Source organism: Shewanella sp. T24-MNA-CIBAN-0130, assembly GCF_040310185.1.
GTDB lineage: Bacteria > Pseudomonadota > Gammaproteobacteria > Enterobacterales > Shewanellaceae > Shewanella > Shewanella psychromarinicola.
In genome coordinates, this window is record NZ_JBEOPP010000026.1 from 1 (window position 1) to 57,671 (window position 57,671).

Genomic DNA, 57,671 nt, shown 5'->3' on the forward strand with positions numbered 1-57,671 from the left:
GCTGACACGCTCGGTGATACAATTAATGATAACTTTCAGAAATTAAAACCTGCAGTTTGAATTCACTTGAGTATATATGGTGTGATGAGTAAGGCTGATGCCGCCTGTCGATTAGCCAAAGAAGAAGGCCGTAACCGTTGGCATTTTTATAATCCTGACGATCCGCAAATGCACATTATGTATAACCAAATGCTTGCATCTGTTGATATTACTGGCGCGCTAGCATTGGATCAGTTTGAGTTGTTTTATCAATTAATTGAACCGTTAGTTAAATCAGAGACGGGTATACACATGGAAATCTTGCTGCGGATGGTTCGCAGCGATGGCCAATATATATCACCAGGGGTGTTTTTGCCTGCTGCTGAGCGTTATAACCTAGCGCCTCGAGTCGACCGTTGGGTTATCGATAATTTATTGAACTGGGGCGGAAATAATTTAGCCACATGGGATCAGCTTTCTATGGTGTCGGTGAATTTGTCGGCGATGTCGCTGGCGGATAAAAAATTCATGAATTGGCTCGAAATGCGCTTAATGGTTGAACCTGAGCTGGTCAGTAAATTATGTTTTGAAATTACTGAAACCGCAGCGGTAAGCCAGTTAGATCAAGCCACAGGATTAATTGATTTATTACGACCTTTTGGTTGCAAGATAGCCTTAGATGATTTTGGTTCAGGTTTTTCGAGCTTTGCTTATTTGAAATGTCTTGATGTGGATTATGTTAAAATTGATGGCCAATTCGTGGTGAATTTATGCGAAAACCGCAGTGACAAAGCGATCGTTTCAGCTATTTGTCAGCTTGGCAAAGATATGGATTTTGAAGTTATTGCCGAATTTGTTGAAAACACAGAAATAGGGCTATACCTCAAAAATATTGGCGTCGATTATGCTCAAGGTTACGCCATTAATAAACCGACTCGATTAGCCCAATTACAACACGGTTTACGGACTCCTTGGTTAATATAAGTGTTGTGGTTTGCCGTGAACCGCTGAGTGACGTTAATTAATTTGCGGGTGAAATCGTCAATTAATGACAGATTAGTTCAAATGTGGGTAAAATGCCTGCCAGAGAATCGCCGTAAAAGTTAACCCTCTTGACCTCAAAACAAGCATTACTGCACCCCAAACCATCGGCTGCCATAACACTGCCTATTCAAGCCGTCCTTGAGCCGTTGCGCGCCCGGTTTGCTAGCCACTCACAAATTATTATCGAGGCACCTACGGGAGCAGGCAAGTCAACCGCATTACCATTAGCTATGTTAGCTTGGCCTGAAATTAGCGGCAAAATTCTCATGTTAGAACCACGCCGAGTAGCGGCCCGAAATGTTGCCAAATTTATTGCTCAACAATTGGGGCAAGCCGTTGGACAAGCGGTGGGGTATCGTGTCCGCGGTGAATCAAAAGTCAGTTCACATACTCGATTAGAAATAGTCACTGAAGGTATTCTGACCCGAATGATCCAACACGATCCTGAGCTTAGCGGGATTGATGTGATTATTTTCGACGAAATTCATGAACGACATCTTGCTACTGATTTAGGCTTGGCGTTAGCATTAGAAGTGCAGCAATCATTACGTGACGATTTACACATTATCGCCATGTCAGCCACCTTGTCCGGTTTACCTTTAGACACGTTAATGCCCAACGCCGCGCAGATCCACAGCGATGGTCGCAGTTTTGCGGTTGAGATAGCGTATCAACCTTGCCCGAGCCAACAATTGTGGCTTACACATATGTCACGGGTCATTATCAATACTATTGAGTCGACTCAGTTAGCGGCCTATCAACAAGGCAGTATATTAGCCTTTTTGCCCGGTAAAGGTGAAATCCGCAAACTTGCAGGGTTATTGCGCCAACGCTTAAATGGGTCATGGCTTATCTGTCCTATGTACGGCGATTTGTCTTCTGCCGAGCAAGATCAAGCCATTCGTGCAGCAGAACCCGGTAAACGTAAAATCGTCCTCGCCACCAATGTGGCTGAGTCGAGCTTAACTATCGAAGGGATCACCCTTGTTATTGACAGTGGCTATCGACGTGAAGCCAGTTTTAACCCTAAAACCGGCGTGACACGCTTAGGGCTCAGGCGCATTAGCCAAGCCTCTGCTATTCAGCGTAGTGGGCGTGCAGGGCGTTTAGCTGTGGGGTATTGTGTGCGTTTATGGAGCCAAGAAGAACAAGGGCGAATGCGCAAAGTCGATGAGCCCGAAATCTCTCAAGCCGAGTTGACTTCAATGGCGCTTGATTGTGCCAGTTGGGGGGTGACATCATTTGCTGAGTTATCATTATTAACGCCACCACCACCGATCCACGAGCAAGTTGCCTGGCGATTACTTCAGCAACTTGAATTGATTGACCCGCAACGTAAATTAACCTCTTTGGGCCGTGATGCCTATGCATTAGGTTGCCATCCGCGCTTAGCGCATATGCTCCTAAAAGCCAAACAACTAGCGCGGCATAATGATCAGCCTCAACTTTGTTTACTGGCATGCGTATTGGCTGGCATTATTGAAGCCCGTGGCTTGCCTAAAAAAGGCGCTGATATTCATCATTATTTGACAGAGGCCCTGCAGGGGCAGATTAAACAGCAAGTCAGGCAATGGCAACAATCCTTATCGATATCAGGTCAGGTGAGTGACGTAATACGTAATGCATCCACACGTGATATTAGCTATTTGTTAGCACTTGCTTACCCGGATCGTATTGCTAAGGCTCGCGGTCATGAGGGCTTTTTATTAAGTAATGGTACCGGCGTGGTGATCAGTGCAGATGATAGTTTGGCTCATGAACCTTGGTTAGTGGTTGCTGACTTCCAAGAGACTCAAGGTCGTAATGCTGGGCAAGTTTATCTCGCCGCAAGGCTGGATGAACGTTTGTTTACTGCAGAGCTTGCATCGTTAGTCACCACTCACATTCAAGGTGGATGGGATGATGCAAAAGGGCGGTTCTTTGCTGAAAAACACACCAAAATCGGTGAGGTTATTATTAAAACCGACACTGGTATTATACCTGCTCGGGCACAAATTACCGCCGCATTATTAGCACAAATCCGCATAAAAGGGTTAACAATCCTTAATCGTGACGAAGTATTAATCCAGTTACAATATCGGGTTGAATTAGCTCGACACTATGCGCCAGAGCATGAGTGGCCTTGTTTAAGCGATGAGTACTTGTTGGCTACACTCGAAGATTGGCTTGGGCCCTATTTAGACAACGTCCGTTCATTGACTGCGTTAGCTAAGGTTGGTGCTTATGGATTGGTGAAAAACTTACTCAACTGGCAACAGCAACAATTATTAGAACAATTGGTTCCGACGCATTGGCCTATGGCTACGGGGACTCGTGCGCCGATCCGTTACCAGATGCCCCTTGACGCTGACGGACATTTTTATCATAACCATGAGCAACAAGGCCGAGCATTATTAAGTGTACGGTTACAAGAAGCGTTGGGCTTAGCGCAAAGCCCATTAATATTACACGGCAAAATGACCGTGACGATGGAGCTGTTGTCGCCAGCACAACGACCATTAGCCGTGACGGCGGATTTAGCCAGTTTTTGGCAAGGCCCTTACGTAGACGTTAAAAAAGAAATGCGCGGCCGATACCCAAGGCATTTATGGCCAGATGATCCGGTCAATACTGTGGCGACAAAATTTACTAAAAAGAAAACTCCAGGCGTGTAAATAAGCCATGTCGCTTATTAACAACATGTAATTAATTCAGTGTTATATGGAAAACGAAACCATTATTTATGACTAAAAAAACCAAAAAGTCTTCGGCAACCAAAAAAAACAGTGGCCCATCTTGGAGGCAAAAACTCTGGTCTCTCACATGGAAATTATCAATCGTTGGTATTGCTGTTGTGAGCTTTTATGCTATTTATTTAGATCAAATTATTGGGCAAAAGTTTGAAGGCCAAAAGTGGCATTTGCCTGCCCAAGTTTTTAGTCGCTCAATGGCATTATATCCAGGTGCTGCGATCAACCATCCTCAGTTAATGGCCGAACTTAAGTTACTGGGTTATCGTAAAGTGTCAAACCCACGTCAAGTTGGCGAGTTTTCAGCCTCTAGCACTCGTATTGAATTATGGCGTCGACCGTTTTTACATCCCGAAGGTAATCAAGCTGAACAGCGAGTGATGATCAGTTTTGACTCTGACGGAGTTAGCTCGGTTAACCGCATGTCTGATAAACGTGAATTAGCTGTATTTCATTTAGAACCGGTATTACTCGATCGGATTATTGCTGGCAATGGTGAAGACCGCTTATTTGTGCCGGCGTCAGAGATGCCTGCAATGATCATCGATGCGCTTATTTTGGTTGAAGACCGCAGCTTTTACGATCATTACGGCGTGAACCCACTGGCCATTGCTCGTGCTGCTATGGTTAACATTTCTGCCGGTCGCACTGTGCAAGGTGGATCAACCTTAACCCAACAGTTAGCCAAAAATTTCTTTTTAAGCAGTGAACGCTCAATTGTTCGTAAAGTGCGTGAAGCCATAATGGCATTGATTATTGATTTTCGTTATAGCAAAGATGAAATCCTAGAAGCTTATCTGAATGAAGTTTACATGGGCCAAGATAAGGCGCGTGGCGTACACGGTATGGGGTTAGCGTCACAATTTTATTTTGGTCGCCCAATCGGTGAGCTGACGGTGTCGCAACAAGCCTTTTTGGTGGCAGTGATCAAAGGGCCTTCTTATTACAATCCTTGGCGTAATCCTGATCGTGCTCAAGAGCGTCGAGATCTGGTGCTACGTATATTAATGGAAAATGACCAATTGACTGTTGCACAATATAAGGCCGCAGCAGAGTCGCCTATAGGACTACGCAGTGAGAAAAAGTCAATACACCAAAAATTGCCAGCTTTCTTTGCGGTCGTAAAGCAAGAACTTCGTGAGCGCTACGGCGATACGTTATTACAGCAGTCAGGGGTGAAGGTATACACCACGTTAGATCCTATGGCTCAAGAAGCCGCAGAAAAAGCGGTATTGTCGACGATGGCGTCATTGGATAAACGGGCTAAAAATATTCAAGTTGGCATGGTGGTAACGGACAAATATACCGGCGGCATTGCAGCCATGGTGGGTGACAGACAACCCAGTTATGATGGCTTTAATCGTGCGGTAGAAATTAGACGTCCAATCGGTTCGTTAATTAAACCATTCGTGTATGCAAGTGCATTACGCCAAGGTGATCGATTCACTTTAGCGACCCCAATTGATGACAAACCGATCACGCTAACAAATGAGCAAGGTAAAACCTGGTCGCCTAAAAACGTAGATAAAAAGTTCACTGGTCAAGTACCTTTATTAAGTGCGTTTAAAGATTCAATGAACGTTCCGACAGTCAATGTCGGTTTGGCTGTTGGAGTGGATAACGTTGCTAACACATTGCAAAAGTCGGGTTGGACTGATGATATTTCACCTTATCCATCCATGTTGTTAGGCGCCGTAAATGGTTCACCATTAATGGTGGCTCAAGTTTATCAAACCCTTGCTGATGAAGGTCGTTACCGTAAGTTATCATCGATTACCGCGGTGTTAGACAGTCAAAACCAAGCATTAGATGTGAGTCGTGTGCCATCGTCAATGGCGATTGATCCTGCGACCGATTACTTAGTCCAATATGTGATGAATCAAGTGGTGCTTAGTGGTACGGCTAAACGCTTAGGCCGTGCGTTTCCTGGCGTGCGTTTAGCAGGAAAAACGGGCACCAGTAATGATAGTCGTGACTCATGGTTTGCTGGGTTTGATGAGCGTAACGTAGCGGCAATTTGGGTCGGTCAAGACGATAACAGTAAAACCGGTTTGTACGGCAGCAGCGGCGCAATGGCAGTGTATCAAGCTTTTTTACGTGAACGTCCTCCACTCAGTTTACGTATGTTGCCGGTTAATGGGGTGATCCATGGTTATTTTGACCGCACAACAGGCGCGGCTAAGCAAGGAAATTGTAATAATATTATTGGTTTACCTGCATTAGACTCTAGCTATCATCCGCTAGCCAATTGTGGTGAGTCATTATCTTGGTGGCAGAAGCTGGTTGGAAAGTAAATCGTTAGCTTGACCGTTGTTTAGCTGCAAATATAAAGCCCAAAGTAAGTGATTACTTTGGGCTTTATATATTTAACCTCAGTTTAGAATCATAACGATTATCAAACCGCTCTTCTTTTCTGCTGTTATTATTACATCGACTTGCCATAGATGCGTCAATGCGCTTTGTTAGCAACATCAATGGCAAGTGTGATATTGCCGACTTGAAATAATCCCATTTTATCGTTTTATCTAATCTCTTATCCCGAGTTGGGATTATTTTCGCTGATTGAGTTGGTTACGTAATGTGGTGATCTCTTTGAGCATTTGCTGCTGATTTTGTTCCATGCGTTCAAGGGCTAATTCTAGCTTGGTATTGATTTCTGCTTTATGGGCTTCTTGAGCCTCTTGTGCTTCATTACGTTCTTGCTCATCTGGGGCGACGAAAACAGATGCCATATAACCGGAGATAACCCCAAAAAAGCTAACACCACTGATAATCACCAGTCCACCAATGATATGACCGACCGTAGTGACGGGATAAAAATCACCGTAACCAACCGTTGATATGGTCACTAATGCCCACCAAATTGCTTGTTCTGCGGTTTGGATGTTGGCGTTAGGTTCTGCACTTTCTACCAATAAAATAAGCACCGATGCGGCGGCCAAAATTAATATCATTGCCACCAGTAAACTGGCTAGCGTTGTTTGTTTTCGTTGGCGCAATAATGGGATTAATAAAGATCGGCTCATGCGGATCAGTCGGATCACGCGTAATATTTGGAATATGCGTGCAAATCGCAATGGTTCAATGGCAGGGATGCTGGCAATAAAGTCTATCCAGTGATGCTGGAGGTAGTAGGTTTTACTGCGTGCTTTAAATAAGCCAACAAAAAAATTACTCATAAAAACCATGCATATTGCACTGTCGATATACAGCAGCACTTTGTTGGTTTCGGCGTCTAATCGACCAAAGGTAATGGTGAGCACTATGACCACTGACACTAATGATAACACCATCATCGCAAGTTCGAACGGACTAGGACCATCGACATTTTTTAGCGACCAAGCTTTAGATCCAAGCATGTAGTTAACCTCAACTCTGGATAATAAATGGTTATCAAATAGCCTTTGTTGCGCGACCGGAGTGGTATCAACTAACAATAAGCCCGCTATTGATACGTCAATACACCTTGTTGGCAAAACACATGGAAAGCTTAATATTGCAGACTTAAAACCAAACCGTTTTTAACGATTTATCCCCTCACTTATCCAGCGTTAGGGGTCGTTAAGTCCGCTTACGTTCGTTAACCGATAGGCTTTGTTAATTGATTAGCTTTATCATAACAAAAAAACGCACAAGACAGGAGTCTAGTGCGTTGTTTTTATTTGGCATAATTAGCGTAAAACCGTGTTTATTTTGCTGATTTAGTATCAACAAAATGGACTAGGTCATCTAATACCCGTTTCTTGATTTCCAGCTGTGATTCACTCTCTAAACCGTATCTTTGCGCTAAAATCACGTAGTCTTCAGCATTTAATGATACGGTCAAACGGGGGCGTTTAGGACGTTTAGATACTGACAGTCCGAGTATAGTGCGGATTTGGTCTGAAGGACTTACGCCTTTGTCTAAGGCCGCTTTTCGGATAGAGTATTGAAACTTCTCGTCCAGATCAAAAGCCACTTGAGTCGCTTTTGCCGCTTGTTGGTTTTTAAGCCATTTCTCTGGTAACGGTTTGCCTGAGCTCATTCGAAAATCGTCTCCTAGCTGTATCAGCTTGCTGGCCAGTACTCTCTAATATCGGTCAGTGGTCGATATAAAGTTAACATCACTTCGGTATCTCCACTTTCGTAAACTTCAATATCCACGGCGTGAGAGTCATCAGAATTAACTAAACTATAGCCTTCAAATCCTTCACCGCGGGCATCATCGTCATTTTGAGGCGGTTTAAGGTCTCGATAATCTTGACGATGAAAATAACCAAAACAGCCAAATTCGACTTGATGATATTCATCACTAAGCCATTTATCCCACTCAGCACTTAGCTCGGCGGGAAGCGTTTGCACGCTGAGTGTTGCTTTGCCTGGTTCTTCAAATATTTCAGAAAAGGCCTCAAGATCAAACAATTGTTCAACCTCCGCGCGATTGATTTTCATTGAAATACTTAAGTAGGGTTCATCTTCTTTTATATAGGATAAATAAATTGCGCTGCCGCTATGGCCACGTAATAAGAATTCACAAAGCTGCGAGCGCTGGTATTCATAAGTATGAATACCCTCAACCTTAAGCTGTTGCCCACGCAATTGCGTGGGCAAAGCAAAACTGTCATCAAAGGTGATCATATCACCCTTGAGCAGTTTATTGGGATGGTCAAGCTGGCGCTTCGGGGCTTCTTTTTTGCCAAATAGGCCGCTAAGAAATCCCATATTCGCCTAGCCTTTTCGTGCTTTGATGCGATCTAACACGGCATTGGCATTCGACTTTTGCTCACCAATACCTGCTTGAGCTAGTTTGGCATGTAATGACTTGTCGCTACTTTCATCCGCTAATGTTTCTGACGCCTTTAAGCGGTCATCAAACTGCTGTTGACGTGCTTTGATACGCTCAAGTGAATCTTTAGCATTAAGCAGTTTAGAGTTGCTTGAGGCAAACGAGTCAGTAATAGTCGCGGTTGCTTTTTGCACGCTTTCAGTGGTTTTAACCATGGTTAATTGACGTTGGTAATCATTTAACTGACGCTCGGTCTTTTTGACTAAGTCTTTTAAACGCAGCGCATGGGAACTAAAGCTGTCATTGGCAGTTTGTTGTTCGGATAACTCTTCGTCTAACTGAGCAATCTTTTCAGCAATTTCAATAGCTAATGCTTCATTACCTTTGTCTAGCGCTTGGGCCACATAACCCTCGTGTTCGGTAACGCTGCGCTTTAAGCGATCAATTTCACGACTGGCCTGCATTTCTTTTGCCATGACATCAGTTAACTCACGCTTTGCGCGAGTTAAATGCTTTTCTGCATCACGAATTTCTTGTTCAAAAATACGGGTTGAGTTTGCGTCAACGACAGTCTGGCCAACTTCGGTTGCACCACCACGAAACGCTGTAAGAATCTTGTTTAGAATGCCCATAATTGGCTCCTTAGTTTAAAAATTCGACGAGTTCGTCGATAACTTCCAGACAGTTGTCTGACAGAACGGCTAATTCTTGTTCAATTTCTTCCATGCTTGATTGCACAGACAAAGCACCGTAAACCACATATTTATCATCGATTTTCGCAAATGATGATAATGGCATTGGAATGTTGAGCTCTAACATGGTCTCAAACATTTCAGCGCGGCGATCTTGGTTTACTTCGTTTTCGCCCCACAGATAACTGATACACAATATTTGGTTGTCAGTTACTGATACAAACACCGGAATTTCTTCACGGCTGACAATATTGACTTGTAACACTTCAACATCACCGTCAATCGGATAACAATCAAACTGAAAACCGGTTTTGCTTTGATCGCAAAGTCCATTTAGGTGACTTGCAATGGTATGGATGTTCATATTTGTCCTTAATTGACATATTATGTCTGTGAGTAACGATAGCATCTAGACATAATATGTCAAGCGCTATCTGGTTCAATTAAAAAAGATTAATTACTTCATATTCTGACCAAGCTGCTAGGTGGTAATGATACAGCTGTAATGAACCAATTTCGTTTACGTTAATGCTATCGATATCATCATAAAAATCACCCGGGAATTCAAATGAAGCCTTGATTAAGCCTGGGGTTAACCATTCTTCTGGCACTGGTAGTGTCTGTAATGTCGCGAGTCGTTGTTGTGGGTTTTTGCCCATTTTACTGCCCATGCTCCAGCCCCATTCACCAAAGCTAGGCACATTATGATGATACTGTTTTACATTAAATCCTGCTGCAGTCAGTGTCTTGCCAACAGACATAAACGCTTTGCGTGCATGATAGGGGGAGGTTGATTGCACTGTGATGACACCATCGGCGCTGAGCAGCTCATTGAGTTTTCGGTAAAATAAATCCGAATAGAGTTTGTTTAAGTCAGGATGGCTTGGGTCGGGTAAGTCAACAATGATGGCATCAAACATTTGGCCTTTTTGGATCAGCTTATCAACCCCATTAAACGCATCGTCAACGACCAGCGTTAATCGTGGATCGTTTAACGAATTTCCATTTAATGCTAGTAATGCATCGCTCAAACGTTGCGGCATATCTGCTGGCGGTGATGTAAATAAGCTCAACAAGTCTTGATCTAAATCCATCAATGTAACCGCTTTAGGTTGCCATTTGAGCACTTGTTTTAAGCCTAAACCATCGCCGCCGCCAATAATGAGCACGTTATTGTGCCGGGCACTGGCCGCTAATGTTGGATGAACTAAAAAGCTGTGGTAAATATGCTCGTCGCTACTAGAGAATTGCAAACGCCCATTGATGTATAAATTATAAACTGGCGCTAACCCTCCACCACGTAAACGCTCAGTAAAGTTGAGCTGCTGGAACCGGGTTGCTTTGGCATACACTACATGATCTTTATACAATAGATTATTAAAATGTTGTTCCCAATTAGGGCCTTTAACCGCTAAAATTCCAATCACAACACTGGCAATAATATGGCCAATAAGCAGCCATTTAACATGACGAATTTTGGCCCAAAAGCGCCAAATAAATACTAGTCCAGCGAGTAAATTAACACTTGCGGTTAGCGCAGCCGCTAATTGAATATCAATGGCTAGCATAAAGCCGACCCAAATAGCCGCGCCTATACCTGCACCAATGTAATCGGCACCATATATGGTGCCGGCATTATGCAGTAAGTGCGCTTCAGATAAGGATTGCCGAACGCGAGCAATAAGCGGAATTTCCATACCAATCATTAACCCAAGCAATACACCCCATACATAAGGTAAGTATTTGCTGAGGGTTTGCAGGCCAGCAATAAAGCCGCCATTGGGTAAATGATCAGGAGGCAGACCCAGCGTATTGGCTATAGCTAAAGGAAGTTGTTGGCCAAACCCAATGACCGCAGCGGTAACAATAATGGCAAACGAGCCGCACAGTGCTACTGTTAACTCGAGCATGGCAAAGCCTGTGAATGCGCATTTTATTTTACGGGCGGCAAATGCTCCTACGCCCATAGACACAATCATCAAACCTATCATGGTGTAAATAGCGGCTTCTAGCGCGCCTAAAATACGCCCCGCATAGTGCGATAATAAGTATTCATAAATAAGACCGCATCCCGCCAGCGAGGCCATAATGCCGAGCAATAAGGCATCATCAAGCCACGATACTTCACGGGAGGGAAGGGAACTTTGCTGTGGGTCCCCCGGTGTTGTGTTAACGGGAAGATCATCGAGCAAAGGTGTTGTCATAAATTAAGCCATTAACGCCGTAAGAATAAGAGCAACAGCAATACTAATTGCCATTTCAACGGCTGCAATACCAATGTTGTGTTGTTTTTCAACTTCTTCAGCCAGATTGATACCGGCTAACACCAGTTTTTTCACTATGGCGATCAACAGCGATAACACCACCAGCATGATCAGTGAAAAAACGCACCAACTAATAATGTTGCTTAAATGGGCGCTTGGGTCATAAACAATGAAATGGCTGGCCGCTTTAAAGCTTAACGCCATCGCTATCATATAGCCGCTGTGACGTAGTGCTAATGCGGTTTGATTTTGGGTTAATGCTTGTTGCATTGAGGCGCTTTGATTACGTTTAGCATAACGTTTTTCACGTAATCGAGTGAGTATGACTAGCATCAATTGTGAGATTAAAAATGCACTAAAAATACCAATAAAGGTATCTAGGGTAAGATCTTCTGCCCACATTAATACTGCGCGAATAATAATCGCAGTGGCAATGGCAGCCGCGGCGTCAACCACAGCAACAGAGACATTACCTTTAAGAATTTCATCGTTCTTAGCAAATTCATTTAAGGCTATTTTATCATGTAAAAACCGGCCTAATTTAATTAGCACTAAGCCAAACAAGCCGTAAGCCGACATGCCAATAGCTTCGGTTAAATAAGACGGTGCAGCTTCGCCAGTGATGGCCCCTGTAAGCACAATCCCTAATGCAGCGATCGCACCTGCGGTACTAATACCAAACGCAAAATTGTCGCGCTCTGCAAGCTCAGCACTGCTATTGACTTTAATGCTCCAACCTTGCAAATAACGCATCAACGCCAGTAAAATTATAGCGATGGTTAAATCAATGGCTAAAATAATCGCCAAATGTTGAGTTAAGCCATATTCTTGAAAAAATGTCATGGTGAGTCCTTACCTATTTTCCACGGCTAACACCGCGACTAGTGCGGCTGCTTGAGTTACGGAAACTACTGTCTTTTGAATAGCTCGAACGGAATTTTCTACTCGCGCTTTGGGTAGTGCTACTGGCTTTGGGTACGCTCGCACTTTGACGTGACAAGCTTGTTGAGCCTGTTCGAGTTTTGGCATAAGGGCTATCGAATCGTTTCCCTTGGCTGTTAAAACGTTTCTTGGTTTGTTCAAAGGTTTTTGCTTGCGAGGTCGCTTGGCTTGGTGATGTGTAACGGTAACGTCCTACATCATTGTAGTAGCTGTAGCCACGGTTACCTGACCAACGACCGTAACCTATTGGACGAGAGAAGTTAGAAAACATCGCATACATGCCATACCAAGCCCAGATTGAGGTGCCGCTTGAATTATTTTGCCAACTACCGTAAGACGGATTGCCCACCAGCTGACTACCAGCACCACTGCCTTCGGAGCCATTTGCCAGCGCTTCAGCTTCACGGCTGATAGCATTGACTCTGGCCAGTTGCCCATTAGACATATCGGCAACTACATTGACGGGATCGGACAGCATATCGTTATACAAACTGCTGTCGGCGGCTTGATAAATATTCTGTGCTTCAGCTAATTGCTGGTCTAAATCAATAAAGTTAGCGCTGTTGTTTAAGTCTTTATTACGACGGGTTAATGACGTAAACATTGGACCTTCTGTGCCAGCATCTTTAGCCAACTCTTCCAGCAATGGGGTTAAATCGGATTGACGCTGAGCGAGAATACGGCAGTATTGTTTGAGTAATGTCGCATTACGCAGCTGATTGTTGTTGAGCGAACTAGCCAACAGATCAAGACGTTGTTGGGCAAGTTGCTGGTACTGAGCAATTTGTTCCGGTCTGTTATCACCGCAACCGCCAAGGGTTAACGTGACAAACAATACGGTTATCAATGTGAGTACACGGGGGAGGTGACCTACCATGTTTTCTCCAAATGTAGATTTTTCATGTGCTAATTCAATATGACACAGGTTATAGTAATCTGGGTGTCAATGATATTAATCTGAACATTAGACTGACTGATAGATATACCACTCGCGACATAATATGTCCAACACTCATTTCTTTAGGGATCATTATTGCCATGCAAAACCAAGGTGACAAGGTATTATCTGCCGCGATGTTAGCCAGTGCAGATCGTTACTGGTTAAGACTCTGTGATGTTTGGCCTGAAGCTAAAACAGCACTGACCGCCGTGCAACAGCAAGAGTTAAAGACCGTATTTGGCTTGAGTGATTATATGGGAGAGCAACTTTGCCGTCATCCAGAATGGATTGTGCAGTTATTTAATGGCTTATTAGATGATGTTGTGCGCAGTGAGTTTGATGCTGGGTTACATTCGCTGTTAGCGGAATTAACGCAAGAAGAACAAGTTAAATCGGTTTTACGTCGTTATCGTAATGTGCAAATGGTTCGCTTAGCGTGGCGTGATTTTTTAAATTACACCCCAGTCGAAGAGTCATTACTCGATTTGTCTGCATTAGCAGAGGCATTGGTTATTGCTGGGCGAGATTGGTTATACCAAGAGATGTGTAAGCAATACGGTACACCGATGAGTGCAGAAGGTAAGCCACAACCTTTATTGATTTTGGGGATGGGGAAATTAGGCGGACGTGAGCTTAATTTTTCATCTGATATCGATTTAATTTTTACCTTTCCAGAACATGGTGAAACCGTTGGCGGTCGACGGACTCAGGACAATCAACAATTTTTTATTCGCATGGGCCAGCGTTTGGTTAATCTACTCGACCAAGTGACCGTAGATGGATTTGTATTTCGGGTCGACATGCGTTTACGTCCTTATGGTGAAAGTGGTCCTTTGGTGGTCAGCTTTAGTGGGTTAGAAGACTATTACCAAGAGCAAGGTCGCGATTGGGAACGTTATGCCATGGTCAAAGCGCGAGTGCTTGGTCCTTGGTCGGGCTATTGTGACGAGCTCCATGATTTATTACGCCCGTTTGTTTATCGGCGTTATATTGATTTTTCTGCCATTGAATCACTGCGTAAAATGAAGCAACTGATTGCCCAAGAAGTTAGGCGTCGTCAGTTAACTGACAATATTAAGCTTGGTGCTGGCGGGATCCGTGAAGTCGAATTCGTGGTGCAAAGTTTTCAGTTGATCCGTGGCGGACGCGAGCCTGCATTGCGACAGCAAAGTTTATTTGGCGCCATTGATACCTTGTACAGCCTAGGGCAGTTGGAATATTTAGCCGTCGATGAGCTTAAACACAGTTATATTTTATTGCGTCGCGTGGAGAATTTATTGCAGGCCATTGACGATAAACAAACGCAAACCCTGCCCAATAATGAACTCGATTGGCAGCGTTTATGTTACCCGCTAGGGGTAGAAGACGAAGCGGCACTTCGCCAAAAAATCAACAAGGCGATGGCAACCATTCATGGTCACTTCAATGACACAGTAGGCGGGGCTGACAGCCACGAACATAATGATCATTGGACCTGTTTATTTTGGAATATTCAGCAAGATGAACACGCTAATGCCTTGTTGCAAGAGCAACAAATCGATGATGCCGAATTATGGCCACTATTAAATGAGTGGCATCAAACGGTGTCCAAACGTTCTATCGGGCCGCGAGGACGTGAAACGCTCGATAAGCTAATGCCTAAGTTGCTGGAAGAATTAGTCAATCAAGTTAAACCGAGTCAAGCGTTTAAACCTGTGTCAAAAGTGCTGGATAAAATCTTAACCCGTACCACTTATCTAGAGCTTTTGTGTGAAAACCCGGGCGCTCGACAGCAGTTAGTCAGTTTGTGCTGTGCAAGTCCTTGGATTGCGCGCGAGCTGGCCAATTTCCCGATGCTGCTAGATGAGTTAATTGATCCGTCGCAGCTGTATGACATTACCTCGATTGATGATTACCCTAGCGAATTACGTCAGTACTTGTTACGGGTACCAGAAGATGACATGGAACAGCAAATGGAAGCGTTGCGGCAGTTTAAATTGTCTCAACAGCTCAAGATTGCTGCCGCCGATGTGACTGGCGTTTTACCTGTGATGCAGGTAAGTGATCATTTAACCTTTTTAGCCGAAGCCATTATCGAGCAAGTCGTGCTGCAAGCTTGGCATCAAGTGGCGTCTCGCCACGGTATTCCCGAGGAAACTAGCCCTAGCAACATGGGGTTTGCGGTGATTGGTTACGGTAAACTCGGTGGCATTGAGCTAGGTTATGGTTCTGATTTAGATTTGGTTTTTTTACACGGTCATACCGGTTCTGGCACTACAGATGGCAAACGCCCGATCGACAATGGCTACTTTTACTTAAAACTGGCGCAGCGAATTGTGCATTTATTTGCCACCCGCACAACCTCGGGTGAATTATATGAAGTCGACATGCGTTTACGACCCTCTGGCGCATCTGGCTTGTTAGTCAGTGAAATTGAGCATTTTGGTGCCTATTTACAACAAGAAGCCTGGACGTGGGAGCATCAAGCTTTAGTGCGGGCTCGTTTTGTGTTTGGTGATTATTCGCTGGCAGGACGCTTTAGTGAGCTACGCTCGCAAGTCTTGCAAATAGAGCGAGATAAAGTGGTATTGGCCAAAGCCGTCAGGGACATGCGTATCAAAATGCGTGAGCACTTGCTCCGCGTTGAGCCAGGGCAATTTGATTTAAAACAGAGTGCTGGTGGGATTGCTGACATCGAATTTATCGCTCAGTACCTAGTCTTAGCCTATGCCTACCAATATCAAGAGTTAACCATTTGGTCTGATAATGTGCGTATATTTGAAGTATTAGCTGAGTTGGAGTTATTGCCTATCATGCAAGCCCAGCAGTTAACTCAAACCTATTGCTGGCTCCGCGACGAGAATCATGAACTGACATTGCAACAATTACCCAGTAAATTATCCAAGCAAAGCGTGCAGCAAAAAACAGAAAGTGTGGTGGAGATTTATAATCATATTTTAGGGGTTGACGGTTAATTAAATGGATCCAGGTTGATATCTCGTCAGTTAACAGCGGTTTTCAGCATCGATTGGGTTGATAAGTTTAATCGACTCCCAGTGCTAATGATTTAAGTCTGTGCAATGTGAAGAGGTATGCGAAATCCACCAAGATATTTCATGTTGTGGTCATGCCATTAACCTGCAAGGTATTAGCGCGTTTTGAGCAGAAGGTGGTTCAACATCAGCTTGGATACAGCAAGCCTTAGCGCCACGCGTATTAGTAAAGCTGTGGTGCATCGACCAGCAAAGCCGTGATTAACTTCATACCATTATCAGCTTAACGTCGATAACGCGATGTTGGTTGATAAAGCCGCTCATCATCAGGCTAAATAATACCGGATGAGATAAACCAATACTCACTTGAGGCATTCGTTTTGGTTCAAATAATATGGGCGTTAAGCTAATTTATAACGGTTTACCCTAGTATCTGCGCAATCCACAATTGGTAGACGGGTAGGCCTATTAATACGTTAATCGGAAACGTTATCCCCAGCGACGCCAACATAGCCAAGCCGATATTCGCATCCGGTATCGCCGCCTTAATTGCTGCAGGAGCCGCAATGTAAGATGCACTGGCACTTAGGGCTGCAAGCACCAAAATACTGCCAGAGGGTAAATCAAGTAACACCCCTAAACCGATACCCGCCCAAGCCAGTACAAATGGAATGACCGCTGCAAATAATAATAAACGCCATTGCTTGTATGGGATCGGTAAGCACACTTTAGCGGTACTAATCCCCATTTCTAATAAGAATAGTGCTAACAAGGTTTTAAAACCCGCCAATAACATTGGTGTGAGTGGTGCCATGCCGCTGGAGCCATATATCCAGCCTATGACCACCCCACCACAGAGCAACACAACTCCGCGACTTGTCAGGGCTTCGTGCAATACGCTGCCAGCCGAAGCGTGTTGACTATTTCCTGCGGTTTTGGCTTGTAAATAACGATGTAGCCATAACATGATAATAATCGCAGGCAGTTCAAGTAACACCAGATACAATGTTGTTTCAGGTCGTAAAGGCCATTGAGATTGATCGACCATGGTCATCACCACGGCAAATGTTCCCGCACTGACTGAGCCATAATGGGCCGCAATGCTAATGGCTTCTTTTTGTGGTAATTGAATTAATTTTCGAAGCAAAGGGTAAAGAGTCAGTGGGATAATAAACCCAAGTGCAATAATAGACAGTAATTCAGTGATCGCTAAATTTTTGGTTTCACCATGCAGTGCCATTCCGCCTTTAAGTCCTAGCGTCAGCATTAGCAAGATGGACAGGGTTTCGTAGGTGGCTTTAGGGACTTTTAAATCTGATTTGATCAGTCCAGCAAGCAAACCTAGGGCAAAAAAGGCAATCACAATATCAGGCATGGTATAGGTTCAGTCTGTTATAAAGTATGGTGATTTTGCCTTGTTGTGTTAACAAATGGAAATGTTTTAACTGAAAAAGAAACTGCAATACTGAGCCGCTTTAAACTAAGCCGTTCGATTAAGGACTGATCGATTCAATGCAGATCGATTGCTGAGGGATCTATTCAATGTAGGTCGATTAATGACTGAACTATTTAGTGCAGATCGATTACTGAGGGATCTATTCAATGCAGATCGATTAATGACTGATCTATTTAGTGCAGATCGATTAATGACTGGCCTATTAAAAACTGATCTATTAAATACTGATCTATTGAGGGCTGATCTATTAAAGGCAATCGGCGTATAGTATCTTTAAATAGCAACATAAAAAATTAACAGCAGAGCATGACATGAAAAATGAAATTGATATTCACCGTGCGTTAAAAGTATTTAACAAAGTCACCCAACATGGCGAAAAGCGTGCCATTGAAGACGGTCATTTTGGCCATGATTATTGGTTATGTGGCATTAGCGCGCAAACAGACCATGATGGTTATACTATTACCTTATCTGACGCTCAGGTCAGCTTAACGGTGTTTTTTCACAATAAATATCAGTTCGAATATCCGACCAGTGATGCCCTTGACAACTTCTTACGTCGTTTTAATGACGTTGAAAATTACCAAGCATCTTAGTCTAGCGCTAGGTGACTAAGCACCGTTAGCCTTAGTCATACAGGCTTATTTTACGCCCATTGTTGCATTTCAATAAGGCGACTATAAGTGCGTCGAAACTCAAACTGTAATGCCCCATTTAGATACAAATCTTCTAAGCTGGAATGGCTATTGAGGATTAACCTCACTTTTTGATCGTAGAGTTCATCCACTAAACTGATAAAGCGCCGAGTGGGATCGTCTTCACTGGCATACGCCAGTTGTCTTTCGCCTGTGGTCGTCGCTACCGCGCCATCTTCAGTGCCGCGCGCTTTAATCCAACTGCGTACTTCGCCGCCTAATGTAGGCACATTGCTGAGTAAAATATGGCTAAATTGTCCCGCCAGTTCAATATAATCCAATGCCGATCGCGGACCTTGGCACAAGGCTGAAAATTCAAACCAAGCAAGTTGTCCATATTGGGCCGCAATGGCAATATCGCGATGACAAACCTCAATTGAATCTGGATGACTTATGATGCTGGCATTAGCTTGTGGATATTGTTGACATAATCGTTGAAAAACGGCTTCAGGCTTCGTTGATGAAGGCAGTTTCAGCCAAGCTGCTGGCGTTGCAATTGTAGATAGTGTTGCGGCATTGGTTGGTAAACGATGATCAACAGGGCCGTTTAAATGGATTGTCTGGGTGTATTTAAGCAGGAGATCGATCGTCGGTAAAAAACGATCGCGCTGTAAACCATTTTTATATAAGTCCACTATGGGCACATTTGAGGTTGCTACTAAGGTCACGCCTGATTGAAATAAGGTTTCAAATAATCGGCCCAGTAAAATAGCATCGCCAATGTCAGATACAAAAAACTCATCAAAGCAAATTACAGAGTATTTCGCCGCGATCTGCTTAGCAATATGAGTTAAGGGATCGCGGATCCCCGATGTCTGATTTAATTGCTGGTGGAGCATGGCCATAAAACGATGAAAGTGTAGGCGTAATACCGTTTTTTTTGCTTTAAGTAACCCACCACACTCGCTCCGATCACACAGGCCCTGATACAACAAATCCATCAAAAAAGTTTTTCCTCGGCCGACATCCCCCCACAAATATAAGCCCCGAATGACCGGTTGTGCTGAAGTATATTGCTGATAGAGCGAATCTAAGGCGAGTATTGCTTGATGTTGCGCGGGATCATCAACAATATTTTGTTGAACGCGCTGCTGGTAGGCTTGTAATGGAGACATAACACTTAAGGTAAATTGTTGACCTGGGTAGTATACCATTAACGGTTCTCTTTATTATGGTGTGCATTTCCTTTAAGCTCTCGTGACAAAAAATAACAAATCATTAACTCTGAGCATTAACCCTGAGCATTAATCCTAACAAGGACCTAGAAATGAATAATAAAAATAAGGGGATGACCTATATTGGTGCCGATATGGCATTGGAAGGCGATGTCCGCATCCAAGGCCCTGCCATTGTCGCAGGCCAAACTAAAGGTACCATTAATTCAACTGATCAAATAAAAATTGAGCTGGGTGGTGTGGTTGAAGGTGACGTTTTTTGTCAAGAGATGCGTGTCTCGGGTTTATTTAAAGGCAAATTACATTGTAATAAGTTAGTCATTGTCAGCTCGGGCATTGTTGAAGGTGAGGTGTCGAGCCATCAAATGGAAATTTATGATGGTGGCCAATTTATCGGTATGCGCACCAAGGGACCCGATGCGTTGGGGTTACCTCAAGCTGACGAACCAACATCAGATCAACCGTCATATCAACATTCACATCAATCGAGTGCCGTTACTGCAGCCCATTCACCTTTTTATGCCCGTAAAAAATTCACTTACGCGGCAGTTGCTGCCATCGTGATTATTGCTGGCGTAGTATTACAGCCCACAATCAGTTTGGCGCTAGATAATGACCAAGCGCTATCTTTTGATATCACTCAAGCTAACGTGGCGCAATATCTGCAACCAACATCGAGTGTCACAGAAGACTCTGCGGAATTGGCTAAGCAGAGCGAAGCGTTAATCAATGTAGATCAAACTGACTTGAACATGTCCATGGAAGATTTACCTGCGTTAACGAAAACCACTGAGGCACTCGGTGATAGTCAGAATGTGAATGATAACGATAATGTAGAGCAGAGCGGGTCGGGTCGACCATAAGCACACCTGATAAGTAACCTCATCTCTTATCCGGAGTAGAGGTTAAGTCATAATTTTTGCTATCAAGCTTATAAAAAATGGCTTTGTTAATCACAGTGTTTACTGAATTAACAAAGCCATTGTTGTTATGTCTGCAGAAATCCAAACACCTTTATGGGTTAATGCTTACGGATTAATCCGAGTTGGCATTCCGGTGCGTTGTTCAAGCAAACGCTTTAATGTGAATGAGTCAGTGTCTGGGTGAGCAATAAAGCGAGTTATTTGCTTATCTAATAATAATGCCACGGGCTCTTGTGAATCAAATTCAGCTTGAGTGCGTGATAGTGGCTCATGCACTTCTAGATAACGGTTACCATCAGGCTCTTCAGTGGCTTTAATCGGTTGGTTAATAAACTCAACGCGAGTGCCAACAGGTATGCTGTTAAATAAATATTCAATGTCTTCATCACGCAAACGAACACAACCAGAACTTACCCGTAAACCAATACCAAACGTGGCATTAGTGCCATGAATAGCATATAAGTTACCCACATAGAGTGCGAATAAACCCATTGGGTTATCAGCGCCAGCAGGCCATACTGCCGGTAATGTTATCCCTTTTGCAGCGTAAGATTTACGAATGTTAACGGTGGGTGTCCAAGTTGGGTTTGCCCGTTTTCGTTGTATTGTTGTCACCCAATTTTCTGGGGTGTCTTTACCAATTTGACCAATACCGATAGGCAATACTTCAACAGTGTCTTTTCCTTTAGGGAAATAATATAAACGCATTTCAGCGCTGTTAATCACCACACCTTCATGCTTAGTGTTAGGTAGAATTAACTGATGTGGGATCAATAAAGTACTACCGACTTTTGGCAAAAATGGATCAACATCTGGGTTTGCTTCTAATAAGTTAGTTAACCCTAGCTGAAATTCTGAAGCAATTTGCTCTAGGGTTAGCTTTCCCTCAGGAACAACATAATATTGATTTTCACCCACTAAATTGCTGCCTTTGGCAGGTAGACGATATTCAACTGCTGCACAGGAAAAACTTAATATAATGGCAGTCGCTCCAATTAACGAAGCGCGTAACGAATTTATCATAAGGGTTATATCATTCCTAAAAACAGGCGTTAAGTTAGTCAGACTACAATATCTTACCAAGCATGACTATTTTGTACAGGTCATTTGTACAGATTATTAGGGCGCATCCTCACTTATTACGCCTAATAATTCAACTCATTTTTTCACTTTGGCTATTTTAATCCCAAGCGTTTAGCAAGCCGATGTAAGTTACCTGAGTCGATTTGCAATTGGCGTGCGGTTGCAGCCCAATTACTCCCTTGTTGGGTAAATATTTGTTGAATAAATTGATTTTGAAACTGATCGGTTGCATCGCGTAAGCTTGTTTGTGGTAAAGAGGTTATCGACTGTTTAACCGTGAGTTTTTTGTATGATAACGCAACAGAGTGCGAGGTATCTGCAAATTCAAAATGGCTATTTTTAATCATACACATGCCATCTTTTTGGCTTTGGGATTTGGCTAATACGGCGGCTCTATGGATAGCATGTTCAAGTTCTCGCACGTTACCAGGCCAATCATATTGTTCAAGTAATTGCAGTGATGCAGGTTCTAGCCCTAAATGAGTTAAGTGTAACTGTTGGCGATAGCGTTCGATAAAAAAGCCTGCTAACAAGTGAATATCCTGCTGGCGCTCTCTTAGCGGTGGTACGACAATGGGAAACACGCTTAAGCGATGATATAAGTCGGCTCTAAATCGACCTGCTAATACTTCGCTTTTGAGATCTTTGTTGGTCGCGGCAATAATACGCACATCCACTTTTAGACTGCGATCATCGCCGACTTTCTGTAAATCTCCGAATTGTAGTACGCGCAGTAACTTGGCTTGCAAGTTAAGCGCGAGTTCACCAATTTCATCCAAAAATAATGTGCCTTTATCAGCCATTTCAAATTTGCCGCTACGATGACTAATGGCGCCAGTAAAGGCGCCTTTGACATGACCAAAGAGTTCACTTTCGGCAACGGATTCAGCCAGCGCGGCACAATTTAAATATACTAAGGGCTTATTGGCTCGCACAGAATGTTGATGGATAGCTTTAGCTATCAGCTCTTTACCCGTACCCGTTTCTCCTAAAATCAACACATTGAGTTCAGTTGCCGCGACCACATTAACTTCATTAAGCAGCAATAAAAGATTATCTGCTTGACCGATTATTTCGGTGTCTGGGTTAAGTTGTCCTGATGGTTTTGCGTCGGGGATTGTAAGGTTGCTCGCTTGTTTTTCAAGCTCATCAATCAGTAATGCATTGTTTAGAGACGCTGCCGCAATGGCGCTAAAACTGCGTAACTGATGATTACTGTATTGATCAAATTTATGGGGATCGATGGCATCAATGGTTAATGCGCCAATGAGTTGTTCATTGGCAAATAATGGTAGGCCAATACAGGCATGTACTTTTAAGTTACCTTCTACATTAGGAATTAAGCCATCGTAAGGATCGGCAAGTTCGCTGTCGGCAGGAAATCTTACGATATCACCCGCTCTGGCAATGGCTTCAAGCCTTGGGTGTTCGTTTAAAATAAACCGCCGCCCCAGTACATCAGCACTGAGTCCATCAATCGCCAAAGGGGTAAATTGATGACCTTGAAATGATAATAGCGCCGCCGCATCGCAATCGAGGGTTTCTCTTACTGTGGTGACTAAACGTGAAAAACGATCGCGATTAGACAAGTTAGCGGTAATATCAAGTGCGATACGGGTTAAGTCTGCTTGACTCAATGCCATGTCAAACTCCAGTTAACTACAGGGTGATGTCATTATGACAAGTGTGAATATAACAACAAGGGTAAAGAGCATAATCTTGATACAAAAAGGGGCCTCGATGGCCCCTTATATGATATTTATCAAAACATGTTTATCAATGTATAGCTTAGCTATTGGTTAATACGGCAGCTTGGTTAGCTTTTGCCCCTTTGCTGACGATAGCTTTCTTGATAAGGTCATATAAGAACGCCGCCATCAATAACCCACCAATACTGAAGATAATATCACCAAACATTCGCATCCAGACGAGGTTTTCAACCAAGTCGCTATGGATCACCGCTGGTGAACGGGCATACCAGTAGCCGTGGTCAATAACCGCAAAAAATTGCACGATACCCACAGGCAGTAGCGACATAAATACCATTGCCGCTAAACCAATATTGAGCGTCCAGAATGCCCCTTTAAGGTATTTGTGGTTCCATTGCATATTGCCAGTTAATCCACGAAGACAGAATAGCATTAGCCCTATGCCTAGCATGCCATACACTCCCATAAACGCAGCGTGAGCATGAGTTGCAGTGGTGTTTAAGCCTTGAATAAAGTACAACGAAATAGGCGGATTGATTAAGAAACCTAATACCCCAGCGCCAATCAAGTTCCAAAATGAAGTGGCCACAAAGAACATAATCGCCCAGTGATAACGTTCCATCCAAGGACTTGCTTTACGTAAGCGATAGGTTTCCATGGCTTCAAAACCAATTAACGCTAGCGGCACGACTTCAAGCGCCGAGAAGATAGCACCCCATGCAATGACAGAAGTTTGGGTACCGGTAAAGTATAAGTGATGTAAAGTACCGATTAAGCCGCCGGTTAAAAACACTACCGTTGAGAACAATACTGCACCATTGGCGCTGCGGGCACGGATAAGACCTAAGCGAACTAACATAAGCGCAATGACAGAGGTGGCAAATGTTTCAAAGAAGCCTTCAACCCACAAGTGCACCACCCACCAACGCCAGTATTCAGCAATCGCTAGGTTTGAGTGTTTGCCCATAAACAGGCCGGCACCGTAAAATAAGCCAATCGCGACACAAGAGGCATACAGAACCCAAATCACCGGTTGCATGTCGTTGCTGACTTTTAAGGCTGGACGCATTGATGCGGTCACTAACGCTAACCAAATTAATAAGCCCGCCAGCAATAACACTTGCCAAACGCGACCTAAATCAATGTATTCATATCCTTGGTGACCGAATAGGAAGTTCATGTCCAGATCAAAGTATTGTTGTACGCCAAGCCATTCACCGGCCATAGAACCGAGTACGATAACAACTAATGCGCCCCACAGAATGTTTACTCCTAAGCGTTGATACTTAGGCTCGTATCCTGATAGTGCTGGCGCGATATACAGCCCTGTGCCTAACCAAGCTGTGGCAATCCAAAATACCGCTAGTTGAGTATGCCAAGTACGAGTGACCGAGTATGGGAGTATTTCTGATAATGGGAAACCATAAAACTCTTGGCCTTCAACTGCGTAATGCGCGGTAATACCGCCCACTAATATTTGCAGTAAAAACAGGCCAATAGCGGTTACAAAATACTTGCCGACGGCTTTTTGTGATGGCGTCGGTTTGGTAAAAAATAATGGATCATCTTTGGCCGCTTCCGGTAATGCTTCTTCTTTGCAGCAGGCATGGTGCCAAATCAACATGGCAATACCTAAGATCAATGTCACCAAACTTAATACTGACCAAACAATGTTATCTGAAGTCGGTATATTGCCGATTTGGGGATCATACGGCCAGTTATTGGTGTAAGTGTACTCATAGCCAGGACGTTCGGTTACTGCTGCCCATGCTCCCCAAAAGAGAAAACCGTTTAATAATTCACGATGCTCGGCATCAGTGATGGTCCCTTCTTTCATGGCATATTGTTCGCGCAGTGATGACAGTGCTGGGTCGTCACCAAAGAGTGATAAATAGTGTTGACTGACTTCATTTATCGCAGCAATACGCACATTTGATAATGCGACATATGTATTGCCATCAGCGCCTTCAATGACAGTATTATGACGAATATCATTTCTGAGGCCTTGTTCTAAACCTGCCTGCTGCTCAGAATCAAGTTCAGCAAAATCGCGATTATAACGATCAATTGCGGTGATTGATAACCAAGCTTGTGCTTCACGGTGTAACCAATCAGCAGTCCAATCTGGTGCTACATACGACCCATGTCCCCAGATCGATCCCAATTGATGACCGCCCATAGAACGCCACACAAGTTGACCTTGTTCAATATCATCTTTGGTAAATATGGGTTGGCCACTGGTGTCAGTAAAAGCCGTTGGAATAGGGGGTTTTTCTCGATATATGCCACTGCCTAAACTGAGTAATACAGTGAAGGAAGCAACGAGCACGATTAGCAGTGCAATGCCGGTGAGTTTGTTTTTGCTCATAAATCCTCTTAGCGCAAAGTCATTTTGATACAGATAGCATGTAATAGCATAAGTCGTGCCAACTATTTTTAGTTAATTAAAGTATTGATATATATGTATATTAATTTAATCCCAATTGAATTAAATTGTCATTTAGACATTGTTTAATAATTGTAAATACGACACCGTTGTCATATTTACAATTATTAAATGTGATCATGGTCACCTTGTTTTATTACAAAGGGAGAATGGGTTGAACATGTCGAGTATGAATAGATAAAGCCGATGATAGGCATTTTAGGTCAGACTAATATTCAGTTGATTAATATTTTAAAGTCTATATATCAAGTATTTAGTTAATTTATTAAGCTTTTTTAACTTCAAGTAAGCAATTGAGCTATTTACTTAGCATGCTAACTAGTTATAATGCTTAGCAAGCTAACTAAATGGCAAGTTAATATGTATAACGAATTAGAACGACTAAAAGAGCTGCATCTTGCGGAGCAACTAGGAAGATTGCATCGATTATGGCGCACAGCCGCAGATGTTGAATTAATTCCACTAGGGTTAACTCATCCTCGTTGGACTGCATTATGGAAACTATTACGTTTGGGTGACGATGTGAGTCAAAAAGTGCTAGCCGATGCGTTAGAAATAGAGCTGCCATCGTTAATGCGTACCTTGGGTCAATTAGAAGCGCAAGGCTATATTAAAAGGCGTTGTTGCGAAAACGATAAGCGCGCTCGAATAGTGAGTTTGACACCGCAGGGGATCGACATTCTTAAACAAATAGAAACACGGATTATGCAAATTCGTGCTGAATTACTCAATGGCATTAGCAGTCAAGAATTAAGTGAGTTTGAACGTGTGATCAGTCTGATTAGTGATAATGCCATGGCTAAACTTGATCCGTCTGCCGACCCTTTTGGTGAGAAATAACATGACTCCAGATCAACAATTTGCCCGCCTCGTTAAGATAGCCATTTTGATGTTTGTTATGGTCTTCGGCTACTTTATGTTTGCTGATGCCGTTATCCCTTTAACCCCTCAAGCGATGGCGACCAGAATAGTGACAAAAGTCACCCCCCAAGTCAGTGGGAAAATAGCGACTATTGCCGTAGCCAATAATCAAGTGGTAAAAAAAGGCGATGTGTTATTTAAGATTGACTCAGTTCCTTACGAGCTTGCCGAAGAACAAGCACAGTTAGCACTGGAACAAGCAAAACAAGATAACGCTGAACTTGATGCTGCCTTATTAGCGGCCAAAGCAGATGTGCAAGCCAATAGATCCAATGCCAAACAAAAGCGCAGTGAGGCGAAGAGAATTGACTCTTTATTTTTGACTCACGGAGTGTCTCAACAACTTAACGATCAGACTGGCAGTGATGCGACGACTGCAGAGGCCAACTTACAGGCCTCCAATGCGCGCTTAGCAAAACTAAAAGTCAGTCGTGGTCGTTATGGTGATGGAAACTTAAAAGTTCGCCAAGCACAGAATCGCTTAGAGCAAGCTGAGTTGAATCTGTCATATACTCAAATTCGAGCCGATCAAAATGGTATCGTGACTAATTTACAGCTGCAGGTAGGTAGTTTTGCTTCTGTCGGTCAACCATTATTAGCATTAGTGTCGGATAAGGTTGATATCATTGCTGATTTTAGGGAAAAAAGTCTTCGCGGTATTGATATTGAGTCGAGTGCTTTTATTGCATTTGATGGCGAACCTGGACGTTTATATCGTGCGCAAGTGAGTTCAATTGATGCTGGAGTCAGCGCCGGACAGTTTGAAGCGAATGGTCGTTTGGCGGCACCACAAGAATCTGCTCGTTGGGTACGCAATGCTCAGCGCTTACGTTTACACCTTGAGCTTGACCAGCAAGCCGTTAATCTACTGCCAGCAGGCGCGCGTGCCACTGTACAATTAGTGCCCAATAGTGGTTTGCTTGGCTTTATTGCCAAGGTGCAAATTAAGGTCATTAGTGTGCTGCACTATATTTATTAAATGACATCTTACATTTAATCAGTATTTCTCTAATCCATAACAATGGCTGACTTTCTCTTTGGTGGTTGCTTTTTTTAGCAAACGCATCAATCAGGATGAGTTCTTTATTGTGGAATATTTTCCCCGACGCGTAGGTATTTCAGATGTTGTTACGCCATAGTCCTTTGACTAAAAACGATTTACGTCAATGCTTGCGCATTGCAACAGGCGCAACGCTAGGGTTTGCGATTTGTAAGTTTTTCGACCTAAGTTATGGGGTGTTTTTTACCGTAACCCCAATGCTATTACTCGGACTTGTGCCCGTGATGAATGCGCATGCGATGCGTCAACTGTTGGCATCATCGGTCATGGCTGGGATTGAGGTCGGTATTCTAGGTGGTTTATTTGGTTCTCACCCAGGGATGATATTGCCCATCGTTTTTGGGCTTTTTTTGTATCGATTTGCGGCAATGTCACGTGGAAGCTTGTTTTTATTCGGTGCTAATGGGGTGATCAGCTTAAGTATTATGCTGCACTTTGCCAGTTATCCGAGTGTGGATATTAACAATCTTATTTTTAGCAATTTTTGGGCGACGGCAGCGTCGGTGATCATTGCTTATGCCATGACCGCCCTATGGCCCGATGTTGAACCTCGCTCGCCAATGGCAGCCGTGGTTAAAGCGCCTAACCGTATGCGCCACGAAGCTTTGTTGGGGGCATCAATTGCCACCGCATCATTTTTGGTATTTCAGGTGTTTAATTTACAAGATTCCATGTCAGCCCAAGCCACCACTTTGTTATTGTTATTCCCAATGCATTGGAATGGCGCACTCGGTTACGCCCGAAAACGGGCTATCGGCACCTTGTTTGGGGTAACATTTGGGTTGCTGGTGCAAGGATTACTTTATGATTGGTCTGGGTTACTTATTTTTGTTATACCACTATTGTGGATAGGCCTTATGTTATTTAGCCAAGTGCATGTGAGAGAGGCGAGTGGTTCAGGAGTAGGGTTTGGCGCTATGACGACCTTAGGTATTTTGTTTGGTCAGTACTTAACCCCCCAAAATGATCTGATTTTTAGTGCTTTATACCGTGTGAGTAGCATTTTGGTTGCGATAGTAGCGACATTATTATTGTGTTATCTAATGCATCGTTTATTGAATCAATTTGCAGCGACTCGATTTGGGTGAACAATTGATGTGTGCGGTAAATCGATCTTATTTGCTTATTTGCTTATTTGCTTATTTGCTTACCGATATTTATCAACAGTGGGCTTACTTCTATTGCGATAGGTAAGTGGTTATTAAAGTATTAGACTGCTTTTGAAGAATAATGTGCTTATTAACTGACAATATTAGATATTAGATATTAGATATTAGATATTAGGTATTAGGTATTAGATATTAGATATTAGATATTAGATATTAGATATTAGATATTAGGTATTAAGTATTAGGTATTAGATATTAGATATTAGGTATTAAGTATTAAGTATTAGATATTAGGTACGGTTAGTTTTATAGACATAATTACTATATACATTCGGTATATAAATGCTAATAGTAATGAATCGTATATAAAAGGATTTAACATGATGACAAAAAATACTATTATTTTTAGCTTAATATTAAGCTTTCTCGCTTTCGCTCCATTTAAAAGCCAAGCAAACCAATTGCCTGAGTGCAGTACATCCGAATGTGTCGAATACTTTAAAGCCTATCGTATTTTAACTAAACGAGGTCACTCCTCAGCGATGGGCATGTTAGGTGAGTTTTACTATGTTGGTTATGGTACTGATAAAGATATAGACATGGCATTAAAATGGTATCGTCGCGCAGGTAAATATGGCGTTATGGATGCCAAATACAAAGCGGGTGTATTGTACTTACAAGATACGCATTTAAAAGATATTGACGAAGGCGTTGAATATTTAGAGTACGCATCAAAGAGAGGGCATGGACCAGGGCTACCGCATGAGTGTTTAATTTTTAACCTAACCACTGAATCCAGCCTTTAATACTGCTTCAAGCATCGATGGATTCATCATGCATCGCTTTTGCTTTCCAACAATGCTTATCTTCGTCGGCTCTGCTCGTAACATATTCAAGCTCATATGACGCAGACATGATAGATTTTCCGCCCCGTGTGCGTTGTATATTTGACATGCATCCTCACTCATACTGACATCAAGCACCCAGTGCATCGATTCTATGCCCCAATGTTCTCGGACAGCTATCGCTGCTTGCTCAGCACTTAACTCCTTAGAACTAATGTAATAACGATACTCAAGTTCGATTGGTTTTCCTTTCTCAAGGCGACAACTTTCAACCATAACGATATTTTTTAGCTCTTTCCACTTTGAAAAGTCACCGAGTAAGTTTTTACTATCAATAACATAGCACTGTCGACACTCAGTACGTCCGTGACCGTGTTCAATTACGGATTTGTCCGTATTGTTAGCTCGCTGGAAAGCGAAGGCTTTTACTATTGCTTCGCGCAGCTTTCCCTGATTACTTTTAACGGCAAGCAGATAATCACCACCTTGGTCCACAATGGTTTTTGCTATCTTTGTTTGACAAGCCATCGCATCGATAGTCACTAACGCCCCTTTGATATCGAGCATTTTTATCAACTCAGGAATAGCTGTTATCTCATTACTTTTTTGTTCTGTTTTAAGCTGACCAAGTACTAATTTGTTTGATGAAGCATAAGCACTAATCATGTGTATGGTACAGGCTCTATCTTCACGATTGTATGACCCTCGAAGCGTTTTTCCATCGATAGCAATGACTTGGCCTTCAGTAAGGGTGTGTATCGAAGACATCCAATTGATAAAACATTGGTGAAACTGCTCAGGTTCAATGGTTGATATAATACGAGCAATCGTGTCATCAGCGGGAATGCCGTTCATGAAGAGGTTGTTGTTTTGAAACCAATCATGATGCCCAAGAATGTATTCGCGAATGTCAAACCAGCCTTTAGCGCCTGCGATAACGGCACATAGCGAACCAAACAGCACCTCAAAGAGGCAATAGGTCACTTTAGCCCCCTGGCGCTGGTCTGTTATTGTTTGGAAATGCTCTTTGAAGTGGTCAATATGCATGGTGTGCTCCCGAAAAAAGGGAGTATAAGATCATAGCGAGATGTTAACGTCAAATAGTGAGTTAAATTGTTTAAAAAACGTTCACGATCTCGCCCTGGGGCATGGACAGTCTTCGTATTTGTTAGGCAAAATGTATTTAGGTGGTGGTATGGTAGAGCAAGATTTGGCGCGTGCAGATCAATATCTTGCTAGAGCTTATGAAGAAAAAAATTTTGCAGCCAGAAATTATGGACAAGAACTTTACTTACATGAATCAACTAAAAAATTACCACTCAGAAAACTTTACGATTTAATTTCAAAAGATGTTGTCACCTTAACCCCAGAGCAAACTGGTTCAAATGAGCAAACTGCAGTGATCAATTTTCCTGAAGGTGAAATGGAAACCCTTGATGTGAAAATGGATACATTTGAAGGTATGTTTGGAACTCATATCGCCCAGTTAAACAATATGATCCCTGACACTTCAAAAGGCACTGGATCAAATATAGCAGGGCAGACATGTGCCACAATGTGGGGGTGTAGTAGTGAAGGCGACGGCGAACGTATCCAGGACGTCCTGTTATCTGATTGGGGCCTAGAAACACTTCAATTTAGGCTTGAAGGTTCAATATTTATTATCAATTAATAGCTGAGTACAAACTGGTTATTTTTGTTAGCAAGGCCAATGACAGAGCAATAGTGGGTTGTTGTAGTCAATGTCATAGTAAGCCGATCAACAAGCGGTTTGATAACCGTTTATTATCTTGAAATTCGTTAGATAAGGTTATGCTAACGCTAGTATAAAAAAGTGACTCATTGTGCTTAAGCAAGCGTCACTTTTTTATTTTCAAATCCCATAATGAATGTGTTTTACAGTAGATTATTGCCAGCCAATTTTCCACTGTTGCGGGTCTTTAAGATCGCGCCAGTCAATGACAAACTCTTGTGCATTCATTTCTGCACGGATAAGACATTCAACCACGTTTTGTTGTTCGTCATACTCGACTTTAGCGACAGTAAAATGCTTCAGCTTTTGAACCACGTTAACCTTGGTCCACTTACTATTAAGTAATTTTTTAGGATGAATTAGGTTCATATTCGTTCTCATGTTCACAGTATTTCGTTGCCCGTATTAACACTCATGTTATGACTCATACAGTAACTCATGGCGTACCTGATCAGTACTGGTGTTAGTCACTGTGAGAGTGACTAACTAATAACTGCTGCAATTGGCTTAGATCATTGATAATAATATCGGCCAAATGTTGATAAGTACTTTCAATCCCATGATTAATAAAACAGGCGATCATGCCAGCATTATTAGCCGCTTGAATGTCGTATAGGTAATCCCCCACATAGATAATATCTTGAGGGGCTATTTGCCATTGGGCTGCAATCGCCAGTAGAGCATCGGGTGCCGGTTTTGCTGGGTAATCTTCGCGGGTTAGCACGTGGTCGATAGCAATATTATTCTGTTTTACCTTTAATGCGCTTGCGGCAAGGCTGTTACGCGTTACGATGGCGATGGGTAATTTTGCCGCTTCAATGGCATTAATCAGCTCGGTCATTCCTTTGATGGGCTTGGCACTCAACGCATCTTGGTATTCATGATCTAGAATAATCTGCTTGGCATCGGCTTGAGTGGCTTTGCAGCTTAAGTCGTCGACATAGTTAAGTAAGTCTATGCCATCAGGGCAACCAATTTGCTGGCGAATTAAGCCGAAGTCTAAGCTGGACTCAACTAAGGTGCCGTCTAAGTCAAAAATAATGCCTTTTATTTGCATGGGTAAATTCAATGAATTCCTTTCTTTTCTCAATATTTATCGGTCAAACTGCATAGAGTGTAACTCAATTGCAAATGGACCTTGTTGTTTTTGTGCGACTAAAAATCCAACACGATTAATATCATTTAAATGTAATGTTGGTGCATTCGCGACTGCGCGTCCCCTAAAGCTGACCGTAAAATCTGCAGGGGTAAAAGCATGTTGAGTGAGTGTGTCTGCGCTAGTGGTAAAGTTAGCAACATAGGCTTCACCATAAGATAAATTCGGTGTTTTTAGCCGAATTTGATAGGTTTTTCCATCACCTTTAACCGCAATGACGAGTAATGATGCATCTGCAATTTGATGTAGTAGAGTCGACTCTATCGACGCAAAGCCGCCATTGTTTTCCAATGACACTGTGCCAGTAAATAATAACGCTTGCTGCGTAAGCTCAATTTGGCTTTGCGAGACGCCGCCCATCACAGTGTCATTATTGATGTTCCATTGTGTAAAGTGGCTCGGATCAGTAAAGTGAAATAGCATAGTGTCCTCACTTGCACTCCATACGGGTTGGCTAATTAATAATATAACCCCAACTGCAGCATGGATGCCTATTTGTATTATCCGGCTAATATGCCCGTTATGTGTATTGAGTAATGCCATCATATACTCCTGTAAATTATCGTTCGATAAACACTTACACTGTAGCAAACATTGCCGTAAAAAAAATGGCTTATCAGGGTGAGAGATAAGCCATAAAGGGTCATACGGATGATAATTGCATGCAGTACATCGGGTGTCAGTCAATTGGGGATTTAGTGCATCAAATATTAGTGCATTAGGTGTTATTACATCAGGTGTTATCTAACGGTTTATCTGTTCATGCATTACGCAAGCGAGTTAATTTAGGTTCATTTATTTCTTAGTTTATTTAGTTTTTGTGGCTATTCACCAAATGAATGCCGTTATATTCGACAAATCAGAATGTTGCCAGTACCCTTAATGAAGGTTTTACTGGGAACAACATATTTTGCAAGTAAACAGCACATCATCCGCTCCATCACCCGGGCTTACATTCAGTGTGGTAAGCATCAATTTATTTAATTTTATTGAACCGCCTCATGCTTTCTACGACTTTGAAAATATCTATAGCGATAAACAGTGGCAAAAAAAGTGTGCTTGGTTAAGTGATTTTATTAACCAAAATCAACCTGATATTATTGCTTTTCAAGAGGTTTTTAGTCCTGACGCCTTAGCCAAACTGACTCAGTCGCTGGGTTATGAGCATTTTGTGGCGTTAGATTTACCTGAAGTGGTCAGTGACTATGTGTATCGCAGTCCTGTGGTGGCTATTGCATCAAAGTATCCTATTATCGATTCCGTCAATGTCACCCCAGATAAGCAATGGGTGAGCCAGTTAGGCTTAGCAGAGTCATTTAGTTTTAGTCGTAAACCGCTCAGAGCAACCATACAATTACCGATTTTTGGTCCATGTGATTGTTATGTTATTCATCTTAAGTCTAAACGAAGTGGCGTGAGTCGTGACGATATCAATGACAGTGGTTTACATGGCGGTGCAGATTTTGTTGCAAGGCAAGTGCTTGGGCGCTGGGCATCGAGTTTACAGCGAGGCAGTGAATCTGCATTGTTGTGCCATCAAATGCTGATGAGACGACAACAAAGTCAGCAACCTTTCATGTTAATGGGTGACTTTAATGACACCATGGGCAGTGAACTCTTAGCCGCGTTTAATCATCAATTGCGAGTGTATCGCAGTGACATTGAAGACCCCGGGCTGGCTAAGCTAGGCGAAACGTCATTGATGGCAGAATTACACCAAAGCAGTTTGTTTGACAGCTATGAGTTGTTTATTGCTGCAACCAAGTGTAATGCGACGTTGGCCCAAGATGAGTTTGAATCAAGCACATTAGTGGATGAGCAACCCCATCCTGCCAGACAGCCGACTCATTATTATGGCAACAGTGGATCTGTACTGGACTACATATTAGTGTCGAGTGAGTTTAATCCTACTCAGCAGCAAAACCTTGCTCATGTCATTGATTATCAAACCTTTGACCGACATCTGGTTCGGCCTGACTATGATCGGGATCGTGACAGTACCGATCATGCTCCTGTGATGATGAGCTTTCGCGTGCGTAATTAGTGGCTTGCAATAAGGATGATGACTGATGTGTTGTCAAACATCATGGTCAAATAAATGTGCTAAGAGCTAAGAGATAAAGATAATAACTATGAGTTGAGAGCTAAGTTCATCTAATCAAAGTAAAAAAAGCGCTGATGTTTATCAGCGCTTTTTTGGGTTTAAGGCAAATTATTCGCCATTGAAAAGGACAATAAGTTGGCAATAGTGACTTTACTCTCAACTCTGAATAAGAGAGGGGATAAATCGTTAAAAACGGATTACTTTAACGTTTGTTTTATCTTTATGCAGCGCTGCTCTTGTTGGCGGGTTTCGAGTAGCGCGCGTCTCGCTAATTGCGATAAGCCCGTTTGCGTATCTAAGGCGTAGCTAATCGCATCAATGTTCACTGAACTACAATCTGTCGGAATTAATTGCGCAGCAAAACTGCGCATAAATACTGGGCCTTTGTCGTCCATTAATGCCAAGTTGGCAAAGCGTTGATCTGCGGTTGCGGCACTGAATAGTTTTTGTTCTGCAGGGTAGAGATTGTTCATCGCGATACGAATTTTAGAGAAAGGCATGTTGTCATTATTTTCAATGGTGTTTAACCACTGACGTTTAAGCGATGACTGCGGGCGGATCACTTCAGCTGCAATCGCCGCTTTTTCACCTGAGTCAGATTGATCAAGATGTTTTTCCTGGGCGAGTAACGCCTTAGCGTCGCCATAATCATAACGGTTTAACTGTCTGATCATTGCCCAGCGTATGTCTTGATCTATGTTTAGACCTTTAATATGGCTCTTACTTTGCAGTAAAGATTGAATATGTTTTAACGCATCACCATGGCTAGATAAACTAATGTAAGCATCGAACCAACGGCGTTGGAAGTCGCGATTGCGGTAGCTTTCCATGCTCATACGCAGACTCATTTGGCTTAATGCTTTTGATATTCTGCTGTTGTAACTCCCATGCATTGGAGCCATGAGATCAAGGTAGTTTTTGGCTCGCTGCAGATTGCCAAGTACTTGACCTAAAATAGTGTAGTCTTTTTCCAGTGGGGCATTAATTAATGCGATATTGATGAACTGATCCAGTGATGTCTTACCATCAATTACGCTGTCCCACATACTTTGCCACAACATAGAACGTAATAGCGGATCGCTCACTTGGCCTAGAGACTGTTTGGCCGTGCTAAACGAACTAGAGTCTAGTTCCACTTTCACAAATCCCCAGTCTTGATAGTTTGGATAGACCAAATCTGGGCAAGCCTCGCCAATTAATGGCTCTACTTCGGTGTAGGCGCCTTTGTACGTAACGGCAATTGATTGTTGTTTTTCTAGGCCATATCTATTTTGAGTAAATAATCCAATTTGCACCCGTTGTTCGCGCAGTGTGGGGTGTTGGCTATTATCAGCGGTCTGCACTAAAGCAAACGAGTCAATTTGCTTGTCTTGGCAAGTGTATTGCGCCTTGATGGTATTGACGCCAGCGGCATACAACCATTCTTGAGTCCACTGACGCAGATCGCGGCCACTGGCCTTGGCTAGACTGTTGATAAAGTCATTGAGCTCAGCATTTTGGTAACTGTACTGTTGTAAATATTGGCTCACACCACGGCGGAAGGTTTCTTCACCGAGTAAATGACGCAATTGTTTGATGGTCGATGCGCCTTTTTGATACGTAATGGCATCAATGTTATCAAAGGCATTTTGGCTGGTGGCCACGGGCACTTCAATGGGGTGAGTGGTCACTAAGCTGTCTTGATGGTAAGCGGCTTGTTTACCAGAGGCGTAGAAGGTGCGCCATGCATGACTAAATTCGGTGGCTTCACTCGTTGCCAGCGTGCCCATAAAAGAAGCAAAGCTTTCATTTAACCATAAGCCATTCCACCATTTCATGGTCACTAGATCGCCAAACCATTGATGGGCCATTTCGTGCATGATAACGCCAGCTAAACGTTCTTTTTGCTCACCCGTCATTTTGGCATTAAATAAGAAACGGTCTTCAGAAAAGGTAATCGCGCCGGCGTTTTCCATCGCACCATAGAGAAAGTCTGGCACTAATACTTGATCGTATTTTTTAAACGGATAGGCAATGCCAAAATAGCGGTCAAAAAAGTCTAAACCTTGCTTGGTGTAGGTAAACCAATCTTGTGGGGTAACTTGGTTAGCAACAGATTGACGTGAAAACAGGCGCATGGGGTAACGGCCTGAATTGTCTTCCCACACATGGTACGGGCCGGCATGCATAGAGAAGTTATATGGGCTTAATTTGGGCGTAGCAGGGAAAGTCCATAAGTTGCTGTCGCCTTGGTCAACCACACTGGCTTCGCGCATGGCGCTGATCACTTGCCAGTCTTTTGGAGCATGCACATTAATTTGATAACTGGCTTTAAGATCCGGTTGATCAAATACTGCAAACATTTGTTGTGCCGCGGCCGGTTCAAAATGTGAGTACAAGTAAACTTTATCATCTACTGGGTCGACAAAACGATGTAGGCCTTCGCCATTGGTGCTGTGTTCACGGGTAAACTCAACTTCAATAGTGTTACTACCTTCATTCAATAAGCTTTGATTAAGGGTAATATAAGCACCATTGTAATTAGGATAGACCTTAATACCGTTAATAAAAAACTGCTTAATATTGACTTTATTGAGATCGAGTGTGAGTAATTTAGGTACGCTGCTTAAGTCAAAGTGGGCTATGGATTTGGCACTGAATTGGCTGTGTTCACTTAAAAAGAAGGTTAGTTCATATTGTACATTCGATACTAGGCTGGATCTGGCTTGTGCCTGCCCTTGGCTGATGTAGGCCGAACCATTCCGTTGTAATGATGAGGTAGTCGGTGAACTGCTGCAGCTGATAACGCTGGCACAACATAATGCGATGAGACTGGTTTTGATGACTAGTGAACGAAACAATTGGGTGGATAACAATTTCACGTTAGTGTTCCTAACTTATTATTAAATGTATGAAAAAGCCGACAACAATGTCGGCTTTAGTGCTATGTGGTGGCGTTTTACAAGCCTAAAAATGACTTTGATTTTACTTTACGAATTTCTTTTTCATCTGACCATTCAATGAGGCCTGTTTCAAGATCCATTAAGCGCATGGTCATTTTGTAATATACGTCTTTGGTGCTGCCATCTTGTTTAACGATGCTCGATAAGTTGCCATAAAGCATATACTGCGCGCCAATTTGGCGACCAAATTTAATCGCAGTTGATGGGTCTACCATGCCAGCATTGTTTTGATAATCAAGTTGTTTACGTACGGTATCAACCTTAGTCATATCAATAAAGCGGAACTTACCAGAGCGTAATAACTTGTTGCTAATGGTGTCGGTCACTGATTCTGTATCGATATGCTCAGAGGTTTTGTTTTTGATTTTATCCACAAACACAATTGGGCGGTTACTTTGTGTCATCACCACCACAGGAGGGAATGCCATCATACTGTCGACCATCTTAGCGGCAATGTTTTGCAGATCGGTTGAGCCAAAGTTTTCATTGACGGTTTCGACTTCAGTGGCGTCACCATACTCTACTTTTGATTGGCAGGCGGAAAGTGCCATCACTGCAGCTAATACAAATATCAGTTTCAAATTTTTCATAATAAATTCCATTGGTGATGAGTGACAGTTGATAAACGATTATCGTCCATCAGATGATTATCGAATAAAAACGGGTACGATTGCCAGTCTCGATGACCCAAATTAATGTTGATCGCTGTGGTTTTACCTCTATTTTTACACTTTGGCTGTTATTTAAGCGAATATTATAGTTGCCGGCATCAATAAATTGTCTGGCGATTTGTGCTTGGCGTGGCAAGGTTAACCAGCTTCTGCGATCGGCCTGTTCGGTTATTACATTAAAAAGTTGCATCACAATGGCGCCGGCGTCAATTGGATTATTGCCACCTTGACCACTGCTTTGGACACTTCGGTTCATTTGGTATTTAGCATAAACTCTTGCGGCTTGGCGAAACAGAGCCGCGGGTAAATCTTCTTTTAACGCATTAATGGCTAAAGCATCAATGTTAGCAATAGTTTGAGCGGTTAGTGGCGCACCTAAACCTTGAATTTGGCTGTTATTGACTAACTGACGTTGCGCTTGATAAGTCGCTAATGAGGCGGATTGTAAATTACCGTTGATGGGGAACGGTACTGTAATACTTTGTTTTTCTGGTACAAAATCACGTTCAACAATAAATACGACTTGTCCTTGCTCCGGTGTCGGTAAGACAGCATCTCCCCAGCGACGTTTAAATTCATCGTATTGAGGCATATTCAGTTGTTTGGCTAAACGGACTAAATCTTGTTGTAAAAAGACATTATCTGGGGTGATTTGGGCTGCTTTTCGATAATCAATAAACGCGTCGTTAGGTTCGCTAGCGAGTTCGTGTAATAACCCGGTGGTGTAATAACTGTAGGCGTTAAGAAACGAGCTGGTGACACTGCCAGCGTCCTTACTTAATTGCGCCATTTGCGAATTAATAGTGCCATTAGCCATATCTTGCACTGACTTTTGAGATTGTTGATAGCGAGCTTGTTCCATGCTTTGCAGTTCATTGCTGCGACGAACTTCCACTAATGCTCCTTGAGCATCGCCACTGAATAAATAATTAAGCGCCTGATATTGATGCAGCATGATGCGCTCATATCCCGGACCTCGATAAGGTATGGCATTATCATTTAATAAAATACTGCTGGCCCCTGCGCCGAGTTTACTGGCACTGACAGTGGCTTTATCGTCAAAGACTTGATAGGCGTCTATGGCTTGCTGGTAATAAGTCTTACTGCGGGTAAAGTCACCCGCTATTTGCATAATACGTCCAGATTCTTGGGCATAAAGTAAGCCATCATTGCCACTAATATTGCCGGCCAAATCGGTGATGTTTGCGGTTGGCGTCTCGCTACTGAGTTGCTGCTTGTATGACGCTATTTGCGACGGATAATTAACAAAGACACTGTTAAAGGCGCAACCGGACAGGCCAAAACAGAGGATCAACCAAGCACAGAATGTTCTTAACATTGTGTCACCTGTACCTGCGTTGCGATAAGGTTGACCCGTTCAAGTAAGGTAATGCCTTGTAAGTGGTCATATTCATGTTGAAAAATACGCGCCACAAAACCCGTTAATGTTTGTTGATATAACTGGCCATCAAGTGATTGATATTGAACCTCAATTTCACTATGTCGCCAAATAGATAACCGCTGACCTGGAATCGACAAGCAGCCTTCTATACCCGCTTCTGTTGCGGTAGACGCCGATAAAATTTGAGGATTTATTACCACAGTTGGGGCCATTAAGGGCGCATCGGGATAACGTTCGTTTGGATTTGATGCCATGATGAACATCGCCGCGCGACTGAACACTTGCGTTGCCGCAATACCGACCCCGTTTGCATTTTGCATAGTGCTGAGCATGCTGTCGGCTAAAGTGTGTAATGCTTGGTCAAAAACCGTCACGGGCTCAGCAATTTGAGTCAGTATTTCTTCGCCTGTGGTAGCAATGCTGAGTAATGGCTTTAGCTGCATAGGTGACGGCTATCCTTGTTGTTCGCGTTTAACGACGAGCTGCATTAATCTATCGTTTAAGATCGTTATTACTTGCAAATAGGTCATTCATACTTACTTATGATCCACTCGGTTTGATGACTGTCTATGCCACATTGGCTCAACATCAGCTTAAGATGATAGCCATCTATTAGCCTGAGTTATGCTAGCCTGAGTTATGCCGCTTCGCAGCAAGGCTTTAGTAATGCGGTGGCGGTGTTTCATCTACCTGAGACGCCATATTACTGGGCTCAATAGCATGTAGTTTATTAACCATTAATAGCATTTGCTGTTGCTGTCTGGCAACCAGTGCATTGAGTTTTATCACTTCTTGGTTTAACTCTTCAATGGTGATGTCTTGAAATGATAATCTCATTTCAAGATCATCAATCTTTTGTAAAACGCGATCCATGTTGACCTCTTATTGATTAATTAATGCTGCCAATACTCAACGAGACCTTGGCTGCTAATGCTGACTATTGATCCTGGTGCTATCATTGCGGCAGAGTATACTACAGCGCCTTTGTTTTGGGTGTTTTTACTCAGCTGAACTTGCCAACGTGAAAGTCGCTTGCCTGAGTTAATTTGCCATAAAAAAATTTCTCTTGATGGCGTGCCTGTCAGTAATTGCTGGTCATGATTAACAAAGCGAGCAGTTGAAAAGGTCATTTGGCGTCGGTTAATATCCAGATGACTGATTGGTTTACCTGTACCCGATTGCCATAGCGTTGCATTACCTGTGATATCGCTGGCAAAGCTGAGTGTTCCAGAATCATTAATCACCACTTTAGTGATACGAGAGGTTAACTGCCATTGCTGGATTGGTTGACCCGTTTGGGCTTGCCAAAGAAGCACTTTACCGTCATTACCGCCACTGAGTGCCTTATTACCATCGGCACTAATGGAGACACTATTGACTTTTTCTTGATGGCCCAAAAATTGGATTAGGCGCGCTTTTTCTGGTGACAATGACATCACTGAGCCATCGACTAAACCAACAAGTGTTTGGCCTGTATTGGCTATGGCGACGCTTTGTGCATAAGAGGGTAACGACCACCATCCCACGGAAGACCCATCGGTTAATCGCCATATTGCCAGCGAGTGACTGCTGATTGTCGCGGCATAGAGGTTATTAGCCGATATTGCGGTCTCAATGACGTTACTGGTATTTTTCTGCTGACCTTGCAGCCACTGATAGGACAGGGTTGAGGTGGTGAGATCCCATACTTGTACACCGTTGTGAGCCGTACTAACCAGGGCAATACTGGCATCATTAGATAGGCTTGCACTGTAACTGGCATCGGTAGTAATCACCTGTACTTTGGTGGCTGGAGGCTGGCATGCCGTTAATAGACCTGTTAGGACAAATATTGACCAAAAAAGCAGCATTGGAACGCGTATCATGAACTTGCTCCTTGAATTGTTGTCCTAAACATTGTCATATAAGGTTTGCCCAATGGTATAACCGTTTTAACTAGTATAGAGTGGCAAATAAACATGACCACTTAAACATCTCATTGATTGAATGTATTAAGGTTATTGTAACCACTAAAGGATGCTGAGGAAGCTTTAATGAAATCTATTTACAAATTATCGTTAGTTGCATTAGCCGTTGTAGGCCTTACTGCGTGTAATCAACCACAAGACGTTGCCCAAAAGAAAGTTGAGCTAACAACTGATGTTCAGAAAGAAGCATATAGTGTTGGTGGTTCAATCGGTAAATACATGTCGGGCCACATTAAAGAGCAAGAAGAATTAGGTTTTGCTGTTGACCGCACCATGGTGATTAAAGGCTTTAGCGATGGCTTAGGCGAAGAAATGCAGTTAACTGAAGAAGAAATGAAGACTGTATTAGAAAACCTAGACAAAAAATTAAACGACAAGCGTTTAGAGCAAGCAGAAGCGTTAGCCGCTAAATCGATTGCTGAAGGCAAAAAGTTCTTAGAAGACAACAAAGCGAAAGAAGGTGTGACCACAACTGAATCTGGTTTGCAGTATGAAGTATTAGAAGCCGGTAGCGGCGACAAACCTGCAGCAGAAGACTCTGTTGAAGTGCACTACCGTGGTACATTAGTCGATGGTACCGAGTTTGATAGCTCTTATGCTCGCGGCGAAACGGCTAAATTCCCACTAAACCGTGTTATCCCTGGTTGGACTGAAGGTTTACAGTTAATGCCTGTAGGCGCTAAGTATAAGTTTGTTATCCCATCAGAATTAGCTTACGGCGAACGTGATACAGGCACTATTCCTGCTAATTCAACACTGGTTTTTGAAGTTGAATTAATCTCAGTAGAAAAAATGCCTGCAGCAACAGAAACCAAGTAATATCGTCTATGTTACCGTCACTCAGTGATTGAAATATGGATATCAAAAAGGACGCTCCGGCGTCCTTTTTTGTTTACAATGTAGTGTGTTTAACCTTTAACCTTTCATCTTGGCTCAGGATAAATGATTCACTTAGCCTTTTGACATGACTCAACCTTAGGTGGTTTGCTACATTCGCTATACCGAGCTAATAATGGTATTGCCATTAGCTTGTTGCCCACCTTGTCGATCATCTTCTAAAGATCACCTAGCCTCATCCCGCGAGTGCTTCATTGCGGTTCCGTGGCGCGTTATGAATAAAAAGGGCGATGACTCACTGATTATAGCCATTTCAAGCGGTAGAATAAGTACATTTGCAAGCCAATCAGCGCAAACAACCCGCCACAGAATGCAGCAAAAGCCCAGTTAGATTCAGCCCCAGGAATGCCGCCAATATTGACGCCCAATAACCCAGTTAAAAACCCTAATGGTAAAAACACCGCCGAAATCAACGATAAAAAATACAGTCTTTGGTTCACTTGTTCTGATTGTTGCGATTGCAGTTCTTCTTGGGTGACACTGGCACGATCTCGTATCGCATCAAGGTCTTCAATGACCCGAATCAGGGTTTCGTGAATTTCTCGCAAGCGGACCTTGTCATTATGGTCAAACAGTTCACTGGCTTCTTGTAGCATACGATAAAATGCTTCACGCTGAGGTGCTAAGTAGCGTCTTAACACTACCGTTTGCCTGCGCAGCTCAGCAATGTCGGTACGCAAGGTTTTGTTCACTTGAGTGACAACCCGTTCTTCTAATTCATCAAGCTGTTCTTCAAGCTTGCCAATAAACTCCACTTTACGCTGCGTCAGCCGCTCACAAATGGCCATAATAAACGCCGCACTATCAATGGGGCCTTTGCCTTGAGTGATCGCATCAGCAACATCAATCACCGATTGTAATTGACGCTCGCAGGTCGAAATGATTTTGTATTCTTCTGCGTAAATCCTCACCGCAACCATGTCTTCAGGGTCGGACCCAGGGTTTAAATTAACCCCACGCAATGCTAGTAATATACCTTTTTCTGAGCTTAATACTCGTGGACGAGTATCGGTTGCTAGTAGGGTATCCATCTCAACTCTATCTAAGCCAGAGTTGAGGAGCCATTGACGAGCTTTAGGTTCACGATAGCGAAGATGTAGCCACAAAAGCCCATCAGTGGGCTGCCATTGTGCTATTTGTTCAATGGTAAGTGACTGGCCAGCATTTGGCCCTGTAAGCAACAAACTGTATATAAAACCATTATTCATTATCAGAGATTCCATGTGACCACTATCGCAATAATTTACGCTACTTTTTAATCATGCCCAAGTTTTAAACGAGCTTGTAGAATGACATTCTTTATTTATCGAACATTTAACCATCAAATACACGATTTGATCAGTTAACGATCAGCAGAGTGGCCAATCATCGGTTAAAATAGAAAAAATGCTAACAAAAGAGTACTAGTATGGAATATCAGTTTCGTCGTAACCGCCTAGAAGGCAATTTTTTTGCTGAATTTAGTATGGATCACGAGGTGCTAGGCCGATGGTTTGCTGAACAACTCGGTGATGATAATCGCAAAGCTAATTATATTCTTAGCCAAATAGCGGCCATTAAAAAAGGGACTCTCACTCATTGGCGAGATATCAGTGGGGATTTAACCATCGACATCGACACTGAGCAGGTTAGAGTCTTTGCCAATGTGATTGATTTTGATGAAAAATACCAACTCGAAGATGCTATGAACTTATATGATGCCGAGTCTGAGTCTTATTGTGGTTTGGAAGACTTTGAGTCAGTACTGCAAAGTTGGTTAGCGTTTATTAACGATAAATAACAACAAAACCACATTGAAGTGGCCTTGTTGAGTATGAACTTGGTTGTTAACGCGCTAATTATTAAGGTAGCGTACAGCCATTTCAGTGCGTGATTTCGCATTCGCTTTACGCAGTAAATTCTTCACGTGAACTTTGACCGTCCCTTCGCTGATGTGTAAATCATCAGAGATCATTCGATTACTTTTACCTTCGGCTAGTTCCTGTAATATTTGCAATTCACGAGGGGTTAAATTTTCTATCCAGCTATTATCGTCAATGGTGTTTTTTAACTCATAAATATAAGCCTCGACTTCATCACTAATGACTCTGTGACCCAACATGGCTTTTTTAAGTTGCTCTAATAGTAAATCAGGCTCAGTGTCTTTGAGCAAATAACCATCAGCACCCGCGCGCAATAATCGAATGACATCTTGTTTTGCATCGGATACGGTTAAAATGACAATTCTTGCTGTCACTCCCTCTTGACGCATAGCGTTAAGAGTATCAAGGCCAGACATACCTTTCATATTCAAATCGAGCAAAATAATATCGGGTTCATTTTCGGCTACGGCTGCAAGAGCTTCTATGCCTGTGCCTGTTTCACCAAAAAGCGAAAAGTCGCTGTCGGAGGTGATTAATTGGCAAATACCACGACGTAATAATGGATGATCATCGACAACAAGTACGGAATACGGCTTACCCATTTAAAGGCTCCTGTTGAGGGGGGAAACTCAGCGTGACAGTAGTGCCGCCAAGCGGATTACTATTGAACGAAACGATACCATTCAGTTTGTTGGCGCGTTCATGCATGATACCAATACCAAAATGTTGGTCTCGTTCTGCTAAATGTGTCACGCCAATACCATCATCACAAATTGAAATAGTAATCATGCCATTCTCAGTCAACTGACAATCTACCACTATATGGGCAGGCTTTGCGTGTTTTATTGCATTTAATGTCGCTTCACGAATTAATTGCAAGATATGAATGTGTTGTTTAGCTTCAAGTAAATGTGCTGATAGTGTGTAGTTCAACTGGATATCGATATTGGTTTGATGACGTAATTGCTCCAACATAACTTCAATCGCTTGACTTAAATTAGGCTCTTTAATGGTTAACCTAAAGGTGGATAACAGCTCACGTAATTGTACATAAGCAGTACTGACACCTTCATTGATTTCCATCAACTGGCTTTCTACTTCAGGGCTACGACAACTATTACCAAGGCTTTTACGTAATAAACTGACTTGAATTTTCAAAAATGATAATAATTGCCCAATAGAATCATGTAATTCCCTTGCGATGACCGCTCGCTCTTCTAATAGCGCCAGTTGTTGGCGTTGCTCACTTGCATTATGGATGGTAATGGAGCGCGTTAACATCATGGCAAAGTTTTCAAACAATAATTGGTTTAATGGTCGGTTAGAAATGACATCTAAATAGCCCAACTGTGTCTTTTCTATCAATAGCGGAAAATGTACCGATTCAGCTTGCAACTCTTTCGGCCAACCGCCTTCTGCTTCAATGACATCTTCAGAGCCGTCATCATGTTCAACGATTAATCTGAGATAGGTTAAGTCTTCATAATATTTGAGTTGGTTGATTGCAGATTGCAATGCTTTATAGTCAAGTTTATCGGCATGTAGCATTACGAGGTTGTCGTATAAAAACTTTAACTCGTTATTTGCTCGGGTTAATGCCAAGGTTTTCTCCGTTACTTGGTCTTCTAAATCCTCATATAAGCTGGCTAATTCAGCCGCCGTTTTCTGCAATGCGTTACCTAGAGCCGTCAGCTCAATATAACCCGTTTTAGGCATTTCAACGTTGAAGTTACCTTTAGAAATCGTTGCGGCGCTGTCCATTAATAATTGCAACGGTTTAACAACGCGTTTACGAGTGAACACTACAGCAAAGAAAGCGATAACTAACAAAATAGATAAGCCGATAATCTGTCCAATAACCAATAGCTTAAGTTTAAAGGCCGCGAACTGTTCCATCTTAAATACTAAGGTGTTAATGGTGTCGACAAAGTCGGTCAATGAATTAGAGTAAAGCTGTGTATTCCCTTGTTCTATATAGACCTTCATTACTTGCCACTTGTCGATAACCACCAAGTATTGGTTTCTGAGTTCTTCAGGGCTATACCAAGCAAAGGAACGTTTAAGTGCTTCAGAGTTAAGTGTGTTTTCAAATTCAGTAATTTTTTTATCGGTATTATGACTGCCCGCATTGGTATACAACAAGAGCCGGTAACTTTGCATTCGCAGTGATCCCGAGGCATTAATCCCTTTGGCATCGCCTAAACTGAAGGTTAAATTGACGATAGAAAATACCGCTAAGCTTGATGACAACAAAATTAACATAAGCATTAAGCTTAAAATGGTGGAGGTAAGGCTGCCACGAGTAAACATAAAATCCTGTTGTTGATAGTGATTAGTGATTAAAAATAAGCCAAAAGTATTGTTTTATATCGTGTCCAATAGTGTGTTCTACATTAGGTATGGGTTGATAACATTAACAAGTTTACAAAACTGTGAAATACATCCTGTTTACATGTTGATCTGGCGCAAACTTTCATCGCTATACCCCATAAGGGGTATATTTAAAGTTGAATTAAATAGCTAACTTTGACCTTGGAGATGTCGTGATTATTAAATTAAATATAATGTAACACGGAGATAAAGGGTGATGAAGATGAATGTAAAATCAATTGCACTGGGTGCAGTGATTGCAGCCAGTTTTATGGCTGCAGGCGCAATGGCGAGTGATAAAACCGAACCGCGTAATGAGGTTTATAAAGATAAATTTTCAAAGCAATATGACAGCTGGCATGCTACTGAGGAAAGCAAAGAAGTTGTTGATATGTTAGAAAAAGTACCTAGCCTAGTTGTATTATGGGCAGGTTACGGCTTCGCTAAAGATTACAATGCACCACGTGGTCATATGTATGCGGTTACTGACGTAACTAACTCATTACGTACCGGTGCGCCAAAAAATGCTCAAGATGGTCCAATGCCAATGGCGTGTTGGAGCTGTAAAAGCCCTGATGTACCTCGGGTGATTGAAGAGCAAGGTGAAGATGGTTATTTCAGTGGTAAGTGGGCTAAAGGCGGTCCAGAAATAGTCAATGTGCTTGGTTGTGGCGATTGTCATGAAAAAGGTTCTTCAAAGTTACGCATGTCACGTCCATTTGCGGCTCGCGCAATGGATACATTGAATACGCCATTTGATAAAGCTTCTCGTAAAGACAAGCAATCAATGGTATGTGCTCAATGTCACGTAGAATACTATTTCGAGAAAACCGCAGAACGTCCTGGTTTCGTTAAATTCCCTTGGGATATGGGGACGACTGTTGAGCAAATGGAAGTGTATTACGACAGCATGGAATTCTCTGATTGGACCCATGCTGTGTCTAAAACTCCTATGCTAAAAGCACAACATCCTGGTTATGAAACTTGGAAAATGGGCGTGCACGGTCAAAATAACGTGAGTTGTATTGATTGTCATATGCCTAAAGTGACTAACGACAAAGGCCGCAAATTTACAGACCATAAAGTGGGTAACCCATTTGATCGCTTTGAAGAAACCTGTGCAACTTGTCACAGTCAAAGCAAAGAGTTTATGGTTAAGCAAGTTAATGAAAGCAAAAAGAAAGCACAAGACTTAAAAGCACGTGTTGAAACTCAATTAGTTAAAGCTCACTTTGAAGCTAAAGCTGCGTGGGATGCTGGTGCAACTGAAGTTGAAATGAAGCCAATCCTAATGGATATTCGTCATTCACAATGGCGTTGGGATTACGCAACTGCTTCTCATGGTGCATCAACTCATGCTCCTGCTGAAGTATTACGTATTTTAGGTACTTCATTGGATAAAGCGGCTGATGCTCGTGTTAAATTGGCTCAGCTACTAGGTGCTAAAGGTGTTAAGCAACCTATTGCATACCCTGACACTTCAACTAAAGCAAAAGCACAAGCCGCTTTAGGTATGAACATGAAAACCATGAATGCTGAAAAAGCTGAGTTTAAGAAAACACTGGTTCCTCAGTGGAAAGAAGAAGCTAAAAAGCGTGAAGCGACTTACTAATAAGTTTTACGGTGAGCATTAACACTCACCTCATGTAAAACCAGAAGCAATATAGCAAACAGCCCTCATTTGAGGGCTGTTTTTTTATGTGTTTGGCGTAGAAGTCGCAGATCAATCGATTGCTGTTATGTGCCATTAATGGTGGGGTAATAGTTGCACCAAAACAATGCGGCGCTGTTTTCTGTGCACTCGATTGGTGCTGTTCTGTTAACAAATAAAATACAAAATAAAATAAAAACCATATATAACAGACTGTTGAAAAAGTGGCCTAATGATTGAATTAACTCATTCAACAACAAAACAACAACCATTTTTTTTCACACTTTTGGAGGTCGAGATGAAACTCGTCAGCGCTATCATCAAGCCATTTAAATTGGATGATGTCCGTGAAGCTATTGCAGGCATGGGCATTGAGGGTATGACTGTAACTGAGGTAAAAGGCTTTGGACGTCAAAAGGGTCACACAGAACTTTATCGTGGGGCAGAGTATCAAGTAGACTTTTTACCAAAAGTAAAATTAGAAATTGCCACCAAGGATGAAAACTTGGACATGCTTATTGAAGCGATTACCAGTGCCGCTCATACCGGCAAAATTGGTGATGGTAAAATATTTGTAACTGATTTAGAACAAGCGATCCGTATCCGTACGGGTGAACTTGATAACGAAGCATTATAAGGGGGCGGTGATGGAAGAATTAACTCAATTAGGGCTGACGGTAACTGAATTACGTTTTGCACTAGATACATTTTATTTTCTTATTTCAGGCGCATTTGTGATGTGGATGGCAGCGGGTTTTGCCATGTTAGAAGCTGGCTTAGTTCGCTCAAAAAACACCACTGAAATTTTAACTAAAAACGTGTGCTTATACTCCATTGCGTGTGTCATGTTTCTATTAGTTGGCTATAACATTATGTATGTAAATAATGTTGAAGGTGGCTTTATTCCTTCTTTTGGCTCACTAATAGGCACGCAAGCTGAAGGTGCGGATCATGCTCTTGAATCTGACTTTTTCTTCCAAGTGGTGTTTGTTGCCACAGCAATGTCAATTGTGTCTGGTGCGGTTGCTGAGCGGATGAAGCTGTGGTCATTCCTTACTTTTTCAGTGGTAATGACCGCGGTTATTTATCCTGTTGAAGGGTATTGGACATGGGGCGGTGGCTTTCTCTCTGAAGCTGGCTTTGTTGATTTTGCTGGTAGTGGCATTGTGCATATGGCGGGTGCTGCCGCAGCCATCTCTGGTGTGTTGCTGCTTGGCGCTCGTAAAGGTAAATACGGTGAAGATGGTCAAATTCATCCAATCCCTGGTTCAAACTTGCCTATGGCTACCTTAGGTATGTTTATTTTATGGATGGGTTGGTTTGGCTTTAACGGTGGCTCGCAACTGTTAGTTTCAGATGCAGAAAACGCCAGTGCAGTTGCTAAAATCTTTGTCAACACCAACTCCGCTGCTGCATTTGGTGCCATCTCAGCACTTATCGTGTGTAAAGTGGTATGGGGTAAAGCAGACTTGACCATGATTTTAAACGGTGCGTTAGCCGGGTTAGTGGCGATTACCGCTGACCCATTATCGCCGTCATTGTTAATGGCAGGTGTGATTGGCTTGGTTGCTGGTGCTGTTGTTATCTTCTCGGTTATCGCTTTTGACCGTGTTAAAATTGACGACCCTGTTGGTGCTATCTCGGTGCACGGTGTTGCTGGTTTCCTAGGATTAATGCTGGTGCCATTATCAAATGCAGACGCGAGTTTTGGTAGCCAGCTATACGGGGCCGCGATTATCTTCGCTTGGGTATTCTCAGCATCTCTTGTTGTTTGGTTTGTGATTAAAATGACCATGGGTATCCGCGTAACAGAAGAAGAAGAGTATAACGGGATGGATGCTTCTGACTGTGGTGTAGATGCTTACCCTGAGTTTGTTAGTGTTAAAACCGCTGGTTAAGTGATTAATACGCTTTATTCGTATTATAAAACATAACCCTGGAACAGAATCCTAACATTAGGATTCTGTTTTTTTATGCACCAGAATAAAGAGGTTATCAAGCTTTGTTGGGGAAGCTGAGACAATGTGCTAGCGTTATGAGATAGCCATTTTGGGATAACAAGAGTGATGACATTATTAATGAAGCCATGGATGATTTGTCTGTTAGCTGGAGTCGTGTTATTAAGTGCCAATAGCTACTCTGGCACCGTTGTGGTGCGTCCGTCATCACAAGCCTTTGATGCATTTGCGGTTCGCGATTTGGTGTCACAACAGCATCAATGGCAAGAATTGTTAAGGCAGCAAGAGCAAATTAACATTTTGCAATCCTTACCCCTGGGTTGTGTCGCCGTGACGTTACCCTTTGACCACTTTAGCTGTGGCCTGCAATCTTATCGTCCCTACCAATACCAAGATAAACCCGTTTATATACAAATTGATCCGCCTATGAGTGATGGCCCATCTCAATAGTTAATCCCACTGGGATTAATAAAGGGGGCAAAGAGGGTAGAGTTCGAATACTTCAGCTGTTTGATAAGCGTTTATTATCCCAATAGCGGTTGGTTAATAAGTCGTTACAACCTTGTGACGGTTCTTTTTGACCGAGAGGTCATCTGTTGACTATACTTTTAGATAGCTTATTTCTATCTAAGGGCTGAATTATGTTCACTTATCACTCAAAAGGAATAGAGGTTGATCCCCCGTATTATGGTGATGACTTATTACCTGCGTGGGTTAATATCTTGTTTTTGTTTTTATTTTTTAGTTTGAGTGCCTGCCAATCAGCCCCGTCGTCGGTCAACAAAATTGATATTGATAACTTGTTTCATGATGAACTGTTCACACCTGTTGACGTTGTGACTGTTGACGATATTTATCGATTGCCAGAAAATTTTGTGACACAACTCAGGCGACAATTTCAAGCCGATAATACTATCCGTAGCCAAGGTGTGATGGCCAATGAGTGGTTGGCTCAGTATATCGGTGCACAAAATGGTGGCTTTGAATATCGAGACCATTTTACCCGCACAGCCGCTGAAACGGTACTCAGCCGCCAAGGTAACTGCATGTCTTTAGTTGTATTGTCGGCTGCGTTAGCGGATGTATTAAATGTGCCGGTTGAATTTCATGATATTGATGTTGAACCTATTTGGGATAGGCGCGGTGGTTTCTATTTAGTTAACGGTCATGTGAATTTAAGTTTATTACCTCCGGTTAATAGCAACATTGTGCTATTTAGCAGATCTGAAATGCTAGTGGACTTTTTGCCTGAACGCTCTGTTCGTGCTTACCATAAAAAAAGAGTCAATAAGCATCAATTAACGGCAATGTTCTATAACAATATCGCCGCCGAAGCGTTGGTGAAAGCCGATTACGATTTGGCTTATGCGTTAGTTAAAAAAAGCATTCAGCTAGACCCTCAATTTGTTGCTGCGATTAATACACTGGCGGTTATCTATCGACATAAGGGCTATGAGGATGAGGCTGAAAATGTCTACCGCTCGGCGTTACACGTTAACGATCAAGATCTGTCGACACTGTATAACTTAGCGTTAATTTTAGGTGAACAAGGTCGTTTAGAGGAATGGCGTGAAGTGCATAAAGTACTTGAGTTAGCGAGAATTAATAATCCATTTTATTATTTTGACATGGCCCAACAAGCGTATTTTGATAAGCAATATCAAGATGCACTCGTATGGTATAAGCGCGCTGTTGAGAAAGCGGATTATCGGCACGAGTTTTATTTTGGTTTGTCTAGGGCTTATTGGGCAACGGGTGAGGAGCGACTCGCTGAGAAAAATCTTAAACGTGCATTGGCACTCAGTGACACCAATAATAAACAACGCTACCAAATTAAGCTGCAAGCAATGAAGCAGAACTAATGCTTTTTAGGGGCTTAATGATGTGGCTGAACATTATTTTTGTTATGCGAGTTCGAGTATTTTTAGGTCGCGATATGACTGCTTGGGTGACGTAATGGCATTATTAACTCGATTAGTCATGATGGGTTGATGACAGACAATGTTGGTTGGGCAGGGTTGAACAATGCGATTTTGCTCGGGGGTAAGGGGGTCGAGCTTTAATTTTAGTTTATGGCGATAATATTCAAATATCTGTTTTTCTAATATAATTTCATGTACGTAACGATTAAATAACCTCACCACTTGGCTTTGTGATCAGTGATTTCACTAATATGAGGATTGGCATTGCTCAAATCGTTAAACATATCGACTAAGTATTGTTTTCAGTTTTGAAACCCTAAAAAAGACAAAGCATTAAGATCGTTAATTTATTCAATATGGAAGTTAATGCTTGATAAGCAGAACCCGCTATTTTTGATATTCAATCAAGTTTTGGGTATCAAATAGTCATTTAATATTATCGGCATAAACTAAATCTTCCGATGCCCTGAACCCATGTTCCACTGTCACTCAACGAGTTAAATTCGACTAATGGGTGTTAACCTTCGTTAGGCTCAATGGAAGCGGCCACTGAGGGGTTGATGTCCATGGTAACTTGCTGAATGTAATGGGTGTTTTTAGTTTTTCAATCAGTGATTACCTTCTGGATAACGAGCTGAATATTAAATGGTTCATCTTGTTTGTGTTGAGTTGAATGAGGTTAATAACCAAGGTAAAGCATATTAATATCATGAGTGTGTCTTTTCATAATACTGCTGATTGGCAGTGTGATTGGCAGTGTGATTGGCAGTGTGATTGGTTACTAAAAATCTATAAATAGGCTTATTTAATACTCAGTTTACATCGGGGTACTGTGTCTCATTCGCTATTACTTCCTATTACCGTATTGCCCGTGACTTGCTATAGCATCTGTTATCGGTATCGATGAATAATACTTGATTGATTTGTCGATAGATACTGGTTAAATTGGAGATTCATGTTCATTTTTTTCGATGGTTTTTGATCATTTTTAATGAATCGTATCATCTGATTTACCTTTTAATGGATCAGATAAATAAAATGTTTTGCCGGAGCTGTAACCACTATGCATTACCAAACTGACGATATTCGTATTGATGAAATAAAACAATTGCTTCCTCCTATTGCGATTCTAGAGCGATTTCCGGCAACCGAAAATGCATCAGCAACCGTTTTCAATGCACGCAACAGCATTCATAACATTTTAGCCCGTAAAGATGATCGTCTGTTGGTGGTGATTGGTCCTTGTTCAATCCATGATCCTGTTGCGGCTTTAGAATATGGTCAACGCTTGGTTAAGTTACGTGAACAGTATATAGATCAGCTTGAAATCGTGATGCGGGTGTATTTTGAAAAGCCGAGAACAACCGTGGGCTGGAAAGGCTTAATTAATGATCCGTATATGGATAATAGTTTTCAACTAAATGATGGCTTACGCACTGCGCGCAAATTATTAGTCGATTTAAATGACTCTGGAATACCAACCGCAGGTGAGTTTTTAGATATGATCACGCCTCAGTATGTGGCCGATATGATGTGTTGGGGCGCTATTGGGGCTCGCACCACTGAGTCGCAAGTACACCGAGAGCTATCATCGGGGCTGTCTTGTCCTGTTGGATTTAAAAATGGCACCGACGGCACCATTAAAGTGGCTATTGATGCGATAGGTGCAGCCAATGCTCCTCACCACTTTTTGTCGGTGACTAAGTTTGGTCATTCAGCGATTGTATCGACCAAAGGCAACCCCGATTGTCATATTATTCTTCGTGGTGGACGCGCCCCAAACTATAGTGCTGAGCATGTTTCAGAGATTGCTAATCAGCTGACTAAGTCAGGATTAGTTGATAATATTATGATTGATTTTAGCCATGCCAATAGCAGCAAAAATTATAAAAAACAGATGGTGGTATCAAAGGATGTTGCCGGCCAAATATCTCAAGGTAATCAGGCTATATTTGGGGTTATGGTTGAAAGTCATTTAGTCGAAGGAAGCCAAGATTTAATTGAAGGCAGTGCATTGTGTTATGGACAAAGTGTTACAGATGCTTGTATCGGTTGGGATGACACCGAGTCGCTTTTAGCGACCCTAAATCAAAGTGTACTAGACCGTCGTCAAGCATAGTCTTTGGCAAAATCACTCAAAAAATAAGGCGCAATGAGCGCCTTATTTTTTTGTATATTCAACGAGATATTCATTAGCCTTTGCTAGATTACCAAAGGCCGAGATAAGATTATTACGGCCTTTGTCTTGCAGTTCAGGGTTATCAGATTCAATCATCATCCATACCCATGTTTGTATTAGTTGTAATGGAGGGTACTGAATTTTTGTGTTATCCAACATAAAGCATCCTTTAAGTTAGTAAATCTTTGTCTGTTAATCATCAAACAGGCCTTTATTTGTACTCGAAGAGTAGCAAATTATGCTCACAGAAATAACTCTATTTAGCTTAAAAAAGCACAAAAAAACACAAATAAACCCAAAAATTATATCTTTGACTAATAAAAATCTATTTTTAGTAAGCCTTAAGTATTACTAAACTTGACGTTAAAAAGGTTAACATCAATAAAATTTGATAATATCCATTCCATTATAATGTGACGTAAGTCTGATAAGGAAATGGCATATAATAAGACAATCAATGTTTACCATTCGTAACACTGCCAATAACAGCGGTAATTAACTGGAGTAAAGATGAGACCTTCTGCGTATTTTGAAGGCCCGGTAGGGACGTTAAATTGGCAAGTTCTACGATTGTTATGGCCATATTTATTAGAATTTAAAGGGCGAGTATTGCTGGCGATGATTTGCCTCATCGTTGCTAAAATAGCGAGTGTTGGATTGCCATTTATCCTTAAAGACTTAGTCGATACGCTCGATAAACAATCAGCGACGCAGCTAATCGCCGTCCCTGTTGGTTTGGTGTTAGCCTACGGTGCGGTTCGCTTGCTCAATGTCATTATTGGTGAGGTACGCGATACCTTATTTGGTCGGGTTACCGAACGTGCTATTCGTCGCCTTGGACGGTCGGTTTTTGAACATTTACATCGACTCGATCTTGATTTTCACTTAGATCGCCGTACCGGCGGCCTGTCGCGTGACATTGAACGTGGCACCAGTGGTGTCAGTTTTTTAATGCGCTTTATGGTGTTTAATATCGTTCCAACACTGCTTGAAATTGTCTTAGTTATTGGTATTTTCTTTTATAACTATGGCGCGAGTTTTGCGCTGATCACCTTCTTCTCTGTTGTGACCTACATTGGTTATTCCGTCGTGGCGACAGAATGGCGTACAGGTTATGTGCGCGATGCCGCTAGAGCCGACTCGCTGGCAAATACTCGTTCAGTGGATAGCTTATTAAATTATGAAACCGTAAAATATTTTAATAACGAAGAATTTGAGTCGCAACGATATGACTCTGCGCTTGAGCAATGGGAAGTGGCAAAGCGCAAAAACCGTTTATCGTTATTTGCGCTTAATGGTGGCCAAGCGTTAATTATTGCCGTTGCTATGACTGCCATGATGGGGTTGGCGGCCTACGAAGTGAGCCAAGATTCCATGACTATTGGCGATTTTGTATTAATTAATGCGTTTATGATGCAGTTATTTATTCCGTTAAATTTTTTAGGGTTTGTTTATCGTGAGATCCGCGGTGCATTAGCCAATATTGAACGCATGTTTGATATTTTAGCCAAACAACCACAAGTATTAGATCAGGTTGATGCGATAGAAATTAGCCCAACCATTGGAGCGATAAAGTTCACTGATGTGAGCTTTCATTACGATCAACGAGCCATTTTAAAAAGTGTCAGTTTTGAGGTGCCAGCAGGGAAAAAAATTGCCGTAGTGGGCGACAGTGGCGCAGGTAAATCCACTATCATTAAATTGTTATTTCGCTTTTATGATGTTGCCAGTGGTTCGATCACTATAGATGGTATTGATGTGCGTCAGTTTAGCCAGCAAGCTTTACGCAGAGCAATCGCAGTAGTACCGCAAGATACGGTATTATTTAACGATTCTATTTATGAGAATATTCGCTATGGCCGTGCAGATGCTTCCCGTGATGAGATTATCGCGGCGATTAAATTGGCTCATTTGAGCGACTTTATTGAATCATTGCCAGATAAAGGCAATACCAAGGTCGGTGAGCGTGGATTAAAGCTTTCCGGCGGCGAAAAACAACGTGTTGCTATTGCTCGTGCTGTGTTGAAAGGTGCGCCTATTTTAGTGTTTGATGAAGCCACGTCTTCATTAGACTCACGCTCAGAGCAAGCTATTTTAAGTGCCTTGCGAGATGCTGCAAAAGGTCACACAAGTTTAGTCGTAGCCCATCGTTTATCGACCATTATTGATGCAGACCAAATAGTCGTATTGAGTAAAGGTAATATTGTTGAGCATGGCACTCATACTAGTTTATTAGCTCAACAGGGGCTTTATGCTCGGCTTTGGCATATTCAAAATGAACAAGAAAATCTGGCGAAGGGCTAAGTGTCGATAAACATGTTTCTGCGTTATATAAACTAAAAGTGAGAGGATTAGATGCTAGTACGCTAGCGCGGCTAGATTCTATACCAGCTAAAAGCGAGAGGATTAGATGCGAATATGCTGTGCGGCTAATTCCGAGTACCTAGCCGACCGAAGGTCGCTCTAGCAGCCCTATTCCTAGAACGTTGAGCGCGGTCACTTCTTGATATGCTGGAGCCTACATTTCGAGGTCGTTTAGGTATATATGTTGATGTGGCGTAAAAACGGGCGTTTGGGTTTATCATTCTCTTACCATGAGTAAGAATTATCACCAGCGAAGTCGTTAAGTGGGGGCATAATTAAAAACCTCTTTATAGCGTAAGCACTCTATAATGGAACATTTTAACAGCGCTGAATGGTGTTAAAACCCTATTGTTAGATTTATGGCTAATGAATTTTTTGACGATAGTGATTAACGCAGTTAATCTATAGCCTTACTCGTGAGTTATTTATCTCAGATAACATTGTTTTTCAATCAACTGGATTTTATTAAAGGTGCAGATTCGTGTATGGAGATGACTTGTGCATAATATTGCGTTAATTGCGGCGCTAGAAGGCACCCGGCATCAAGTGACAACAGATTGGTTTGCTATTATGGCAATGCTAAAAACGCGTAACATGTCTGATGATGCAATTAAAATAGTGTACAACGATTTGTGTGCTGGTTTAAGGGTGACGACTCGTGGCGTGACGTTAGCTAAGGCGATGGATAGTGATCTCGATAAGAGTATTGTATAACCTAGCCAAT

48 protein-coding genes and 1 pseudogene are annotated in these 57,671 nt (G+C 42.4%); 22 read left to right on the forward strand and 27 right to left on the reverse strand.

Translation table 11 applies throughout. The annotated features are described in order from the left end of the window. Positions 1-72: 72 nt before the first annotated feature. From AAEZ02_RS11770 to mrcB, 3 genes and pseudogenes are all read left to right on the forward strand, one after another. Positions 73-963: pseudogene (locus AAEZ02_RS11770) on the forward strand (EAL domain-containing protein); the annotation flags it as partial. A gap of 128 nt (positions 964-1,091) precedes the next feature. Next, positions 1,092-3,677 (forward strand): ATP-dependent helicase HrpB, encoded by a 2,586-nt coding sequence (gene hrpB, locus AAEZ02_RS11775; RefSeq protein ID WP_351123200.1) that lies wholly within the window; start codon positions 1,092-1,094, stop codon positions 3,675-3,677. 68 nt (positions 3,678-3,745) lie between these two features. After that, a complete protein-coding gene (gene mrcB / locus AAEZ02_RS11780) occupies positions 3,746-6,046 on the forward strand; it encodes a penicillin-binding protein 1B (RefSeq protein ID WP_101034199.1) in 2,301 nt (766 codons plus the stop codon). A 255-nt stretch (positions 6,047-6,301) separates the two neighbouring features. On the opposite strand, the gene AAEZ02_RS11785 is transcribed toward mrcB, so the two are convergent. The 8 genes from AAEZ02_RS11785 to AAEZ02_RS11820 all read right to left on the reverse strand — a co-directional run bounded on the left by AAEZ02_RS11785 (position 6,302) and on the right by AAEZ02_RS11820 (position 13,292). After that, on the reverse strand, positions 6,302-7,111 hold the full coding sequence (locus AAEZ02_RS11785) for a potassium channel family protein (RefSeq protein ID WP_101034808.1): 810 nt from the start codon (positions 7,109-7,111) through the stop codon (positions 6,302-6,304). A gap of 329 nt (positions 7,112-7,440) precedes the next feature. Further along, entirely contained in the window at positions 7,441-7,776 is a 336-nt protein-coding gene (locus tag AAEZ02_RS11790) for a hypothetical protein (protein ID WP_101034200.1), read from the reverse strand. Between the two features lie 23 nt (positions 7,777-7,799). Then, positions 7,800-8,453, reverse strand: a complete 654-nt coding sequence (locus AAEZ02_RS11795) for a hypothetical protein (RefSeq protein WP_351076340.1) — start codon at positions 8,451-8,453, stop codon at positions 7,800-7,802. 6 nt (positions 8,454-8,459) lie between these two features. Further along, entirely contained in the window at positions 8,460-9,149 is a 690-nt protein-coding gene (locus tag AAEZ02_RS11800; protein ID WP_101034202.1) for a PspA/IM30 family protein, read from the reverse strand. A 10-nt stretch (positions 9,150-9,159) separates the two neighbouring features. Further along, positions 9,160-9,573, reverse strand: coding sequence for a YjfI family protein (locus AAEZ02_RS11805; protein ID WP_101034203.1), 414 nt, complete (start codon positions 9,571-9,573; stop codon positions 9,160-9,162). Between the two features lie 79 nt (positions 9,574-9,652). Next, entirely contained in the window at positions 9,653-11,413 is a 1,761-nt protein-coding gene (locus tag AAEZ02_RS11810) for a polyamine aminopropyltransferase (protein ID WP_233768622.1), read from the reverse strand. A 3-nt stretch (positions 11,414-11,416) separates the two neighbouring features. Beyond that, positions 11,417-12,316 carry a DUF350 domain-containing protein gene (locus AAEZ02_RS11815; RefSeq protein ID WP_351123205.1) on the reverse strand — a complete coding sequence of 300 codons (900 nt, stop codon included), beginning with the start codon at positions 12,314-12,316 and terminating at the stop codon, positions 11,417-11,419. Between the two features lie 13 nt (positions 12,317-12,329). Beyond that, a complete protein-coding gene (locus AAEZ02_RS11820) occupies positions 12,330-13,292 on the reverse strand; it encodes a hypothetical protein (protein ID WP_101034205.1) in 963 nt (320 codons plus the stop codon). A gap of 161 nt (positions 13,293-13,453) precedes the next feature. Between AAEZ02_RS11820 and glnE the strand changes: the two genes are divergently transcribed. After that, positions 13,454-16,309, forward strand: a complete 2,856-nt coding sequence (gene glnE, locus AAEZ02_RS11825; protein WP_164839441.1) for a bifunctional [glutamate--ammonia ligase]-adenylyl-L-tyrosine phosphorylase/[glutamate--ammonia-ligase] adenylyltransferase — start codon at positions 13,454-13,456, stop codon at positions 16,307-16,309. A gap of 439 nt (positions 16,310-16,748) precedes the next feature. On the opposite strand, the gene AAEZ02_RS11830 is transcribed toward glnE, so the two are convergent. After that, positions 16,749-17,702, reverse strand: a complete 954-nt coding sequence (locus tag AAEZ02_RS11830; RefSeq protein ID WP_101034206.1) for a sodium-dependent bicarbonate transport family permease — start codon at positions 17,700-17,702, stop codon at positions 16,749-16,751. Between the two features lie 392 nt (positions 17,703-18,094). Here AAEZ02_RS11830 and AAEZ02_RS11835 point away from each other — a divergent pair, with 392 nt between their 5' ends. After that, a complete protein-coding gene (locus tag AAEZ02_RS11835; protein WP_101034207.1) occupies positions 18,095-18,379 on the forward strand; it encodes a DUF3081 domain-containing protein in 285 nt (94 codons plus the stop codon). 50 nt (positions 18,380-18,429) lie between these two features. On the opposite strand, the gene zapE is transcribed toward AAEZ02_RS11835, so the two are convergent. Then, the gene (gene zapE, locus AAEZ02_RS11840; protein WP_351123208.1) at positions 18,430-19,632 is read right to left on the reverse strand and encodes a cell division protein ZapE; all 1,203 of its coding nucleotides are present in this window, start codon (positions 19,630-19,632) and stop codon (positions 18,430-18,432) included. Between the two features lie 113 nt (positions 19,633-19,745). Here zapE and AAEZ02_RS11845 point away from each other — a divergent pair, with 113 nt between their 5' ends. After that, positions 19,746-20,516, forward strand: a complete 771-nt coding sequence (locus AAEZ02_RS11845) for a bactofilin family protein (RefSeq protein WP_351123211.1) — start codon at positions 19,746-19,748, stop codon at positions 20,514-20,516. Between the two features lie 165 nt (positions 20,517-20,681). Here the strand turns inward: AAEZ02_RS11845 and AAEZ02_RS11850 are convergent, their stop codons facing one another. The 3 genes from AAEZ02_RS11850 to AAEZ02_RS11860 form a co-directional block, all read right to left on the reverse strand. Then, complete coding sequence (locus AAEZ02_RS11850) at positions 20,682-21,599, reverse strand: L,D-transpeptidase family protein (protein ID WP_101034210.1); 918 nt, start codon at positions 21,597-21,599, stop codon at positions 20,682-20,684. A gap of 152 nt (positions 21,600-21,751) precedes the next feature. Continuing rightward, entirely contained in the window at positions 21,752-23,302 is a 1,551-nt protein-coding gene (gene norR, locus AAEZ02_RS11855; RefSeq protein WP_351123214.1) for a nitric oxide reductase transcriptional regulator NorR, read from the reverse strand. A 145-nt stretch (positions 23,303-23,447) separates the two neighbouring features. Further along, complete coding sequence (locus AAEZ02_RS11860) at positions 23,448-25,736, reverse strand: nitric-oxide reductase large subunit (protein WP_124012430.1); 2,289 nt, start codon at positions 25,734-25,736, stop codon at positions 23,448-23,450. 438 nt (positions 25,737-26,174) lie between these two features. Here AAEZ02_RS11860 and slyA point away from each other — a divergent pair, with 438 nt between their 5' ends. The 4 genes from slyA (at position 26,175) to AAEZ02_RS11880 (ending at position 29,710) form a co-directional block, all read left to right on the forward strand. Then, complete coding sequence (slyA, locus tag AAEZ02_RS11865) at positions 26,175-26,654, forward strand: transcriptional regulator SlyA (RefSeq protein WP_124012429.1); 480 nt, start codon at positions 26,175-26,177, stop codon at positions 26,652-26,654. A 1-nt stretch (position 26,655) separates the two neighbouring features. Continuing rightward, entirely contained in the window at positions 26,656-27,714 is a 1,059-nt protein-coding gene (locus AAEZ02_RS11870; RefSeq protein ID WP_101034214.1) for an HlyD family secretion protein, read from the forward strand. Between the two features lie 143 nt (positions 27,715-27,857). Then, entirely contained in the window at positions 27,858-28,883 is a 1,026-nt protein-coding gene (locus tag AAEZ02_RS11875) for a DUF2955 domain-containing protein (protein WP_124012428.1), read from the forward strand. Positions 28,884-29,284: 401 nt separating this feature from the next. Next, the gene (locus tag AAEZ02_RS11880; RefSeq protein WP_351123217.1) at positions 29,285-29,710 is read left to right on the forward strand and encodes a tetratricopeptide repeat protein; all 426 of its coding nucleotides are present in this window, start codon (positions 29,285-29,287) and stop codon (positions 29,708-29,710) included. Here the strand turns inward: AAEZ02_RS11880 and AAEZ02_RS11885 are convergent. Further along, positions 29,687-30,796 carry an ISAs1 family transposase gene (locus AAEZ02_RS11885; RefSeq protein ID WP_351123220.1) on the reverse strand — a complete coding sequence of 370 codons (1,110 nt, stop codon included), beginning with the start codon at positions 30,794-30,796 and terminating at the stop codon, positions 29,687-29,689. The two genes, AAEZ02_RS11880 and AAEZ02_RS11885, sit on opposite strands and share 24 nt — an antisense overlap. A 148-nt stretch (positions 30,797-30,944) precedes the next feature. On the opposite strand from AAEZ02_RS11885, the gene AAEZ02_RS11890 reads away from it, so the two are divergent. Continuing rightward, positions 30,945-31,421 carry a hypothetical protein gene (locus tag AAEZ02_RS11890; RefSeq protein WP_351123223.1) on the forward strand — a complete coding sequence of 159 codons (477 nt, stop codon included), beginning with the start codon at positions 30,945-30,947 and terminating at the stop codon, positions 31,419-31,421. A gap of 234 nt (positions 31,422-31,655) precedes the next feature. On the opposite strand, the gene AAEZ02_RS11895 is transcribed toward AAEZ02_RS11890, so the two are convergent. The 3 genes from AAEZ02_RS11895 to AAEZ02_RS11905 all read right to left on the reverse strand — a co-directional run bounded on the left by AAEZ02_RS11895 (position 31,656) and on the right by AAEZ02_RS11905 (position 33,201). Continuing rightward, complete coding sequence (locus AAEZ02_RS11895; protein ID WP_124012426.1) at positions 31,656-31,871, reverse strand: TIGR02450 family Trp-rich protein; 216 nt, start codon at positions 31,869-31,871, stop codon at positions 31,656-31,658. Positions 31,872-31,965: 94 nt separating this feature from the next. Then, positions 31,966-32,571 carry an HAD family hydrolase gene (locus tag AAEZ02_RS11900; protein WP_351123226.1) on the reverse strand — a complete coding sequence of 202 codons (606 nt, stop codon included), beginning with the start codon at positions 32,569-32,571 and terminating at the stop codon, positions 31,966-31,968. Positions 32,572-32,595: 24 nt separating this feature from the next. Continuing rightward, entirely contained in the window at positions 32,596-33,201 is a 606-nt protein-coding gene (locus AAEZ02_RS11905; RefSeq protein ID WP_351123229.1) for a CIA30 family protein, read from the reverse strand. A gap of 367 nt (positions 33,202-33,568) precedes the next feature. On the opposite strand from AAEZ02_RS11905, the gene AAEZ02_RS11910 reads away from it, so the two are divergent. Beyond that, positions 33,569-34,702: an endonuclease/exonuclease/phosphatase family protein gene (locus AAEZ02_RS11910; protein WP_124012423.1), complete on the forward strand. Its 1,134-nt coding sequence runs from the start codon at positions 33,569-33,571 to the stop codon at positions 34,700-34,702. A 257-nt stretch (positions 34,703-34,959) separates the two neighbouring features. On the opposite strand, the gene pepN is transcribed toward AAEZ02_RS11910, so the two are convergent. From pepN to AAEZ02_RS11940, 6 genes are all read right to left on the reverse strand, one after another. Next, positions 34,960-37,623 carry an aminopeptidase N gene (gene pepN / locus AAEZ02_RS11915; protein WP_124012422.1) on the reverse strand — a complete coding sequence of 888 codons (2,664 nt, stop codon included), beginning with the start codon at positions 37,621-37,623 and terminating at the stop codon, positions 34,960-34,962. A 77-nt stretch (positions 37,624-37,700) separates the two neighbouring features. After that, positions 37,701-38,294 carry a penicillin-binding protein activator LpoB gene (gene lpoB / locus AAEZ02_RS11920; protein ID WP_198554786.1) on the reverse strand — a complete coding sequence of 198 codons (594 nt, stop codon included), beginning with the start codon at positions 38,292-38,294 and terminating at the stop codon, positions 37,701-37,703. A 49-nt stretch (positions 38,295-38,343) separates the two neighbouring features. Further along, complete coding sequence (locus AAEZ02_RS11925; RefSeq protein WP_124012421.1) at positions 38,344-39,714, reverse strand: COG3014 family protein; 1,371 nt, start codon at positions 39,712-39,714, stop codon at positions 38,344-38,346. Next, positions 39,708-40,220, reverse strand: coding sequence for a peptide deformylase (gene def, locus AAEZ02_RS11930; RefSeq protein ID WP_124012420.1), 513 nt, complete (start codon positions 40,218-40,220; stop codon positions 39,708-39,710). Before def ends, AAEZ02_RS11925 begins: the two co-directional genes overlap by 7 nt. A gap of 217 nt (positions 40,221-40,437) precedes the next feature. Further along, complete coding sequence (locus AAEZ02_RS11935; RefSeq protein ID WP_101034224.1) at positions 40,438-40,650, reverse strand: SlyX family protein; 213 nt, start codon at positions 40,648-40,650, stop codon at positions 40,438-40,440. A 20-nt stretch (positions 40,651-40,670) separates the two neighbouring features. After that, on the reverse strand, positions 40,671-41,642 hold the full coding sequence (locus AAEZ02_RS11940; RefSeq protein WP_351076366.1) for a WD40 repeat domain-containing protein: 972 nt from the start codon (positions 41,640-41,642) through the stop codon (positions 40,671-40,673). Positions 41,643-41,810: 168 nt separating this feature from the next. Between AAEZ02_RS11940 and fkpA the strand changes: the two genes are divergently transcribed. Beyond that, positions 41,811-42,563 (forward strand): FKBP-type peptidyl-prolyl cis-trans isomerase, encoded by a 753-nt coding sequence (gene fkpA / locus AAEZ02_RS11945; protein ID WP_101034226.1) that lies wholly within the window; start codon positions 41,811-41,813, stop codon positions 42,561-42,563. Between the two features lie 320 nt (positions 42,564-42,883). Here fkpA and AAEZ02_RS11950 read toward each other — a convergent pair whose 3' ends face one another. Then, positions 42,884-43,849, reverse strand: a complete 966-nt coding sequence (locus AAEZ02_RS11950) for a zinc transporter ZntB (protein WP_101034227.1) — start codon at positions 43,847-43,849, stop codon at positions 42,884-42,886. Between the two features lie 200 nt (positions 43,850-44,049). Here AAEZ02_RS11950 and AAEZ02_RS11955 point away from each other — a divergent pair, with 200 nt between their 5' ends. Next, positions 44,050-44,421 (forward strand): YacL family protein, encoded by a 372-nt coding sequence (locus AAEZ02_RS11955; protein ID WP_101034228.1) that lies wholly within the window; start codon positions 44,050-44,052, stop codon positions 44,419-44,421. Positions 44,422-44,475: 54 nt separating this feature from the next. Here AAEZ02_RS11955 and AAEZ02_RS11960 read toward each other — a convergent pair whose 3' ends face one another. Both AAEZ02_RS11960 and narQ read right to left on the reverse strand, forming a co-directional pair. After that, positions 44,476-45,105 (reverse strand): response regulator, encoded by a 630-nt coding sequence (locus tag AAEZ02_RS11960; RefSeq protein ID WP_124012417.1) that lies wholly within the window; start codon positions 45,103-45,105, stop codon positions 44,476-44,478. Next, positions 45,098-46,813: a nitrate/nitrite two-component system sensor histidine kinase NarQ gene (gene narQ, locus AAEZ02_RS11965; RefSeq protein ID WP_101034230.1), complete on the reverse strand. Its 1,716-nt coding sequence runs from the start codon at positions 46,811-46,813 to the stop codon at positions 45,098-45,100. The genes AAEZ02_RS11960 and narQ overlap by 8 nt, the downstream gene beginning before the upstream one ends. A 283-nt stretch (positions 46,814-47,096) precedes the next feature. On the opposite strand from narQ, the gene nrfA reads away from it, so the two are divergent. The 6 genes from nrfA (at position 47,097) to aroG (ending at position 54,523) form a co-directional block, all read left to right on the forward strand. Further along, entirely contained in the window at positions 47,097-48,485 is a 1,389-nt protein-coding gene (gene nrfA, locus AAEZ02_RS11970) for an ammonia-forming nitrite reductase cytochrome c552 subunit (RefSeq protein ID WP_206191826.1), read from the forward strand. A 337-nt stretch (positions 48,486-48,822) separates the two neighbouring features. Continuing rightward, entirely contained in the window at positions 48,823-49,161 is a 339-nt protein-coding gene (gene glnK, locus AAEZ02_RS11975) for a P-II family nitrogen regulator (RefSeq protein WP_011636110.1), read from the forward strand. Between the two features lie 10 nt (positions 49,162-49,171). Next, positions 49,172-50,422 carry an ammonium transporter AmtB gene (locus AAEZ02_RS11980; protein WP_124693468.1) on the forward strand — a complete coding sequence of 417 codons (1,251 nt, stop codon included), beginning with the start codon at positions 49,172-49,174 and terminating at the stop codon, positions 50,420-50,422. Between the two features lie 168 nt (positions 50,423-50,590). Then, the gene (locus AAEZ02_RS11985; RefSeq protein WP_233768651.1) at positions 50,591-50,932 is read left to right on the forward strand and encodes a hypothetical protein; all 342 of its coding nucleotides are present in this window, start codon (positions 50,591-50,593) and stop codon (positions 50,930-50,932) included. A 191-nt stretch (positions 50,933-51,123) separates the two neighbouring features. Continuing rightward, positions 51,124-52,344, forward strand: a complete 1,221-nt coding sequence (locus AAEZ02_RS11990) for a tetratricopeptide repeat protein (RefSeq protein ID WP_124012414.1) — start codon at positions 51,124-51,126, stop codon at positions 52,342-52,344. A gap of 1,123 nt (positions 52,345-53,467) precedes the next feature. Next, the gene (gene aroG, locus AAEZ02_RS11995; protein ID WP_351123235.1) at positions 53,468-54,523 is read left to right on the forward strand and encodes a 3-deoxy-7-phosphoheptulonate synthase AroG; all 1,056 of its coding nucleotides are present in this window, start codon (positions 53,468-53,470) and stop codon (positions 54,521-54,523) included. Between the two features lie 42 nt (positions 54,524-54,565). Here aroG and AAEZ02_RS12000 read toward each other — a convergent pair whose 3' ends face one another. After that, positions 54,566-54,742, reverse strand: a complete 177-nt coding sequence (locus tag AAEZ02_RS12000) for a hypothetical protein (RefSeq protein WP_101034235.1) — start codon at positions 54,740-54,742, stop codon at positions 54,566-54,568. A gap of 351 nt (positions 54,743-55,093) precedes the next feature. Between AAEZ02_RS12000 and AAEZ02_RS12005 the strand changes: the two genes are divergently transcribed. Together AAEZ02_RS12005 and AAEZ02_RS12010 are read left to right on the forward strand one after the other, a co-directional pair. Further along, the gene (locus AAEZ02_RS12005) at positions 55,094-56,887 is read left to right on the forward strand and encodes an ABCB family ABC transporter ATP-binding protein/permease (RefSeq protein ID WP_101034236.1); all 1,794 of its coding nucleotides are present in this window, start codon (positions 55,094-55,096) and stop codon (positions 56,885-56,887) included. A 558-nt stretch (positions 56,888-57,445) separates the two neighbouring features. Beyond that, positions 57,446-57,661, forward strand: coding sequence for a hypothetical protein (locus AAEZ02_RS12010; protein WP_101034237.1), 216 nt, complete (start codon positions 57,446-57,448; stop codon positions 57,659-57,661). Positions 57,662-57,671 lie beyond the last annotated feature (10 nt).

Coding starts and splice junctions, on each gene's coding strand:
- AAEZ02_RS11960 (WP_124012417.1), bottom strand. CDS start 45,105: ATGGGTAAGCCGTATTCCGTACTTGTTGTCGATGATCATCCATTATTA.
- nrfA (WP_206191826.1), top strand. CDS start 47,097: ATGAATGTAAAATCAATTGCACTGGGTGCAGTGATTGCAGCCAGTTTT.
- mrcB (WP_101034199.1), top strand. CDS start 3,746: ATGACTAAAAAAACCAAAAAGTCTTCGGCAACCAAAAAAAACAGTGGC.
- AAEZ02_RS11870 (WP_101034214.1), top strand. CDS start 26,656: ATGACTCCAGATCAACAATTTGCCCGCCTCGTTAAGATAGCCATTTTG.
- AAEZ02_RS11835 (WP_101034207.1), top strand. CDS start 18,095: ATGAAAAATGAAATTGATATTCACCGTGCGTTAAAAGTATTTAACAAA.
- AAEZ02_RS11820 (WP_101034205.1), bottom strand. CDS start 13,292: ATGGTAGGTCACCTCCCCCGTGTACTCACATTGATAACCGTATTGTTT.
- AAEZ02_RS11940 (WP_351076366.1), bottom strand. CDS start 41,642: ATGATACGCGTTCCAATGCTGCTTTTTTGGTCAATATTTGTCCTAACA.
- AAEZ02_RS11830 (WP_101034206.1), bottom strand. CDS start 17,702: ATGCCTGATATTGTGATTGCCTTTTTTGCCCTAGGTTTGCTTGCTGGA.
- AAEZ02_RS11790 (WP_101034200.1), bottom strand. CDS start 7,776: ATGAGCTCAGGCAAACCGTTACCAGAGAAATGGCTTAAAAACCAACAA.
- AAEZ02_RS11985 (WP_233768651.1), top strand. CDS start 50,591: ATGACATTATTAATGAAGCCATGGATGATTTGTCTGTTAGCTGGAGTC.
- AAEZ02_RS11905 (WP_351123229.1), bottom strand. CDS start 33,201: ATGGCATTACTCAATACACATAACGGGCATATTAGCCGGATAATACAA.
- AAEZ02_RS11845 (WP_351123211.1), top strand. CDS start 19,746: ATGAATAATAAAAATAAGGGGATGACCTATATTGGTGCCGATATGGCA.
- def (WP_124012420.1), bottom strand. CDS start 40,220: ATGCAGCTAAAGCCATTACTCAGCATTGCTACCACAGGCGAAGAAATA.
- fkpA (WP_101034226.1), top strand. CDS start 41,811: ATGAAATCTATTTACAAATTATCGTTAGTTGCATTAGCCGTTGTAGGC.
- AAEZ02_RS11990 (WP_124012414.1), top strand. CDS start 51,124: ATGTTCACTTATCACTCAAAAGGAATAGAGGTTGATCCCCCGTATTAT.
- AAEZ02_RS11885 (WP_351123220.1), bottom strand. CDS start 30,796: ATGCATATTGACCACTTCAAAGAGCATTTCCAAACAATAACAGACCAG.
- AAEZ02_RS11800 (WP_101034202.1), bottom strand. CDS start 9,149: ATGGGCATTCTAAACAAGATTCTTACAGCGTTTCGTGGTGGTGCAACC.
- narQ (WP_101034230.1), bottom strand. CDS start 46,813: ATGTTTACTCGTGGCAGCCTTACCTCCACCATTTTAAGCTTAATGCTT.
- AAEZ02_RS11875 (WP_124012428.1), top strand. CDS start 27,858: ATGTTGTTACGCCATAGTCCTTTGACTAAAAACGATTTACGTCAATGC.
- AAEZ02_RS12000 (WP_101034235.1), bottom strand. CDS start 54,742: ATGTTGGATAACACAAAAATTCAGTACCCTCCATTACAACTAATACAA.
- AAEZ02_RS11805 (WP_101034203.1), bottom strand. CDS start 9,573: ATGAACATCCATACCATTGCAAGTCACCTAAATGGACTTTGCGATCAA.
- AAEZ02_RS11950 (WP_101034227.1), bottom strand. CDS start 43,849: ATGAATAATGGTTTTATATACAGTTTGTTGCTTACAGGGCCAAATGCT.
- AAEZ02_RS11785 (WP_101034808.1), bottom strand. CDS start 7,111: ATGCTTGGATCTAAAGCTTGGTCGCTAAAAAATGTCGATGGTCCTAGT.
- AAEZ02_RS11895 (WP_124012426.1), bottom strand. CDS start 31,871: ATGAACCTAATTCATCCTAAAAAATTACTTAATAGTAAGTGGACCAAG.
- slyA (WP_124012429.1), top strand. CDS start 26,175: ATGTATAACGAATTAGAACGACTAAAAGAGCTGCATCTTGCGGAGCAA.
- AAEZ02_RS11815 (WP_351123205.1), bottom strand. CDS start 12,316: ATGACATTTTTTCAAGAATATGGCTTAACTCAACATTTGGCGATTATT.
- AAEZ02_RS11935 (WP_101034224.1), bottom strand. CDS start 40,650: ATGGATCGCGTTTTACAAAAGATTGATGATCTTGAAATGAGATTATCA.
- glnK (WP_011636110.1), top strand. CDS start 48,823: ATGAAACTCGTCAGCGCTATCATCAAGCCATTTAAATTGGATGATGTC.
- AAEZ02_RS11980 (WP_124693468.1), top strand. CDS start 49,172: ATGGAAGAATTAACTCAATTAGGGCTGACGGTAACTGAATTACGTTTT.
- AAEZ02_RS11880 (WP_351123217.1), top strand. CDS start 29,285: ATGATGACAAAAAATACTATTATTTTTAGCTTAATATTAAGCTTTCTC.
- lpoB (WP_198554786.1), bottom strand. CDS start 38,294: ATGAAAAATTTGAAACTGATATTTGTATTAGCTGCAGTGATGGCACTT.
- zapE (WP_351123208.1), bottom strand. CDS start 19,632: ATGGTATACTACCCAGGTCAACAATTTACCTTAAGTGTTATGTCTCCA.
- AAEZ02_RS11955 (WP_101034228.1), top strand. CDS start 44,050: ATGGAATATCAGTTTCGTCGTAACCGCCTAGAAGGCAATTTTTTTGCT.
- AAEZ02_RS11925 (WP_124012421.1), bottom strand. CDS start 39,714: ATGTTAAGAACATTCTGTGCTTGGTTGATCCTCTGTTTTGGCCTGTCC.
- AAEZ02_RS11810 (WP_233768622.1), bottom strand. CDS start 11,413: ATGACAACACCTTTGCTCGATGATCTTCCCGTTAACACAACACCGGGG.
- AAEZ02_RS11850 (WP_101034210.1), bottom strand. CDS start 21,599: ATGATAAATTCGTTACGCGCTTCGTTAATTGGAGCGACTGCCATTATA.
- aroG (WP_351123235.1), top strand. CDS start 53,468: ATGCATTACCAAACTGACGATATTCGTATTGATGAAATAAAACAATTG.
- AAEZ02_RS11860 (WP_124012430.1), bottom strand. CDS start 25,736: ATGAGCAAAAACAAACTCACCGGCATTGCACTGCTAATCGTGCTCGTT.
- AAEZ02_RS12005 (WP_101034236.1), top strand. CDS start 55,094: ATGAGACCTTCTGCGTATTTTGAAGGCCCGGTAGGGACGTTAAATTGG.
- AAEZ02_RS11795 (WP_351076340.1), bottom strand. CDS start 8,453: ATGGGATTTCTTAGCGGCCTATTTGGCAAAAAAGAAGCCCCGAAGCGC.
- norR (WP_351123214.1), bottom strand. CDS start 23,302: ATGGCATTGAGTCAAGCAGACTTAACCCGTATCGCACTTGATATTACC.
- AAEZ02_RS11890 (WP_351123223.1), top strand. CDS start 30,945: ATGGTAGAGCAAGATTTGGCGCGTGCAGATCAATATCTTGCTAGAGCT.
- glnE (WP_164839441.1), top strand. CDS start 13,454: ATGCAAAACCAAGGTGACAAGGTATTATCTGCCGCGATGTTAGCCAGT.